The 57671-nt window shown below is 38.7% G+C and carries 49 protein-coding genes (1 of these 49 running past the window's edge); 28 read left to right on the top strand and 21 right to left on the bottom strand.

The genetic code is table 11. The annotated features are described in order from the left end of the window. Positions 1–126 carry the final stretch of a mechanosensitive ion channel family protein gene (locus HRT50_RS00245; RefSeq protein WP_291610127.1) on the top strand. 1137 nt of this gene lie to the left of the window's left edge, so 126 of the gene's 1263 nt are visible here — the last part of the coding sequence; its start codon lies beyond the left edge, outside the window; the stop codon is at positions 124–126. Between the two features lie 40 nt (positions 127–166). Further along, positions 167–718, top strand: a complete 552-nt coding sequence (locus HRT50_RS00240) for a DUF962 domain-containing protein (protein WP_291610125.1) — start codon at positions 167–169, stop codon at positions 716–718. 53 nt (positions 719–771) lie between these two features. Here the strand turns inward: HRT50_RS00240 and tesB are convergent, their stop codons facing one another. Next, complete coding sequence (tesB, locus tag HRT50_RS00235) at positions 772–1629, bottom strand: acyl-CoA thioesterase II (RefSeq protein WP_291610123.1); 858 nt, start codon at positions 1627–1629, stop codon at positions 772–774. A 228-nt stretch (positions 1630–1857) separates the two neighbouring features. On the opposite strand from tesB, the gene HRT50_RS00230 reads away from it, so the two are divergent. The 4 genes from HRT50_RS00230 (at position 1858) to hemN (ending at position 4924) form a co-directional block, all read left to right on the top strand. Beyond that, on the top strand, positions 1858–2115 hold the full coding sequence (locus tag HRT50_RS00230) for a hypothetical protein (protein ID WP_291610121.1): 258 nt from the start codon (positions 1858–1860) through the stop codon (positions 2113–2115). 125 nt (positions 2116–2240) lie between these two features. Further along, positions 2241–2861, top strand: a complete 621-nt coding sequence (gene yihI / locus HRT50_RS00225) for a Der GTPase-activating protein YihI (protein WP_291610120.1) — start codon at positions 2241–2243, stop codon at positions 2859–2861. A 5-nt stretch (positions 2862–2866) separates the two neighbouring features. Further along, positions 2867–3355 (top strand): DUF2489 domain-containing protein, encoded by a 489-nt coding sequence (locus HRT50_RS00220; protein WP_291610118.1) that lies wholly within the window; start codon positions 2867–2869, stop codon positions 3353–3355. Between the two features lie 198 nt (positions 3356–3553). Further along, positions 3554–4924 carry an oxygen-independent coproporphyrinogen III oxidase gene (gene hemN, locus HRT50_RS00215; RefSeq protein ID WP_291610116.1) on the top strand — a complete coding sequence of 457 codons (1371 nt, stop codon included), beginning with the start codon at positions 3554–3556 and terminating at the stop codon, positions 4922–4924. Positions 4925–5059: 135 nt separating this feature from the next. Here hemN and rmf read toward each other — a convergent pair whose 3' ends face one another. Further along, positions 5060–5233 carry a ribosome modulation factor gene (rmf, locus tag HRT50_RS00210; protein ID WP_291610114.1) on the bottom strand — a complete coding sequence of 58 codons (174 nt, stop codon included), beginning with the start codon at positions 5231–5233 and terminating at the stop codon, positions 5060–5062. A 479-nt stretch (positions 5234–5712) separates the two neighbouring features. Next, complete coding sequence (locus HRT50_RS00205) at positions 5713–5958, bottom strand: DUF3820 family protein (RefSeq protein WP_291610112.1); 246 nt, start codon at positions 5956–5958, stop codon at positions 5713–5715. 110 nt (positions 5959–6068) lie between these two features. Here HRT50_RS00205 and HRT50_RS00200 point away from each other — a divergent pair, with 110 nt between their 5' ends. Beyond that, the gene (locus HRT50_RS00200) at positions 6069–7181 is read left to right on the top strand and encodes a DUF3083 family protein (RefSeq protein WP_291610110.1); all 1113 of its coding nucleotides are present in this window, start codon (positions 6069–6071) and stop codon (positions 7179–7181) included. Positions 7182–7292: 111 nt separating this feature from the next. Here HRT50_RS00200 and HRT50_RS00195 read toward each other — a convergent pair whose 3' ends face one another. Both HRT50_RS00195 and HRT50_RS00190 read right to left on the bottom strand, forming a co-directional pair. After that, positions 7293–7838 carry a response regulator gene (locus HRT50_RS00195; RefSeq protein ID WP_291610108.1) on the bottom strand — a complete coding sequence of 182 codons (546 nt, stop codon included), beginning with the start codon at positions 7836–7838 and terminating at the stop codon, positions 7293–7295. Between the two features lie 14 nt (positions 7839–7852). Then, positions 7853–9148 (bottom strand): HAMP domain-containing sensor histidine kinase, encoded by a 1296-nt coding sequence (locus HRT50_RS00190; protein WP_291610106.1) that lies wholly within the window; start codon positions 9146–9148, stop codon positions 7853–7855. Positions 9149–9278: 130 nt separating this feature from the next. Here HRT50_RS00190 and msrA point away from each other — a divergent pair, with 130 nt between their 5' ends. Continuing rightward, positions 9279–9833: a peptide-methionine (S)-S-oxide reductase MsrA gene (msrA, locus tag HRT50_RS00185; protein WP_291610104.1), complete on the top strand. Its 555-nt coding sequence runs from the start codon at positions 9279–9281 to the stop codon at positions 9831–9833. A 66-nt stretch (positions 9834–9899) separates the two neighbouring features. After that, positions 9900–12113: a DUF6351 family protein gene (locus HRT50_RS00180; protein WP_291610102.1), complete on the top strand. Its 2214-nt coding sequence runs from the start codon at positions 9900–9902 to the stop codon at positions 12111–12113. Positions 12114–12231: 118 nt separating this feature from the next. On the opposite strand, the gene HRT50_RS00175 is transcribed toward HRT50_RS00180, so the two are convergent. Further along, a complete protein-coding gene (locus HRT50_RS00175; protein WP_291610100.1) occupies positions 12232–12780 on the bottom strand; it encodes a YkvA family protein in 549 nt (182 codons plus the stop codon). Between the two features lie 241 nt (positions 12781–13021). Here HRT50_RS00175 and HRT50_RS00170 point away from each other — a divergent pair, with 241 nt between their 5' ends. Then, complete coding sequence (locus HRT50_RS00170) at positions 13022–14314, top strand: DUF3667 domain-containing protein (RefSeq protein WP_291610098.1); 1293 nt, start codon at positions 13022–13024, stop codon at positions 14312–14314. Between the two features lie 87 nt (positions 14315–14401). On the opposite strand, the gene nadC is transcribed toward HRT50_RS00170, so the two are convergent. Together nadC and HRT50_RS00160 are read right to left on the bottom strand one after the other, a co-directional pair. Next, positions 14402–15313, bottom strand: a complete 912-nt coding sequence (gene nadC / locus HRT50_RS00165; protein ID WP_291610096.1) for a carboxylating nicotinate-nucleotide diphosphorylase — start codon at positions 15311–15313, stop codon at positions 14402–14404. A gap of 13 nt (positions 15314–15326) precedes the next feature. Beyond that, the gene (locus HRT50_RS00160) at positions 15327–15848 is read right to left on the bottom strand and encodes a TIGR02281 family clan AA aspartic protease (protein ID WP_291610094.1); all 522 of its coding nucleotides are present in this window, start codon (positions 15846–15848) and stop codon (positions 15327–15329) included. A gap of 111 nt (positions 15849–15959) precedes the next feature. On the opposite strand from HRT50_RS00160, the gene ampD reads away from it, so the two are divergent. From ampD to lpdA, 6 genes are all read left to right on the top strand, one after another. After that, positions 15960–16529 carry a 1,6-anhydro-N-acetylmuramyl-L-alanine amidase AmpD gene (gene ampD / locus HRT50_RS00155; RefSeq protein WP_291610092.1) on the top strand — a complete coding sequence of 190 codons (570 nt, stop codon included), beginning with the start codon at positions 15960–15962 and terminating at the stop codon, positions 16527–16529. A 1-nt stretch (position 16530) separates the two neighbouring features. Then, positions 16531–17445, top strand: a complete 915-nt coding sequence (ampE, locus tag HRT50_RS00150) for a beta-lactamase regulator AmpE (RefSeq protein ID WP_291610089.1) — start codon at positions 16531–16533, stop codon at positions 17443–17445. 314 nt (positions 17446–17759) lie between these two features. After that, entirely contained in the window at positions 17760–18551 is a 792-nt protein-coding gene (gene pdhR / locus HRT50_RS00145) for a pyruvate dehydrogenase complex transcriptional repressor PdhR (protein WP_291610087.1), read from the top strand. A 136-nt stretch (positions 18552–18687) separates the two neighbouring features. Continuing rightward, the gene (gene aceE / locus HRT50_RS00140; RefSeq protein WP_291610085.1) at positions 18688–21369 is read left to right on the top strand and encodes a pyruvate dehydrogenase (acetyl-transferring), homodimeric type; all 2682 of its coding nucleotides are present in this window, start codon (positions 18688–18690) and stop codon (positions 21367–21369) included. 25 nt (positions 21370–21394) lie between these two features. Continuing rightward, positions 21395–23062, top strand: coding sequence for a dihydrolipoyllysine-residue acetyltransferase (gene aceF / locus HRT50_RS00135; RefSeq protein WP_291610082.1), 1668 nt, complete (start codon positions 21395–21397; stop codon positions 23060–23062). 231 nt (positions 23063–23293) lie between these two features. Continuing rightward, positions 23294–24727 carry a dihydrolipoyl dehydrogenase gene (lpdA, locus tag HRT50_RS00130; RefSeq protein ID WP_291610081.1) on the top strand — a complete coding sequence of 478 codons (1434 nt, stop codon included), beginning with the start codon at positions 23294–23296 and terminating at the stop codon, positions 24725–24727. A gap of 106 nt (positions 24728–24833) precedes the next feature. Here lpdA and HRT50_RS00125 read toward each other — a convergent pair whose 3' ends face one another. From HRT50_RS00125 to HRT50_RS00105, 5 genes are all read right to left on the bottom strand, one after another. Beyond that, positions 24834–26129: an ATP-binding protein gene (locus HRT50_RS00125; RefSeq protein WP_291610079.1), complete on the bottom strand. Its 1296-nt coding sequence runs from the start codon at positions 26127–26129 to the stop codon at positions 24834–24836. Further along, entirely contained in the window at positions 26119–26829 is a 711-nt protein-coding gene (locus HRT50_RS00120; RefSeq protein ID WP_291610075.1) for a response regulator, read from the bottom strand. Before HRT50_RS00120 ends, HRT50_RS00125 begins: the two co-directional genes overlap by 11 nt. A gap of 6 nt (positions 26830–26835) precedes the next feature. Beyond that, on the bottom strand, positions 26836–27195 hold the full coding sequence (locus HRT50_RS00115) for a hypothetical protein (RefSeq protein WP_291610074.1): 360 nt from the start codon (positions 27193–27195) through the stop codon (positions 26836–26838). Positions 27196–27197: 2 nt separating this feature from the next. Further along, positions 27198–29588 carry a reprolysin-like metallopeptidase gene (locus tag HRT50_RS00110; protein WP_291610072.1) on the bottom strand — a complete coding sequence of 797 codons (2391 nt, stop codon included), beginning with the start codon at positions 29586–29588 and terminating at the stop codon, positions 27198–27200. Between the two features lie 262 nt (positions 29589–29850). Next, the gene (locus HRT50_RS00105) at positions 29851–30462 is read right to left on the bottom strand and encodes a hypothetical protein (protein WP_291610070.1); all 612 of its coding nucleotides are present in this window, start codon (positions 30460–30462) and stop codon (positions 29851–29853) included. 368 nt (positions 30463–30830) lie between these two features. Between HRT50_RS00105 and HRT50_RS00100 the strand changes: the two genes are divergently transcribed. From HRT50_RS00100 to HRT50_RS00075, 6 genes are all read left to right on the top strand, one after another. Continuing rightward, the gene (locus tag HRT50_RS00100) at positions 30831–31904 is read left to right on the top strand and encodes an energy transducer TonB (protein WP_291610068.1); all 1074 of its coding nucleotides are present in this window, start codon (positions 30831–30833) and stop codon (positions 31902–31904) included. A 167-nt stretch (positions 31905–32071) separates the two neighbouring features. Continuing rightward, positions 32072–35290, top strand: a complete 3219-nt coding sequence (locus tag HRT50_RS00095; protein ID WP_291610066.1) for a glycoside hydrolase family 2 TIM barrel-domain containing protein — start codon at positions 32072–32074, stop codon at positions 35288–35290. Positions 35291–35370: 80 nt separating this feature from the next. Next, positions 35371–35535, top strand: a complete 165-nt coding sequence (locus tag HRT50_RS00090; RefSeq protein ID WP_291610064.1) for a hypothetical protein — start codon at positions 35371–35373, stop codon at positions 35533–35535. A gap of 172 nt (positions 35536–35707) precedes the next feature. After that, positions 35708–36034, top strand: a complete 327-nt coding sequence (locus tag HRT50_RS00085; protein WP_291610062.1) for a hypothetical protein — start codon at positions 35708–35710, stop codon at positions 36032–36034. Next, on the top strand, positions 36027–36725 hold the full coding sequence (locus tag HRT50_RS00080; RefSeq protein WP_291610061.1) for a YafY family protein: 699 nt from the start codon (positions 36027–36029) through the stop codon (positions 36723–36725). The genes HRT50_RS00085 and HRT50_RS00080 overlap by 8 nt, the downstream gene beginning before the upstream one ends. 67 nt (positions 36726–36792) lie before the next feature. Next, complete coding sequence (locus HRT50_RS00075) at positions 36793–37617, top strand: ABC transporter substrate-binding protein (RefSeq protein ID WP_291610059.1); 825 nt, start codon at positions 36793–36795, stop codon at positions 37615–37617. 88 nt (positions 37618–37705) lie between these two features. Here the strand turns inward: HRT50_RS00075 and HRT50_RS00070 are convergent, their stop codons facing one another. Then, positions 37706–38452, bottom strand: coding sequence for a DUF2182 domain-containing protein (locus HRT50_RS00070; protein WP_291610057.1), 747 nt, complete (start codon positions 38450–38452; stop codon positions 37706–37708). 13 nt (positions 38453–38465) lie between these two features. Beyond that, entirely contained in the window at positions 38466–39104 is a 639-nt protein-coding gene (locus tag HRT50_RS00065) for a DUF1326 domain-containing protein (protein WP_291610055.1), read from the bottom strand. A 218-nt stretch (positions 39105–39322) separates the two neighbouring features. On the opposite strand from HRT50_RS00065, the gene HRT50_RS00060 reads away from it, so the two are divergent. Beyond that, positions 39323–40138: a hypothetical protein gene (locus tag HRT50_RS00060; RefSeq protein WP_291610053.1), complete on the top strand. Its 816-nt coding sequence runs from the start codon at positions 39323–39325 to the stop codon at positions 40136–40138. Between the two features lie 89 nt (positions 40139–40227). Continuing rightward, positions 40228–40605: a hypothetical protein gene (locus tag HRT50_RS00055; protein WP_291610051.1), complete on the top strand. Its 378-nt coding sequence runs from the start codon at positions 40228–40230 to the stop codon at positions 40603–40605. Positions 40606–40810: 205 nt separating this feature from the next. Here HRT50_RS00055 and HRT50_RS00050 read toward each other — a convergent pair whose 3' ends face one another. Beyond that, positions 40811–43618 (bottom strand): bifunctional aconitate hydratase 2/2-methylisocitrate dehydratase, encoded by a 2808-nt coding sequence (locus tag HRT50_RS00050; RefSeq protein ID WP_291610049.1) that lies wholly within the window; start codon positions 43616–43618, stop codon positions 40811–40813. A 448-nt stretch (positions 43619–44066) separates the two neighbouring features. On the opposite strand from HRT50_RS00050, the gene acnB reads away from it, so the two are divergent. Then, the gene (gene acnB, locus HRT50_RS00045) at positions 44067–46670 is read left to right on the top strand and encodes a bifunctional aconitate hydratase 2/2-methylisocitrate dehydratase (protein WP_291610047.1); all 2604 of its coding nucleotides are present in this window, start codon (positions 44067–44069) and stop codon (positions 46668–46670) included. 193 nt (positions 46671–46863) lie between these two features. Here the strand turns inward: acnB and HRT50_RS00040 are convergent, their stop codons facing one another. Then, positions 46864–47778 (bottom strand): LysR substrate-binding domain-containing protein, encoded by a 915-nt coding sequence (locus tag HRT50_RS00040; RefSeq protein ID WP_291610045.1) that lies wholly within the window; start codon positions 47776–47778, stop codon positions 46864–46866. A gap of 102 nt (positions 47779–47880) precedes the next feature. Here HRT50_RS00040 and HRT50_RS00035 point away from each other — a divergent pair, with 102 nt between their 5' ends. Beyond that, positions 47881–48225 (top strand): hypothetical protein, encoded by a 345-nt coding sequence (locus HRT50_RS00035; protein ID WP_291610043.1) that lies wholly within the window; start codon positions 47881–47883, stop codon positions 48223–48225. Positions 48226–48578: 353 nt separating this feature from the next. Beyond that, entirely contained in the window at positions 48579–49625 is a 1047-nt protein-coding gene (locus tag HRT50_RS00030) for a rhodanese-related sulfurtransferase (protein WP_291610041.1), read from the top strand. Positions 49626–49779: 154 nt separating this feature from the next. Here HRT50_RS00030 and HRT50_RS00025 read toward each other — a convergent pair whose 3' ends face one another. Then, positions 49780–51762: a methyl-accepting chemotaxis protein gene (locus HRT50_RS00025; protein ID WP_291610039.1), complete on the bottom strand. Its 1983-nt coding sequence runs from the start codon at positions 51760–51762 to the stop codon at positions 49780–49782. 744 nt (positions 51763–52506) lie between these two features. Here HRT50_RS00025 and HRT50_RS00020 point away from each other — a divergent pair. Further along, entirely contained in the window at positions 52507–54600 is a 2094-nt protein-coding gene (locus HRT50_RS00020; RefSeq protein WP_291610154.1) for a S9 family peptidase, read from the top strand. A gap of 157 nt (positions 54601–54757) precedes the next feature. Here HRT50_RS00020 and HRT50_RS00015 read toward each other — a convergent pair whose 3' ends face one another. From HRT50_RS00015 to HRT50_RS00005, 3 genes are all read right to left on the bottom strand, one after another. Continuing rightward, positions 54758–55528 carry an ABC transporter substrate-binding protein gene (locus HRT50_RS00015; RefSeq protein WP_291610037.1) on the bottom strand — a complete coding sequence of 257 codons (771 nt, stop codon included), beginning with the start codon at positions 55526–55528 and terminating at the stop codon, positions 54758–54760. A 277-nt stretch (positions 55529–55805) separates the two neighbouring features. After that, entirely contained in the window at positions 55806–56663 is an 858-nt protein-coding gene (locus HRT50_RS00010) for a PA4780 family RIO1-like protein kinase (protein ID WP_291610034.1), read from the bottom strand. 553 nt (positions 56664–57216) lie between these two features. Continuing rightward, positions 57217–57671 (bottom strand): sodium/glutamate symporter (locus tag HRT50_RS00005; protein WP_291610032.1); only part of this gene is annotated, 455 nt, incomplete at its 5' end.

Below are 57671 nucleotides of genomic sequence, written 5' to 3'. Positions count from 1 at the left end.
ACCACCAATTGGCTTGAGTATGAGGCAATCCAAGCCGATATTTTTGATCACCTATTTGCTATTGCACCGCAGTTCGATTTACGTATTTTTCAGCACCCCAGCGGTCATGATTGGAAAAATAACTGATAAAAAACTCATACAATAATTAATAAAATAGAGTATTAAAATGAAATCAATTGAAGAGCAATTAGCCCGCTATAAAAGTGTACATTTAAATCAAAAAAATATTAATACCCATTTTATTGGTGTGCCCTTGATTGTTTTGGCCGTCACCTTGATGCTAAGTACTATAGGCTTTGAAATAAGCGTGGATGATGTCTTAAGCACATCCTTCAATTTAGAATTTAACTTGGCTATGGTAATTTTTGCGGTTATAGCTATTTATTATTTGTTTTTGCACCGACTATTAGCTTTGGGTATGCTGGTTTATATCTCAGTAAATTTGTTTGTCGCGCACTTATTTAGTGGTATTGATAACTTGTTTTATATTGCTATAGGTCTGTTTGTTATTGGTTGGATTATTCAATTTGTCGGACATCATTATGAAAAAGCGAAACCGGCTTTTGTTGATGATTTGAGCCAGTTTCTCATTGGACCATTATTTTTAATGGCTGAAGTGTATTTTATGCTCGGTTTAGAGCCAGTATTAAAAGCTCATATTACTTCACTAGCAGTAGAAAAACGTAAAGCATTAGAACAGCAAAAACGCGCTAAATAGCCTGAACTAACTAGCTTGAAATTATGTGGCGATAAAATTTATAGCCACATACCTTACCTTTGTCTAATAACGCCTTCTTGCATAGTTGAAGCGACTAATTGCCCCTGACGATCATATATTTGCCCTCGTACTAAGCCACGGCCATTACTTGCTGACGGACTATCCATACAATAAAGTAACCAATCATCGAAGCGAAATGGACGATGAAACCACATAGCGTGATCTATGGTGGCTATTTGGAAATTTGGTTGCCAATGACTGACTCCATGCGGCAATAACGCCGTCGGTAAAAAGTGGAAATCTGAGGTATAAGCCAACATATAAGTATGAATGCCTAAGTCATCTGGTAAATCACCATTAGCTTTTATCCACATTTGACTGACAGAATTGGTTGGTTTTGGTTGCAGCCAGTTGTATTGCTGCACCGGACGCATATCAATAGGCTTTTCAGCTAAGAATTTTTCCCGTAGTGGCTCGGGAATGTATTGCTGGTTGGCTTTAATATAATCGGTAAATGATGGTAAATCTTCAGGAGCGGGGACATCAGGCATGGTATCTTGGTGATCAAAGCCGCCTTCGCTATGTTGAAAAGATGCGGTCATATAGAAGATGGCTTTGCCGTTTTGTATTGCTTGGACACGGCGAGTGCTGAAACTTGCACCATCACGAATGACTTCTACTTCATAGACTACCGGCAGACTAGCATCACCAGCACGAAGAAAATAAGAATGCAGTGAATTGACCGAGCGATCAGCGGCAATGGTTTCTTGCGCGGCCGAGAGGGCTTGCCCCATGACTTGACCTCCAAAGAGTGCTCTAAAGCCTAAATCTTGGCTTTGACCTCGATAGATACCTTGCTCAATGACTTCTAACTTTAATAACGCCGATAACTCATCCAAGACACGTGTCATGTTTTTTACCTTTTATTGCAGAAATACCAATCGGCATAAACGTTATACATAACGAAGTGACAACTTCTCGATACAAACAGGTATAACTATTTGGCTAGACGCCAATTAATTCAAGGTTGTTAGTTTAATCGCTATTGATGTTATATGTAAAGTAGGTTAAATTTCATCCATAATAAGAATAAAAAAAATATATCATTTAAAAAATCATAATGGACTGGGATGGAGATTATGGCGTTAGCGATGCAAAGAGAAGATCTGCTAGAACGGCGACAACCAACGTCAGGCGACTTCGATGATTTATGGGAAGAGTTAACCTTAGCACAGAAGTTTGCTGCTAGTAGTTTGACTCAATTTGGTTACAAACTTAACTTCATAAGAGATTTTTATGATACTCATATTGCAGTATTAAACTGTAATGAAAATATTGCTGTGATTTCTAAAGGAGGAGAAATCAATACTCACCCAAATATCGATATTCGTGATTAAGCTATCGATAGCTAAGAAAAGCGCCTATTGGCGCTTTTTTTGTGTCTTTTTTCTGCTTTTTAAGGTTTTTCGACCATTAATAACGTAAAATAGCGGACATTATTGGTAAAAAAGTAATTGTATTTATGTCTCGTTCAAAAAAATCTAGAAAACCAGGTGGCGCACCTACAGCTAAACCTAAGTTAAGTAAGCAAGAATTAGCTACTGTTGAAAAACGCATCCGTAAATCCACGGGTAAGGTGGCGGGTAATCGCCAAAAAGAAGCAACACAAGAAAAAACAGATAATAATCAACAAAAGACGAACAAAGATCCTCGCCTAGGTAATAAAACCCCTATTGCTTTAGGTAAAATTGTCGCAAAAGTAGAAAAAGCTAAGCAAGTAAAAGCACAACAAAACAGTCAAAAGTCAGCCGGTATTGCCAGTATTCGTTATGTTGAAAATACGGATAATGAACAGCCAGCTAAAACAGAACTGTCTGCAGAACAAGAGTTAGATGCTATTGAGCAAGATGAAACATTGCAAAGTATTTTAGCTAAGCAAGAAGATGATATTGCCTTAACTGAGCAAGAAGTTGATTACTACAATGAGAAGATGGAACGTCATCAAGTATTATCAGCTGAATTAGGTCTCGATGATGAAGACGAAGCCAGTGAAAGTGATGAAGAAAATGGCAGTGATAGCGAAGATGACTTATGGGATAAATTAGATAGCCCCGACTTTTCAGATTTTGAAGAGAAAGAGTAAGCTTAATGAGTGATTTTTGGCTGTATGCTTTGTTGCTTGCTGCTGTAATTGTCTTGGCTCTGGCTTTTTATGCCGGCAAGCTATTAAAGCAAGTAACACAGCAAAAAGAGCAACAACACCAAGCGCAAATAAAGCATCAACAAGCATTAAATAAGCACGATAAAAAAGTACTTGATAGTGTGTTATTGATTACGCGCGCGATGCAGCAAGAACAATGTGAGTTTGATGAAGGTTGCTGGCGTTTATCTGTGTTGTTATCTTCATTGAAAACAATGACGGAAATGCCAGTGAAATTTCCGGGCATTTATGGCTTATACAATGCAATTAAAGATCTAGCCATACGTGATGCCCGTAAAACACTGACGAAAAAAGAGCGGATGCGTGAAGACTATAAACGCATGACAGCTTTAAATAACATGCATGATAAAGTTGTCGCAGACTTAGATGGTCTTCATCAGTTCACTGCAGAGCAACTCACTCGTTTAGCTGCTTAATCCCTCATTTATAGACAAGTGCCAATAGTTATAGTCGTTACCATTCAAAGTGCACTCTGAAATATGCACCTTGATTAGCAATGGGTATTACTCCTCGCTATTGGTGTTCTTTTTTGCTCGCTTATTGCGCTTGATCAATAACCATACTTTTGAAAAGGATATAATATTTTCGATCACTAAATAAAATGGTACGAAAATATGAAAGTAAGTGAATTCTTCGATAATAAACTATTAAATAAATATAACACCAGTGGACCAAGATATACCTCTTACCCAACGGCGTTAGAATTCCATGATGACTTTAAACATGATGATTTTATTAAAGCGATAGATGACTCGCAAAATCGTGAATTGTCACTTTACGTACATATTCCATTTTGTCACACGTTTTGTTATTACTGCGGTTGTAATAAAGTTATTACTCGCCACCGTGACAAAGCAGATACTTACCTTGAATATTTAGCCAAAGAGATTTCCCTTCAGGCACCACTGTTTGAAGAATATACCGTTAAGAAATTACACTGGGGCGGTGGCACACCAAGCTTTTTAACACATCCACAAATCACTAAGCTGGTATCTTTATTAAAAGAGAAATTCAATTTTTCCGATGATTTAGAAATGAGCATTGAAATAGATCCCCGTGAAATTGAGATGAACTTAGCGGAACACTTATATTCCTTAGGCTTTAACCGCTTAAGTTTAGGTGTGCAAGATCTTGATTTAAAAGTTCAACAAGCCATTAACCGTGTACAGTCAACCGAGTTTATTGGTAACTTTATTCAGCATGCTAAAGCGGTTGGTTTTAAATCAATTAATATTGATTTAATTTATGGCTTACCACATCAAACTCTTGAGAACTTTACGAAAACTTTAGTGAAAGCACATGAGTGGGATGTTGATCGTATCTCACTATTTAGCTATGCGCATATACCAAGTCGTTTTGCCGCACAACGTAAATTACGTGATGAATGGCTGCCTAATACTCAAGAAAAATTCGCTTTAATGAAGTTGGCTATAGAAACGCTTTGTGACTTTGGTTACGACTTTATTGGCATGGATCACTTTGCCAAACCTAATGATGAATTATCAGTAGCACAAAGTGATGGTACCTTGCATCGTAATTTCCAAGGTTATACTACCCGAGGTGGTTGTGATTTATTAGGTTTAGGAGTGTCATCAATCAGCTCTATTGGTAATAGCTTTAGCCAGAATATAAAAGACTTAAAAGAATATTATCAAGCAATTACCGAAAGGCAGCACGCGCAGATAAAAGGCGTAAGTTTAACGGAAGACGATATTTTACGTGGTGAGGTAATTCAAGAATTGATGTGTAACTTGTATCTAGATAAACAAATGATTAGTGAAAAATTTAATATTGATTTTAATGAATATTTTGCTGACGACTTACCACTATTGAATACATTTATTGATGATGGTTTAGTCGAAAATACTGCTAATCATATTAAAGTAGAGCAAAAAGCCCGTTTATTAATTCGTATTATTTGTATGAGCTTTGATGCTTATATGAAAAAGCATATTAATCAACAACGCTTCTCGCGGGTTATTTAATTAATACTGCATTATCTTGAGGGGAGTTTTATATCAAGGTGTTGTGGAAGTTTGTTTTTTAGTTGGTTGTAGATATTAAAACCCCGAACGATATAGTTCGGGGAGTCGCATTATTTTTATTACTATCTTATTTGGTTAGCGAAATAAACCCATATTTCGATCGGTAATAGCCTCACGCCAACCACCTAACCATTGCGATTTAGCACCAATGTTCTGATAAGGGCACTGCTCCTTAGTTTTACCACCTAGGCCTGCTTGATAGCCATTAGAATGCGCTCTTCCTAATTTATCTCTTTTTTGTCTTTTCATCTACTGCACCTCATAAACACCTCGTAATTATCTTATAAATCAATTGATGACATATATAGAAATCTTAATTAGCTAAAGATTTCTAATTACTACAGAGTGGCCGATTTACTAATTTTGTTTTGTATTTTATTTTGCAGAATTTTTTAAATCGACAGGTTATTTAAGATGATTTTGACAGACGATGCAAGAAGGAAAATAGAAATACACCGTGCAAAAAAGTGATTTATAGTAAAAAAGATAACAGGTTATTTTGAGCTTAGAAGTTTATCTAATAAAACAAATTGTTAACAAAATTTAATGATAATCGTTATTACTTGAGATATTAATCCGTTTACTTTTTAGACAAAAATACTCTAAGGAAATAACATCGATTATTTAATATTAAATAGCCGGAGAGGAAATTAATGGCTGGGTGTTTAGTATGATTTAGTCAGCTGCTGTTAACTTTACTTAGGTTCGACTTTAGCTGAAGTTAAGCATTAACTCTCTAATAAAGGTTGCAGCATAGCTTCTAGACCATTGAGTTTTACCTCATACATTAAGGCCAGTTGTTGGCCTAATTTACCTTCAGGGAAACCTTTGCTATGAAACCAAACCAAATAAGGCTCAGGTAGCTGTAACAGTTTTCTGCCAGCATATTTGCCAAAGGGCATGGTCTGATTAATGGCCGCAACTAATGTTTGTTGATCGTTTAGCAAAATGTTGTCCTCTACAGCGTTTGTCATATTTGTGACATGGTTAAGTCACAAAAGCTTCATTTGTACTCATTATACTGCTCCTAACTTAAAAGGTTAATAACTCAGTGTTAACCGGTTGAATAAAATTAGGGATGACGATGTCAATTATTAGAAAACGAAGTGCGGCTCACAAAGCCTATTTGCCTGGTAATGTCCGCGATAATCAATATATCTTAGCCGAGTTTACTTTGACCGATGAAATGCTGCAGCGGTTTTCCGGAAAATACAGCGCTTTAAAACCACAGCCATATTATGATTTTTATCAGCAATTATCGACAATATTTTTTCAACTAACTGAGGAAGTTGAGCTTAATAACTGTCAATTTATTGCTAACGACAAATTAGCCCGGGTGCGTTTTAGTCAAGAGATGCACCAATGGCAAACCAATCAGCAGATTCTCTTTTATTATAATCCAGAGAGTCACCAGCTTAAAAAATCGTTTTTTGATGGCAGTAAAAGAGCTAAAAAAGTTTGTTTACTCTTTTTGGCTACCGGTAGTGAAATTCGAGTGAATGCTGCCAGGTTTCATAGTAGAGTTAGTCAAGTGGTGCAGAAATTCTGCGAAAAAATTCAGCTAGATAAAAGCGATATGCGCCTTAGAGATCATCAACATCTTACCTATGATTTATTTGCTAAAAATAAAGGCTGCACCACCACACAGCCTCATAAGTTACGTGAAATTAAAAAACGTTATGCTAGCCAAGATGTACAATTACCCACTTATCACAGCGCCATGAGTTATGCCGTAGTTACCTTGAATATTAGTAATAAGCTGTTGCAACAAGTTGAAATTGATAGTCACTCGCAAGATCCCTATAACCCTTTATACACTTACTTAACTGACATTTTTACTATGGCAGCAAAGCACTATAATTTAAATAATGGTGCACTGATTGCTAACGGTTTAGTGCCTATTGTTCGCTATAGTATTCATGAGATAGTTTCCCGTGTCGGCGAGTTACAAATGTTGGGTTACAATCCCGAGCAAAGCCCATGCGGAATTATTAGTAAGTGGCGTGCTGGCGAGCTAGCGGATAGCATACATTTGATCTTTGTTGCCACCCCTGAGAATAATAGTGAATATGGCTTTGGTCAGTTTTTAAATCAAATAGAACAAGCGATGCAATTGATGGCGATTGAGCTTGAAATTGAGCCGAGTAAAGAAGAGCTGATGGTTAGATTCCATCAACACATTGCTTATAATTTTTAACTGATCGCTCTAAGCAGACTGAGGCCGTTTTGTAACTTGCTTGGCAAAGTTCTGCGGAGCATTGAAAATCTGTCTAGTGGCTAATGTTTGTGTAAAAATATTACCTAACAGTTAAGTTGATTGAGGTCGTTTTTGTAACTTGCGTTGCAATGTTCTGCGGTGCATTGAAAGCTGCCTAGCGGTAGCCGAAATATTACCTTGGTTGGCTTTTAACACTTGCTGAATATGTTGCCATTCAACTTGCTCGGCAGATAACGTTTGCTCGCTTTGATTATCTACTTCGATAGCTGAAGCTTTACTGCCCTTAAGGGTGGCAAGTAAAGTTTGGCTATCTACTGGTTTAGATAAATAGTCATCAGCGCCTAGCTTTATCGCTTCAACCGCGGTGGCAATGCTAGCAAAACCAGTCAGTAATACAATACGACTTTTCGGCCGTAATTTACGTAATGGTGTGATGATCGACAGAGTGTTTTCCTGGGCCAATTTCATATCCAGCAAAATATAATCGGGCGTGTGCCTATGGCAGGCGAGTAGTGCATCATTATTATTATCGACCTGCACACAATCAAAGCCATATTTGCTCAACCGTCTATTCAGGGTGTTGGCAAAAATAACATCATCTTCAACGATTAATAATTTTGACTTTGCTGTTGTCATTGCTCTTGTCCTAGTTAAGTGAGGCATGACTCACTCCTTACTTGTTTATTGGAGGGTATTTCCTTTGCTGCAATAGGTAAACTTAAAGTTACTAGTGCGCCACCATCTTGATGGTTTGTTAAGGCTAACTTACCACCAAGGCGCTCTAAACTTGCATGACTTAAAAAAACGGCCATGCCGAAGCCTTGTTCACTGGTCACAGGTTTAACACCTAAATCATTAAGCTTTTTCAAGGTAAAGCCTTTACCAAAGTCGCGAATAGTCAATTGCCAGTTATCTTCAATAATTTGGCTAGTGAGACTAAGTGCATTGCTGTTATTGGCTTTGCTGGCTCTAATGGCATTATTAATTAAATTGATAATTGCGGGTAACAAAGCGGCATCAGCGTTAATAGCGACCGTTTTAGTCGAGTCAGGGGTGTTTTTTTTGTGTAATTGTAAGTTTATTTCTGGGTTATTTACCCGGACGCTATCAGTTATGTCATCGAATAAATCTCGGCAATTTATAGACTTAATTACTTGTTCTTTTATATCAAAAACCATGGCGCGAAAATCGTTTAAGCTATTTCGGCAGCGAGCCAGTTGGCTTTGCATCTCAATAACAATGTTATTGTCAGGTAAGTCTTCACTTAATTCATCGGCCAGTAGTTGTACCGTTGCTATAGGTGTTGCTAATTGATGGGTTACTTGTGCTGAAGCCACCCCTAGTGCAGTCACTTGATCTTGTTTTAATAAGTTTTCACGGTAAGCTGCTATGGCAAGTTCTTGCTGATTAATACTGCGCGCCATTTTCCCTACCACAATGGCAACCACCATGGTCGAGAATAAAAAATTGATACCCATGCCAATAAAGTGTCCCTGCATGTTGCCGTGCATAACACTCATAGGTAATGACCATAATAAAATGCTGTAAGAAGCGATAGCTAGAGAGGCGACTACCGAGAGTAATAGCGGCGTTAAGGTAACAGCGGCAATAGCGATGGGAATAAGTAATAGAGAGACAAAAGCATTTGTTGCCCCGCCACTAAAAAACAGCAATAGTGACAGAAAAATAATATCAGCACATATTTGCACCAAGATAGCTTTTTGACTGGCTTTCTTTTCGCTTAAAGGATAGCGGCGATAATAAAAAGTACTGCTTAGCGTGAAAAGTATCTCTAAACTAATAATACTTACCAATGGCATCCAGGGTAGTTGATACGCTAAGGCTAAATTGACAAAGAGAATTAACAGTAATTGGATGGCAATGGCGACACTACGCAGTGCAGTAATGACCTGTATCTGGCTGGCTCTTTTGAAAAATTGTGGCATATATTTCTTACTGACTTAATATGAGTATAATAATGATATTGACGAAAATTCACGATGACATTTTAGCCTACTTATCAATATAAAGGCTGAGGTAAATCATAAAAAACATTGATTAAGGCAGCAGATAAAAATGACAGAGCAAGTGAACGAAAAATCGCATCAAAAAACCACGCTGGCCGGAGGGTGCTTCTGGTGTATTGAAAGTGCATTTAACTGTGTTAACGGTATTATTAGCGCAACGTCTGGATATATGGGCGGTCAGAGTGATAATGCTAGTTATAAACAGGTTTGTGCTGGAGATACGGGCCATGCCGAAGTAGTGCAGTTGCAGTTTGATAGTCAGGTGATTAGTTACCGTGAAATACTGGAGATATTTTTCAGTTTGCATAATCCAACGCAATTGAATCGACAAGGCAACGATATCGGCAGCCAGTATCGCTCTGAGATTTTTACTCATGATGCTCAGCAAGAAGAATTAGCGCTACAAATAATTGCAGAAATAAGCCAAGAGCAATTATTCGATGACCCTATTGTTACTAAAGTGAGTCCCGCGGTTATTTTTTATTGTGGTGAAGATTACCATCAAGAATATTTTAAAAATAACCCTGAAAATCAATATTGCCAAGCCGTGGTATCACCTAAATTAGCCAAGTTTAGAAAAACCTTTGTTGCCAAATTGAAATAAGCGACGACTTTTTCAGCGTAATATCTTCTACTGAGATGGATTATCTCCACTATATTTAGATTAAGTGTGGTAATTCTTTTCGGTGGTGGTGCTATGCATAAGAAAAAGTTTATTGTCTCTATTTTTGCGCTATTAGTGGTTCTAGTCTGGTTATATCCGGCGGAACAACCTTATAAATTTCGGCAAGTTAAACGACTAGCTACGGCAGAAGAAAATTATTTACTGCCAATTTCTCCACATATTAGTCAAGTTAGTCGACCCAAGGAAACCTTTCATTTTCCTATTAATTTAGGCGATGTTGGTCCCAGTAATTCGTTGTATTCAGGGCCCAAACAATACCCTTTTTATTGTATGACCATAGATTCAAATATAGGTCAGCCTTTGGTTGATAACCAAGAAGGTTTTGGTGTGCCTGTCTATGAGGATTTAATACAGCGTAATAATGTTATAGGCTACTCAAAAGATTGTTTATTCAAAAGCCATTTACAGTTTTACTATTTAAATCAAGATGATAAATTAGCCAAACTTGTTCCTAAAAAGTTCAGTCACTTAGATGCTTTGAGGGATGCAAAGCGACCTTTAGAGTTATTTCGTGCGGAACAAGGTAGTATTAATCGTTTTATCTATACCATTGCCATGGCAATAACACCTGAAGAGCTTGGCACACGTACAGTGAGTTCTTTGTGGAATAAAAAATTAATCTATCAGTTTAATGGCGGCTCAGGCATAGGCTTTCGGCAAGGTCGGCAAAAAGCGACTAGAACCATTACCCGTCGTTTAACCGAAGTACAAAAAGGCTATGCGCTTATCAGCTCAAGTGGTAATCGCACCAGTTATACCTACAATATGTTATTGGCTGAAGATACCGCCCGTCGAGTAAAACTGCATTTTATCAGTTTATTTGGTGAGCCTTTATACACTGTAGGTATTGGTGGCTCAGGTGGTGGTTTAGCGCAATATCTTATTGGGCAAAATAGTAGTGGTATTCTCGATGGCCTAATTCCGCAATATTCATATCCTGATATGGTCAGTCAAACCATCTATACCTTAGATTGTGATTTGTTTAACAACTATTTTACCTTCCGAGCCAAGGATAATAGCCGCTGGCAGCAATGGGATCAGCGACAATTACTTGAAGGCATGAATAGCTTACAAGACTTCCCACAAAAAATAGCCTTTTTACAGCCTGTAGCGCAATTAATGGCGGGTATGGTACCAAGTTTCCCTAAAGGTAATAGTGAATGTATTAATGGCTACTTTGGCTTATCTACCTTTATTCACAACCCTAGGCAGGGTTTCTTACGACATTTTTATAGCGATGAAGTGGTTGAGCAAACCAATTGGAATTATTGGGAAGACATGGCTTGGCTATTCAGTCGTGATCAACATGGGCTAGTGGAAAGTACTTGGGATAATGATGGTGTGCAATATGGTTTGCATGCCTTAAAACAAAAACAGATAACCTTAGCTGAGTTTGTGCATATCAATAAAAATATTGGGAGTTGGAAAGAGCAGCACCAAATGAAAGCTGAAAATATTATCATACCATTTGGCCGGAAAATGCCTTTTTGGGTGTCTCTATGGGGCAGTGACAATATCACTGAAGTAATTGACAACCAAAGTGCGCCTAGGCGTAGTGCTTCACTTAAAGCAATTGCCGCGGCTTATCGTGGCGGACAGGTTTTCATTGGCAAGCTTGAACTGCCTATTATTGATGTTCGCCATTACTTAGAAGAAAAGCTTGATATGCACCATATGTCGGCATCTTTTAGTACTCGCATACGTTTACAACAAGCGAATGGTCATTTTGATAACCAAGTCATTTGGGTGGCAAAACGTGATTTTGATCCTACTTATCAAGCGTTTGACTTAATGGACTTATGGCTACTAAAGCGTAAACAATTTCCGGAATTGAATGCCGCACAAAGTAAACCTATACAATTGCAAGATACTTGTTTTGATGATCAAGGTGAGATACTTGCTCAAGGAAAGGGGGTTTGGCATGGTAATTGGAATGAGCCTGACTTGGACAAAAAATCTTTAAAACGAGGGGCGTGTGCAGAACATTATGCCATTTTTTCTAATAGTCGTATTCAAGCCGAAGGTCCTTGGCAGGGCAGTGTTTTCAAATGTCATAAAATTCCATTTGAGCAGGCGGTTAAACAAGGCATGTATGGCGAGATAGACCTATCAGAGCAGCTTAATGATTTGCGGGCTATTTTTGCCAGTGGGGTCTGTGACTATAGCCAAGGAGATGCCGGTCGGCCTAAAGATATTTAGGGATTTTTATTATCGCTTTGACGGGGGAATTTATAATAAGCTGACGAAGAAAGTGTCTCGTCAGCTTATTTTTAACAGTCTAAGACCTTAATAATAAAAACTTTAAAGCGTTTTTTTATTAAAAGACCGAACGAAATGATGAACGGCCACTGCGTCTTGATGAACGACGGCTTCTCATGCGACTATGAAGTTCGTGACGCTTTGAATCTAACCATTCTTCACGAGTAATAGCTTCTTCACCATGTCGGCCTTCTTCACGTTCACGGTAAGCACAAAACTCTTCAAAGGCTTCAACATCATCTTTAAATTCTTCAGCCACTAGCTCTATCATAATGGCATCATCTAAAAAGCCTAATACAGGAATATGATCAGGGACTAAATCTTCAGGGTCACTAAAATAAGCTAAAGCACTTAATACTTCAGTGCGCTCTTCACTAGGCATTTGCCATTCACCATCTTCAATCATGGCAACAAATGTTTCTAATTTTTGGATTCGCTCACGGACAAATTCAGGGACATTAGCTTTGATGCTTTTACTGAGCTCTTTAGCATTTGCTAAGATTTCTTGTTCACTAAGTTGCTTTGCACTGGTTTGCGCCTTGCGCATAACATCGCGAAAATGCTCTAAGTCTGAATCGGTTAATTCAAATTTAACTTCAAACGCCATTATAATTCTCCTGATTTTGGCTTTATTTCCAATGTGTCTTATCGGTAATTATGCCGAGGCATACTTGGCTCGTTTGTATAGAGCCAGTTGAAACACATTGATTTTATCTATCCTCTCGATATTAATTTAGCAGAATAAGTCAGTCAGGACACCTTATTTACTACAGTTTTTAATAACGTGTAATTTTAAGTTACTATAATGTTATGCTTTATGGTCTATCGCTATTCAATAACTATTCATTATGCCAACAAACGAATTAATCGAAACAGAGCCGGCAGCTGAAACTGCTGTTGTTTCAACCGTGGAAATTAAAGAGTGTGAGAACTGCCATCAGCCCTTAAATGGCCCTTATTGTGCAAATTGTGGTCAAGAAGCTGACTCAAAGTTGAAATACTTCTGGGTAGTGATTATGCATTTACTCGATGATATTCTTAGTTTTGATTCTCGTGCTAGTCGAACTGTTTGGCCATTAGTGACTAGACCTGCTTTTATAACCAATGAATATTTCGCCGGCAGAAGAGTGCATTATGTGCCGCCAATACGATTATATTTATTTATTAGTATTATCTTCTTTCTCACCTTAAATTTTTTTATTGGCGGCGATAATAACAAAGTCATTAATATTAATGATAAACAGGCGCTAATTACGCAAGTTAAAGGTCATATAAAATCGCTCAAAGTCGATAAAATTGAGTTAGAGAAAATCCCGAAAGTGGATGTGGAAGGTGTTATTGAAAGTAATGATGAAGAGGCTAGGTTAAAGGCTGATATAGCAACATTTAATGGCTACCTAAGTGATTTGAATAGTGATTACGGTGTTGGTAATAATAAGAAAATCATTAAGATAACCCGCAAACTGGTTGAATTAGAGTTTGATAAGGTAAAAGGAGATTTACCGGAAGATGAACAAGCTCGCTTTGATGCCTTAATTACTAGTAGGGTTAAAGCGAAAAAAGGTGAAGTTGACAGCGAAGAAGAACCCGATTTAACTATCGGTAATAATGGCGATGGTACAATAACATTTGATTTTTTATCGGATGAGCATAATAAAAAACTCAGTACTTTTTCGAAAGAATTAACGGGTAAATTTGAAAAAGCATTTAACTCAGATACCGGGCCGTTAATTGAGCAGATTATCGGTAAATTACCACAACTGATGTTCATCTTATTGCCACTGTTTGCGTTCTTACTAAAAATAATGTTTATTTTCTCTAAGCGCTTATATATGGAGCATTTGACGGTTGCCCTGCACAGTCACAGTTTTATTTTTATAGCCATACTGTTATCTGAAATGCTGGAGCTATTAGATGACTATCTGGAGCCGACAAGCCCAAGCATAGCTAACTTTTTTGGTGTTGTTGCTGGTGGTTTGTTACTTTGGATACCCATATATTTATTCTTAATGCAGAAAAAAGTTTATAAACAGGGCTACTTTTTCACCTTAGTGAAGTTTACTATTATTGGCACCATATATAGCATGATGATATTGGTAACAGGACTTATTGCTTTTGTCTGGGGCTTGATGGGCACTTAAGCTTAAGCAGCCAAGATAAATTTTTCATAAATAAAAAGCGGTAAACATAAAATACTTACCGCTTTTTTATTGTAAATTAGCAGAGCGTTACTTAAAACGCATTGATAAATCAATGGCATTAACATGTTTGGTTAATGCGCCACTTGATATGTAATCAACGCCCGCTTTGGCGTATTCTTGCAAAATCTCTATGGTCATATTACCAGAAACTTCTAACTTGGCTTTTCCGCGTGTCGCTGTTACAGCTTGCTCTATCATCGTCGGGCTGAAGTTATCTAACATGATAATGTCAGCGCCAGCACTAAGTGCTTGCTCAAGCTCATCGAGAGACTCTACTTCTACTTCAACGGTTTTATCACTGTGATTACTCTTAGCAGTAGCAACTGCTTGGCTAATACCGCCACAAGCGGCGATATGGTTTTCCTTTATTAAAAAGGCATCGAATAAACCAATTCTATGATTTACGCCACCACCACAAAGCACCGCATATTTTTGTGCGCTACGTAAACCAGGTAGCGTTTTACGAGTATCAAGCAGCTTAGTATTACTACCGGCAAGTTCTTTTACATACTTGCTAGTTAAGGTCGCTGTGCCTGATAAGGTTTGCAAAAAATTTAACGCAACACGTTCACCGGTTAACAAAGTACGAGCATTACCTTCTAATTCGAATAAAGTGCTATTGGCCGCAACGGCCTCACCGTCATTAACAAACCAGGTAATTCTGGTAGGTAAAGAGTTAGTCGCTTGCTCAGCTGTGCTATTTAATGACGCATCAAGTTGCTTGAAGACTTCATTAACCCAAGCAACGCCACAAACGATACAATCTTCACGAGTAATTACAGTAGCGACAGCTTGTTCATTCTCAGGAATGAGCATAGCAGTAATATCATGGCTAGCTTGAGGCATGGCATCATCAACGGCGCCTAAATCTTCAGAAAGGGCCCAAGAAATGGTTTTGCTAATATCTTGCTGTAATTTTTCTAATTGTGCATTAAGCATTGTTTGCTTCCTGTTACAGGGGTTCTCGTAAAATTAATTGTTTACCCGTTTGCTGAAAGTCGACCTGCTTTAAGGCACTCATGCCTAAAAGTATTTCATCGGACTTCATTGCCGGGTTTATGTGAGCTGCGACATTATACAAGAAAATATTACCTAAGCTCAATTGGGTAATTTCAGTTTTATACACGGTAATACTACCATTGGCTGTTTGCACTCGATAATTACCTTGCGCGACTAAGCCCAATTTATCAGCGATATGAGCCGGAATAGAAACTTGAGTTGCACCGGTATCGAGTAAAAAAGTCACTGGTGTATCATTTATTGTGCCTCGAGCAACATAATGACCCTGCCTGTTTTGCGCTAAAATCACCTCTGCTTGACCACCTGCGGTTAAGCGCATTTCTGGCTGGGTATTAGGGTTGTACTGTTCATCAAGCACATCTTGAAAAAAGAACATTAATAATGCCAGCGCGATTATCCAAGCCAGCCAGACAAATATTTTTGCCATTTTGTTTGTTGGGTCAACTTCAGTCATACTAAGCAACTCTTGATAAGGTTAGTAGTATTGTATGTTTTCTTAAGTAAGCAAGAAAGTAGAAAGTGTAACCATATATACAGTACCCATCACAATAAAAATGAGAAACCCATGCTTTCAATTTCTTCTGGTTGGCTGGCGCAAGCACAACATTTACCTTCTCCGCACTTTTCTCCGCGCGCATTAGGTGATGAAGTCAGTTTATTGGTTATTCACAATATTTCTTTACCGGCAGGGCAGTTTGGAGGCAATTGCATTAATGATTTGTTTCTTGGGCAATTAGATTGTAATGCCCATGCTAGCTTCAATGACTTAAAGGGCGTTGAGGTTTCAGCACATTGTCTTATCCGCCGTGACGGTAGTATTTGCCAGTATGTATCTTTTGCTGACAAGGCATGGCATGCGGGAGTTTCTTCGTTTGAACAAAGAGAGCGTTGTAATGATTATTCCATCGGTATTGAATTAGAGGGCACTGATGATATTCCTTATACTAGAGAGCAATATCAGCAGCTAATTGCGTTAACACTTTGTTTGCAAAATCAATTTCCTGCCATTATCATGGACCATATTGTTGGTCATTGCGATATTGCCCCAGAGAGGAAATCCGATCCTGGGCTGGTATTTGATTGGCAATACTTTCGTCAGCGTTTAACTGAACAAGCGACAAGGAATAACACCTAACATGAGTTTATTAAGTTTATTAATTGCATTGGCTGCAGAGCGTGCTTTATCTGCCAAAGTATGGCGATTTAATTTTTATTACCAACATTATTTTAATTTGTTTAGCAAAAACTTTACCGCTAAACAAGGTACGGCCGCTAGTGTGGTATTTATTATCTTGCCTGTTGTTGCCACGTATTTATTGCTTGAGCTAATTGATAATAGCGTTATGCAATTGCTTATCTCCACCTTAGTGCTTATCGTTTGTTTTGGTTGTACCACCACCAGAAATAGTTATAAAAACTATCTGACTTCGGCCTTTCGTGGTGAAGAGGCGACTACGGAAATGCATCACCAGCAGCTATTATCGGACAAGAACTTACCTAATATGGGTTTTGGCCAAGCACTGATTTGGTTAAACTACCGCTATTACATCGCTATTATGCTGTATTTCATCGTCTTTGGTGCTGCGGGCGCGGTATTTTATCGTTTACTTACGACAGTCATAGAACATAAAAAAGCGCAATGTATTGCCGCGTCTAATGAAAGTAATGAGCTTGATGAAGCGGTATCGGCAGATGTGGATAGCAAGGCTGATCATGAAGCGAATGCTGCGCCTAATATTGCTAGTGGCTGTCAGAATCATCATGACGTACTCTTTTGGCTTGATTGGTTACCCGTACGCATTGCTTCTTTTGGTTATATGTTTGTTGGTCATTTCTCCAAGGCGCTACCTGTTTGGCTAGAAAGTTTATTTGATGTGCAAAAGCCGACCCATCAAGTTTTAATTGATGTCGCAGAAAAATCAGAAGACATTATGGTTAATGAAGATGACTGCACAGCTGAGCCTTGTTTATTAGTTAGATTAGCCAAACGTAATGTTTTACTGGTACTTGCGGTAATTTCAATACTTACCCTAGCAGGCTTACTAAACTAAACTAAACTAAACTTAGCTAAACTAGACTCAATTAAATTTAACTAAGCTAATCAAGCACAGTCAAAACCAATGGTCAGACCATTCATCGTTATTGCCTTAATGCGCTAAAAATAAACAGTTTTTTCTTGGTTTAGCGCATAAAAACCTTGCTTAAATACTAACCATAAACTAAGTTTACTTGTCAAAAGTAGCTATATTTGCTATATTATTGCTCTAAAATCAATTGGTCTTACCAATTGACCAAGAGGTTTTTGGGTGATTTTAACCCTTACTTGACTCTTTAATATCACGGGATTATTAGTTAATTTACTTTTATGAATGCCAACCAAACGACAAATAAATCAATGCGAGCATCAAAAAGCACCGGCCGAGTAAAGCCACAGAAGTTGGCTGACATCATTTTAGCCGAGCTTGAAGGTATGATTATTGAAGGCAGTTTAAAGCCGGGTGAAAAATTATTACCCGAGCGTGAACTGGCGTTGCAGTTTGAAGTATCAAGACCATCGTTACGTGAAGCAGTGCAAAAGTTAGAAGCAAAAGGTCTAGTAACGCGTAAGCAAGGTGGCGGCACCTTTGTTTGTGATAACTTACTCAGTGGTTTTTCTGATCCACTGTTTGAATTAATGTCGAATAACAATGAATCACAATTTGATTTATTGGAGTTTCGTCATGGAATTGAAGGTATGGCCTCGTATTATGCTGCCATGCGCGGTACACCGGCAGATTTTGAACAAATTCAAACTAAGCATGATGAAATTGGCAATATCCAATTAGAAGATGACTTTCGCGCGGAAGCCGAAGCGGTAGTTGAGTTTCATTTAGCTATTTGTGCAGCGTCACATAATGCGGTGATATTGCAACTTGCGCGTAGCATGTCGTCATTACTTGCAGATAATATTGCACAAAACTTAACAGTATTGGCTAAGCGTCCTGATATCTTTAGCAAGATTACCGATTATAGAAAACGCTTGCTCAACGCCATTATTAGTGGCCAACCACAAAAAGCGTGGGGAGCGAGCCATAGACATTTAGCTTTTATTGAAGAGCTTTTATTAAAGCTTACTCAAGAGAACAGTCGCATGGAAAGATCGATGCGGCGCATGTAGTAGCTAACACAAAAAATCTTGCAGAAAGAATTTACCAATTTTGTACAACGAATAATTAGAACAATTAACGTTAAACAGTTATAAAACATTTTATTAAACTTTTTATTATATAAGAAAGTATTGGAGACTAAACAATATGTCAGATCTACCAAATATCGATATTGATTCAGCAGAAACCCAAGAGTGGTTAGAATCAATGGAATCAGTGTTAGAAAATGAAGGTCCAGAGCGTGCACATCAGTTATTAGAAGCATTAATTGAACGCGCACGTCGTGGTGGTACTCATTTACCATTTGATGCGACTACAGCTTATGTAAACACTATCCCACCAGGACAAGAGCCTCATATGCCTGCGGATCAAACCATTGAATCACGCATCCGTGCGGCAATTCGTTGGAATGCCTTAGTATTAGTATTACGCGCCTCTAAAAAAGATTTAGATCTTGGTGGTCACATTGGTAGCTTTGCTTCTTCTTCAACGTTATACGATGTAGGTTTTAACCACTTCTTTAAAGCAGCCTCAGAAAAAGATGGCGGTGATTTCATCTTTGCCCAAGGTCATATTTCTCCGGGTATCTATTCTCGTGCCTTTATGGAAGGTCGTTTAACTGAAGATCAAATGAATAATTTCCGTCAAGAATGTGATGGCAAAGGTTTATCTTCATACCCTCATCCACATTTAATGGATGATTTCTGGCAGTTCCCTACCGTTTCTATGGGTCTAGGTCCATTACAAGCTATCTATACTGCACGTTTTTTAAAATACTTAACTGACCGTGGTATTAAAGATTGTTCAGGTCAACGCGTATACTGTTTCCTAGGTGATGGTGAAACGGATGAGCCAGAATCATTAGGTGCTATTGGTTTAGCGTCTCGTGAAGGTTTAGACAACTTAACTTTCATCATCAACTGTAACTTACAGCGCTTAGATGGTCCGGTACGTGGTAATGGTAAAATCATCCAAGAACTTGAAGGTACTTTCCGTGGCGCAGGCTGGGAAGTAGTGAAAGTTATTTGGGGCTCTTACTGGGATTCACTTATTGCTCGTGATACTTCAGGTAAATTATTACAGTTAATGAACGAAACAGTAGATGGCGAATACCAAAACTGTAAAGCGAAAGGTGGTAAGTACACCCGCGAAAACTTCTTTAACAAGTACCCTGAAACAGCGGCTATGGTTGCTAACATGTCAGATGCAGATATCTGGCGTTTAAACCGTGGTGGTCATGATCCAGTTAAAGTTTATGCTGCTTATGAAAAAGCCAATAATACTAAAGGTCGCCCAACGGTAATCTTAGCTAAAACAGTTAAAGGTTTTGGTTTAGGTGCCTCTGGTGAAGCATTAAACATTGCGCATAACGTTAAGAAAATGGACGTTGAATCAATTAAACATTACCGTGACCGTTTCAATATTCCGGTAAGTGATGAAAATATTGCTGACTTACCTTTTTACAAGTTCCCTGAAGACAGCGAAGAATTTAAGTACATGAAAGCACGTCGTGAAGCATTAGGTGGTTCTCTACCAGCACGTCGTAAACAAGCGGAAGAAGTACTTGAAATTCCAAAGTTAAAAGTTTTCGATGCTATTTTGAAAGGCTCTGGTGAGCGTGAAGTATCATCTACCATGACTTTTGTTCGTGTATTAAATGCCTTATTAAAAGACAAAAAAATAGGTAAGCGTATCGTGCCAATCATTCCTGATGAAGCACGTACCTTTGGTATGGAAGGTTTGTTCCGTCAAGTCGGTATTTACGCAAGCGAAGGTCAAAAATATATTCCACAAGATGCTGATCAAGTAGCTTATTACCGCGAAGATAAAAAAGGCCAAGTTTTACAAGAAGGTATTAACGAGCTAGGTGCTATGGCATCTTGGATTGCTGCGGGTACTTCTTACTCAACCTGTAATGCAACAATGATTCCATTCTACATCTACTATTCAATGTTTGGTTTCCAACGTGTTGGTGATTTAGCATGGGCAGCAGGCGATAGCCAAACACGTGGTTTCTTATTAGGTGCTACTGCAGGTCGCACCACACTTAACGGTGAAGGTCTGCAACATCAAGATGGTCATTCACATGTACAAGCCGGTTTAATTCCTAACTGTGTGACTTATGATCCAACCTACGGTTATGAAATTGCGGTTATCGTTCGTGAAGGTTTACGTCGCATGTACGAAGAAAATGAAAATATCTTCTTCTACTTAACGTTAATGAATGAAAACTACCAACATCCAGCGTTACCAGAAAGAGAAAACGTTGCTGATGAGATCATTAAAGGTATTTACCAACTTGAACAAGCTGCGCCGGCTAAAGGTAAAGCGACTGCTAATGTGCAGTTATTAGGCTCAGGTACTATCTTAGAGAAAGTACGTGAAGCAGCACAAATTCTTGCTAATGATTACAACATCTCAAGTGATGTTTATTCGGTGACTTCATTTAATGAACTTACTCGTGACGGTCAAGATGTAACACGTTGGAACATGCTTCACCCTGAAAGTACACCACGTGTACCCTATATTAGCCAAGTTATTACTAAAGCAGCAGGTCCTGCAATTGCGGCTACTGATTACATTAAAAACTACTCTGAGCAAGTACGTGCGTACATCGATACTGAATACCGTTGTTTAGGTACTGATGGCTTTGGTCGTAGTGATAGCCGTGCAAACTTACGTACTCACTTCGAAGTAAGTGCAGCATACGTGGTAGTAGCTTCATTGTATGAATTAGCGAATCGTGGTGAAATTGAACGTTCAGTAGTAACTAAAGCAATTAAACGCTTTGATATTGATACTGAAAAACTTAACCCACTTTACGCATAATTATTGACTAGAGAAGGAATATAAAATGTCTGATATTGAAAAAATCCTAGTCCCTGATGTTGGCGGCGATGAAGTTGAAATTATTGAAATTTGTTTTGCTGTTGGCGATAGCCTAGAAGCAGACGAAGGTATTATCACCGTTGAAACAGATAAAGCTTCAATGGATATCCCTGCGCCATTTGCTGGTGAGCTTGTTAGCTTATTGGTAAGTGTTGGCGATAAAATTAAAGAAGGCGATGTTATTGCCGAAATGAAATCTGCAGGTGCTTCGGCATCAGCAGAAGAAGCTGCACCAGCGCCTGTAGTTGAAGCATCTGTAGCCGCTCCTGTTGCTCCGGTAGTTGAAGCGGCGCCTGTAGTTGCTGCGGCCGCTACTGCATCAGCAATCATTGAAATTTCTGTACCAGATATTGGTGAAGACGGTGAAGTTGAAGTTATCGATGTACTTGTTAGCGTTGGTGATGTCATCGAAGAAGAAGATGGTTTAATCACTTTAGAAACTGATAAAGCTACTATGGATGTGCCATCTACACATGCCGGTACTGTTAAAGAAGTATTCATTAACAACGGTGATAAAGTTAAGCAAGGTTCATTAGTAATCAAGCTTGAAACTGTTGGCAGTGCAGCTGCTGCACCTGTAACGGTTCCAGCTCCTGTAGTAGCACCTACACCAGTTGCTGCGCCTACTGCTACAGTTGCTGCAACGACCAAACCTGCGGCTTCACCTGTACCACATCACCCACAAGCGGGTAATGTTAGTAAAGGTAACATTTACACTTCACCTTCTATTCGCCGTATTGGCCGTGAATTTGGTGTTGATTTAACCTTAGTTAAAGGTACTGGTCGTAAAGGCCGTATCTTAAAAGAAGATGTGCAATCATACGTTAAATATGAATTGTCTCGCCCGAAAGCTAATGCAGGTACCTCTGTTGCTAGCGGTGAAGGTGGTCTACAAGTTGTTAGTGCTAGAGCCATTGATTTCTCTAAATTCGGCGAAATTGAAACAAAAGCATTATCACGTATTCAGAAAATTTCTGGACCCTTCTTACATCGCAACTGGGTAACTATTCCACATGTTACTCAATTCGATGAAGCTGATATCACTAACGTTGAAGCCTTCCGTAAAGAGCAAAACGTACTTTGTGAAAAGCAAAAGCTTGGTTTTAAAATTACGCCATTAGTGTTTGTTTTAAAAGCGGCGGCAAATGCCTTACGTGCATTCCCAACGTTTAACTCAAGCTTGAGTGAAGACGGTGAAAGCTTAATTTTGAAAAAGTACATCCATATTGGTGTTGCCGTAGATACACCGAACGGTTTAGTTGTACCAGTAGTGCGTGATGTTGATCAAAAAGGTATTCACCAGTTATCGCGTGAATTACTTGAAATCAGTCTTAAAGCACGTGATGGCAAATTAAAAGCCACTGATATGCAAGGTGGTTGTTTTACTATTTCTAGCCTTGGTGGTATTGGCGGAACGGCATTTACGCCAATCGTTAATGCACCAGAAGTTGCTATTTTAGGTGTTTCTAAATCAGAAATGAAACCTAAATGGAATGGTAAAGATTTCGAACCTAAATTAATGTTGCCTTTATCTATGTCATACGATCACCGTGTTATTGATGGTGCCTTAGCAGCACGTTTTACTGTGCATTTAGCTGGCGTAATGTCTGATATTCGTAAATTGATACTTTAGTCGATATTGATTAATTAAAGTTGGCGAAATTCAACGCATAAGAGTAGAATTTCGCCCATAAAATTTAAAACCAATAAATATAAATATTCAAGAATATTTCAAGTCGAAGTGACTTTGTCCGATAGCAAGAAGAATGCATGGAGTTGACGTTAGTCAATGAGTACTTTCACCGTAGCAATTGGACAAAAGAACAACGTATTGAATTTTTCTTAACTAATTGTGAGGAAAATTATGAGTAACGAAATTAAAACTCAAGTAGTGATATTAGGTGCAGGCCCTGGCGGTTATTCTGCAGCATTCCGCGCAGCCGATTTAGGCTTAGATGTAGTGTTAGTAGAAAGTCGTGAAACATTAGGCGGCGTTTGTTTAAACGTTGGTTGTATTCCTTCTAAAGCACTACTTCACGTAGCTAAAGTAATTGATGATGCAGCAGCAATGGCATCTCACGGTGTTACTTTTGGTAAGCCTGAAATTGATTTAGATAAAATCCGTAGCTGGAAAGACAGTGTAACTGCACAGCTTACCGGTGGTTTATTGGGTATGGCAAAAAGCCGTAAAGTAACCACAGTTTATGGTTACGGTAAATTTACTTCTGATAAAACAATCGAAGTTGCAGGTAACGACGGTGAAACAACCACTATTACTTTTGATAATGCCATTATAGCGGCAGGTTCATCAGTGGTTAACTTACCATTCATTCCAACCGATGACCCACGTGTTATTGATTCTACTGGTGCTTTAGAACTTAAAGACGTACCAGAAGAATTATTAGTATTGGGTGGCGGTATTATTGGTCTAGAAATGGGAACTGTGTACTCTGCATTAGGTTCTAATGTATCTGTAGTTGAGTTTGCTGACCAATTAGTGCCTGCGGCTGATAAAGATATTGTTAGAGTTTATACCAACTACAACAAGAAAAAATTCAACATAATGTTGTCTACTAAAGTTGTTGCTGTTGAAGCAAAAGATGACGGTTTATACGTTACTTTTGAAGGTAAAAAAGCACCAGCTGAACAAGTTCGTTATGACAAGATTTTAGTTGCTGTTGGTCGTAAGCCTAACGGTCACTTAGTTGCTGCTGATAAAGCTGGCGTAAATGTTGATGAGCGTGGTTTCATTAACGTGTCTAAAGAATTACGTACTAACGTACCGCACATCTTCGCTATTGGCGATGTTGTTGGTCAACCTATGCTTGCTCATAAAGCTGTTCATGAAGCACATTGTGCTGCAGAAGTTATTTCTGGTAAGAAACATGAATTCGACCCTCGTTGTATTCCTTCAATTGCTTATACCGATCCTGAAATGGCTTGGGTTGGTGTTACTGAAGCTGAAGCAAAAGAGCAAGGCTTGAACATTGAAGTTGCTAACTTCCCGTGGGCTGCTTCTGGTCGTGCTATCGCTTCTGCACGTACTGAAGGCAAAACTAAGATGATCTTTGAAAAAGGAACTGGTCGTGTTCTTGGTGGTGCTATTGTTGGTATCAATGCAGGTGAAATGCTTGGTGAAATTTGTTTAGCGGTTGAAATGGGCGCTGATGCTGAAGACTTGGCATTAACTATCCATGCTCACCCAACGTTAAATGAATCAATTGGCTTAGCAGCAGAAATCTTTGAAGGTTCAATCACTGATTTACCAAATGCTAAAGCAGTTAAGAAAAAGAAATAAGATAAAAATAAAATAATTTAATAAGTTAAATTATTTCAAAAGCCAGCGGCTTACTTGATTAATTAAGTAAGTCGCTGGCTTTTTTATTGTCTGTAATTTAGTGATTTTACTCTGCAGAATTTTGAGGAATAACTATTTTAAAACAGGCCCCAGATAACTTACCTTCAACTAGGTTAATTGTGCCGTGGTGTTTGTTAATAATAGATAAGACTATAGCAAGGCCAAGTCCGCAGCCGCCAGAATCTCTTGAACGACTAGCATCTAAGCGAGTAAAAGGTTCAAATATCCTTGAAGATTTACCCGGTGGAATTCCCATGCCGTCGTCTTCTACTATGATGGTAATACTGTCATTTGTATCATCTAGGGCAATCTCACAATGGCTACTGGCAAAACGACCGGCATTTCTTAGCAGGTTTATTAATAGTCGCTTAAGTAGCTTAGTATTGCCTTCAAGGTAGACCGCTTCATTTGTTGTCAAATTGAAAGTAACTTCGGGATAAAAGTGTTTTACCTCGGCAATAGCAGCTATACAAGTATCGTGCAGATTAACTTTTTCTAGGGAAATAATAGCTTCACTATCTTTTAATTTGGCATAATAAAGCAGTTCTTTTACCAATTTATCAAGATCTTCAAGAGCAGTATGCATGCTATGTCTTAAGCGCTCATGTTCATTTTCAGGAGTCTCTTCAAGCATTTCTAAGGCAAATTGAATTCTTGCCATAGGGCTTCTAAATTCGTGGGCTACGCCATGAAGCAGATCTCTTTGTAGAATTAATCTTTCTGAATTTTCTTGCTGAGCTTTAAGCATTACTCTATTGAGCTCTTTAATATTTTCATAAATGCTGTGCTTGTCGTTACGAACATTAAAAGGCAAATTTTGTAACATAGCAGAGACGTTGTTTTTATGTTTTTCTATAGTGGTTAAGTAGCAATATATTATCGGTAAATTGATAATAAGAGCACAGAGCCAGCTAAACCAGTCTAGTAAGAAGGTCTGCCAGTTAGTGAAGGCGATTGGTCCTATTTCTGCAATATAATGTTCATCCAGCGGGTAATAAATCACTGCGCTATTAATATCTATAAGGCCAGATTGGGCTTGTTTTAACTGCAATAATTTAAAGTTTTCAGCAGAGAAGTTTTCGGGCATTCTATCAATGAGTAAACATTCAGTATCGAAGGTTTGTCCAAGTATAATGGCTTGTTTTTGCCATTGATTATGTGGAACATCGCTGAAGGCTTGGTGCATTTTCTCTTTGACTTGTAATAAAAAATTTTCATATTGCTTATAAACATAAGTTTCTAGAGAGTAATAAACATGGGTATTTAATAAACTGGCGATAGTAATATTAAATAGCAAAAGAGCTAGAACAAGTGTGCTTGGTTTAGCATTGCTAATTTGCAAGTAAATAACCCTTATTACGAATAGTTTTAATAATTTTTGGTTCTTTGGGGTCATCGCCCAACTTTTTTCTTAATCTTGAAATTCTAAGGTCAATAGAGCGGTCAAAACCATCATAATCTAATTTAAAGATTTCTTTATGTAACTGATCTCTTGAGATAATACTGCCAGCATTCATTGCCAGTACCCAGAGTAAATCGAACTCAGCGCTGGATAAGGTAATTTCCTTTTCATTATAGCGAACTATACGTTTTCTAATATCAATGGTGAGAGCGCCATTGCTGACATGTTTTATATCTTGTGGAATTAGGTTTTTAAGATGTGATTGTCTTCTTAACTGAGCCCTGATATGAGCCAATAAAACCCTAGGCTTTATTGGCTTACATAAGTAATCGTCGGCGCCTACTTCTAGCCCAGTAACCTCATCAATATCATCATCTAACGCAGTTAACATTATGATAGGATTGATAAAGTCAGGCTTTAATTGACGGCAAATAGTTAAGCCATCTACGCCTGGCAACATGAGATCCAAAACAATGAGGTCTGGCTGAATATGTGCGGCCATTGTTAGCGCATTGGCACCATTATGTTCCACACTTACCTGATAACCATTCATTGTTAAATATTGACTAATGAGTGAGGTCAACTCGGCATCATCATCGATAATTAAAATGGTTTCACTGCTTTGAATGTCATTGTTCATAATATGTTATTTATGCTCTAATTTTTGGCAAATATCATAGATCTTACTATTATATTCTTTAGCAAACTGATACTTCACTCTGCGCTCTTGTTTATCACTTGGGCTTTTTATTACATCGCCGGTGCCGTGTATGGGCTTTATACCACATTGTTTTTTAAGTGCAGCAAAGTTGTTTGTTTCAAAACCCGGAATGACAGGGTTTCTGCCAAGAGTGTACATTAATCTGTGATCTTTATTCTCCTTAGCTATATTGATTGCTTGAGCAATATTAGTAGGTAATTCGACCTGTTGTTCCTGTGCACCCTTACTTATATCACTGCCGCAAGCCGCTAAGATTAGTACATTTAACCAAAGTAAATTTTTCATTTTTATATCCTTTTAAAAATTCTATTTCTCAAAGCCAGTACAGTTAGTAATATTAGATAATACATACTACCACCAGAAGAGCTTGCTGTTGGTGTAACAACTGGCTTAGCTGTGACGGTAATGGTTAATGCTGCTGTAGCTTGGTCACCGCTGCTATCTGCTATGGTATAAGTTAACTGTTCATTGCCAACAAAGCCTGTTGCTGGTGTATAGCTAAGTTTATTGTCAGTGATGGTGACGTTACCTGTACCTGTATAGTTAACACTCTTCAATTGTAAGCTCTGACCATCGGTACTGATGTCATTACTTAACACGTCGATTGTTGTTACTTTATCTTGCTCTAGCGTTATTTGGTCATCAACCGCTGTAGGTTTACTATTTGTCGTGCTTTGACTATTAATCTGAAAATCTTGGTTATTGATAGCAAAGAAAATATTATTTTCACATGTTAATTTTAATCGCGCTTTTTCGGTTGTTAACTCAGGTAAGATGACTTCTTCACTGCCATCATTTGCTGTTTTATTTGCTAATGTTTGGCTGAAGGTTAAACCAGAATCCACTGAAAGCAGTAAGTTAACTTGTGTACATGAAACTGGGGCTTGTTCGGTTGCTGCCGTATTCCAAGTGACTAACTGTTTTGTACCATGCCAAGTGCTAGGTTGGTTAATGGTGAAACCTTGCTGGTTAGTAATTACACTAATCTTTGTCGCATCATCACTGACATTACCTTGGTTATCTCTAACAACTAGTCTGAAATTTAGCTCTCGGGTAGTTGTTGGTAATGTCTCTCCATAAACGTTTTTATTGGCTAGAATGTCTGCCATGGCAGGAAGAGTACGGCTTGTATTTGATGTCGGAGATAGTGTTCTAAATAATGGTTTACTACCGTCATCTGTTTGATCTTCAGCTTTGCTACTCGTTGCGCCACCTAAGTCAACTTGTTCCCAGCTATAAGTTAGCGAGTCACCGTCTACATCAGTTGCTGACCCTGTTAACGTGAAAGGTGTACGAGCAGGAATGGTATAGTCACTTCCCGCATTGACTATGGGTGCAGTATTATTTAGCTGTGTTTTAACGCCACATGATGAGCTGATTTGTCGATTAAAGGCACTAATTTGGTCAATTGAATGGATATGAAAATATGGATTTGAGCTGTTTTGTAAGTTTTGCTCAGCGCAAATTCCTGCATAGCCCATGATGGTAGAAGCACTACCTGGCTCATATGCACTGGTTGATACTCGGTTGCCCTCACAAGCATCTTGGCTGCCATTAAAGGTATGTTCTGCACCAAACTGATGACCAATCTCGTGGGCCACATAGTCAATATGAAAGGCATCTGCTGTTGGACTGTCACTACCGGTAATACCTTCCGCTTTTCCAGCAGAGCAGACAACAGCAAAGCTTGCTAAACCACCACCGCCGGTGCCAACCAAATGCCCTATATCATAATTGCCTGCCCCTATTGCGCCATTAATAACTTGGCTAACGGTATCTATATCTTCATCGGTATTTTTAAAGGGGTCGGTAGACGCATTTAAGTAAATAATGGCGTCATTATTGGCCACTAGTTCAAATTGTATCGCCAAGTCTCTACTGTAAACATCATTTACTCTGTTGAGTAAGGTTACTATGGCCGCTAACGATTTTTCCTTAGTACCGCCATGGAAACTACTATATTCACCTGTCGCCGCCATGGCTATTTTATAAGTGATTAAGTCATTCGCTGTTTTTTTCATGGTTTTTCGAGCTATATTTTTTAGCGGGAAAGAAGGTAATGAACTTTTTCTCGGTGCTAATCGACGTCCTGGAGCATCTTTAGTTAATGGCTGAGCATCTTTTTTAAAATAACTTTGATATTGGTAATTATTCTCTCGACTAATGGGTTCTATGTAGACTTTTTCTTTTTCATAATTAAATACACCATGGAAACCATGGGGGGTAATATCAAATCGGCCTGAATGTTCGGGATTATTAACTTGGTAGCCAGTAAAGGTTTTAATTGATGGGTATTTATCAGCTAACTCGCTACTCATTACCGCTGAAGAGTTAAGTTTGAATTGGACAAACTCTCCATTTGGCAAAGGTAAATCGATAAGTAAGGATTTGTTATCTCTGGTTAATTGCTCTAATTCAGCGATATTGATATCGAAAGTTTTTTTACCTGAGGCTTTGCCATTAATAAGCTTATTATTATGCTCATTGGTTAACTTGGTGGTCAGCCATTGTTCATTTGAGAAGAGTGCACTATTTTGTGCGTTTGCATTAGTTACCATGCATAGCAGGCTGGCAAGCAGTATTGATGTTTTCATAAAAATCTCGAATTTATTACCCGTTAAAGATGAAGTTAATGTACCTTGCTTATCATAGCCTCGGCGTACCCATTTGTTTAACATTTGTATCAAGTTTGATACAAACAATACAAGCCTTAAAAACCTTCTCTTGGGCTTTTCTCGTTGAGATAATGCTAGCGTAGGCCATGCAGGAAAAAGTATATAATTTAAAAAAATGAACCGCTGGTGTTATGTGGAAGGCTATGATTGGTATCAATTCCGGAAAGTTTTTACCTTTGCGGTAAGTTGAAGATATTAATTAAAAAAGCCAGTTACTTAACTAAAATAACTGGCTTTTTTTAGGTTTATATTCTTGTTTAGATTATTAAAGCTTATCTTTAGTGACATACAAGTTAAGGGGTATAGCTAAACAGGTAGCAAGAAATTCTTCTGCATATTGTTCCCCTTTACCTTGGTATTTCCAACCTAGTGTTAACGCTATTTGCGCAGGTCTAAAGTTAGCATTATTAGTTTGCTCTTCAGTAAAGGGATACTTAACGCCATTGCCTTTCATAAGCTGAGCTTTAGTAAGAGGGTTGTCTTCTAGAGTAGATAAATTATCTGCCCTTTTCGCAAAGCTAACAAAAAAGGGTAATGATGCTTGGCAATAATCAAAGCGTTTCTTTTTAGCTGTTACTATGCTTTCTTCATCAGTCATTAAGCGCCGATTTTGACCTGGCTCTGCTTCTGCCTTAAGCTTCTTTCTGATGACCTTATAAAATGTAGCGTAGGGGTTATCCATCAAGGCTAACTTAGTATGCATCTCTGGCCAAGTTTGCAAAGCTAACCGTTTATTAAATTCAGCGGTAACTTCAGGGCTCATTTCTGCCGTTATTTCAATAGCATTTGCCATGGGGCTAAAAAGCGCACTTATGCTCACTCCAGTGAAAGCTATAGTGCGAATATACTGCCAGTAAGTTTTTTTCTTCATTTGCATACTATTTTCTTCTTATTATTATGTTTGCCACCAATAGTGCATTATTGGGTTTAAAAGTACCCAAAGAACAATAGCTTAATTTATTTTGGTTGATTATCATACTTGTTATTTACTCTGAATAAAAATGTTTTAATTTATTCGGTCTATGTCATTTTTTATAGTTATCAGGGAGATGAAATTAAGTGTTGGGAATTGTGGGAAAGTTAATCGAAATGACTCCTTCTTTGTACATGAGCTCTGTTTGGTTATTTATGCTCCGTCAGTGGTAAATGTATCCATTGGCTTATCTGCGGGAATCTTTACCGGGGTAATGAATGGTTTTTTCTGGTGTAGGTGTTAACCTATTGTAAAAACCAAAGGACTGACTAATGCAAATTTACCCTATCAGCATGATGCTAATGACATCGCTATTTTTTACAAACTCTATCCAAGCGCAAGAAAATAGCACTACTACGAATCATGCCAATAATCTTTCTAAACATCTCTCGACTATATTTCTTCCTGAGCCAATAAAAAGAGTACAACCTAAATACCCAATTAATGCTGCTAGAAGCCGTCGAGAAGGATGGGCAAGGCTTAGTTTTGTTATCGATAAAGAGGGTAATGTCAGCGATGTTTTGGTGAACGAAACATCAGGTAGTATAGATTTTGCTAAAGAAGCGGTAAGAGCGGTAAAGAAATGGAAATATAAACCAGCCTATGAAAAAGGTAAACCGATTCAGCAATGTGTCAACTCAGTGCAAATGGACTTTAAAATGAATAAAAATGGCACCACAGGAGCCACGAGGAAATTCATATCTAAATATAAAAAAGCACAGAAAGCGTTAACTGCAAAGGACTATGACGAGGTAGAAATACAGATAGCCTTGATGAAAAAGAGTAAATATATGCATTTGTCTGAAAATAACTATATGCACTTATTAGCAGCGGATTATGCAAAAGCTAAAGGTGACAAGGAATTAAGGTTGTTTCATTTAAGGCGAGTACGAAGTATAAAAGGTGATAACAACGAAAAACAAAGATTGGCAACTCTTTATACAATACTTTCTCTTGAGCTTGAGTTGAATGAATTCCGAGCAGCACACGGCAGCTATAATAGACTTATTAAGCTGGAGGCAGCAAAGCCATATTTAGCAAAATTGGCAGAAACTATGGCAAAGGTCGATGAATTTATTGGGGGTGATCAAAATTTAGTCAGGTCAGCCGATATTGTCGACCACGACTTTTGGAGTGCAGCTCTAGTTAGAAAGGAGTTTTCATTAACCGATGTCGAAGGATCGTTACATACTCTAGATGTTCGCTGTGCTAATAAACGTCATGTTTATACCATAGGACAAAATTCTACCTGGAAGCTACCAACAAGCTGGGAAAACTGTAGCATCTATGTTTTTGGTGAGCCCAATACTCAATTTAAGTTAATTGAACATCCACTCAAAAGTTAGCTTACATAGTTTAAATTCATAGCAAGGATCTACTTTTAGAGCCTTACTAGCTTCTAGATGAAAGCGCTATAAAGTCATTTTTTAGTGATAAAATAATAGTAAAACACTTGAACTAGTTTGAGCTTGCTCATAGTATGTTGGTATATTGTATGCAATGGGTGTTTTTAATGAAAGCTGGTTTGTTATTTCTTATTTTTGGCGTCACTTTTTTTACAACAAGTGTGTTAGCTGAGCAGGCGCGAGAACCTTGGCAAGATCATCAAGTATTTGCTATCAATAAACTCGCACCTCATGCGAGTTTTTTCCCTTATAGTACAGTCAATGCGGCACTTGATGATAATAAAGCGCAAAGTGATAACTTCATTTTACTTAATGGCCTGTGGCAGTTTAATTGGCAGCGCTCTCCTAGCAATAAACCGCAAGGCTTTGAACAGAAGGCTTTTGACGACTCTAGTTGGTCACAAATTCCTGTACCAGGAAACTGGGAGGTTGAAGGGTTCGGCTATCCTATCTATTTAGACGAACGTTTTCCTTTTAGCACCACATGGCCAGATGTGCCAAGCGATTATAATCCTATTGGCTCATATCGAAAAAAATTCACCTTACCTAAAAAATGGGCCAATAAGCAGGTTATATTGCATATAGGTGCAGCTAAATCATCCTTAGATGTCTGGTTAAATGGTGAAAAAGTTGGCTTTAGTCAAGGCTCAAAAACTCCGGCAGAATTTGATTTAACGCCGTATCTTAACGGAGGTGAAAACTTATTAGCGTTGCAAATACGCCGTTGGACCGATGCCAGCTATTTAGAAAGCCAAGATATGTTGCGTATATCGGGCATAGAGCGTGATGTTTACCTGTATGCCCGAGAGCAACAGCATATTGTCGATTTTCATGTCAAACCTGAGCTAAGTGTAGACTTTAGCCAAGCAGAGTTTAGTGTCATTGTTGATGTGGACAACTTGGCTAAGCATAACAGCGGTAAGTTAACGGTGGCTTACCAATTACTTGATCCCAGTAATAACTTAAAGCCGGTTATTTCTGCTGAAAAAACGATTAGTATTGATAGCGAGGATAAACAGCAAGTTAGTTTAACTGGCTCGTTTTCTCAGCCAAGGTTATGGAATGCGGAAACCCCTAATTTATATACTTTACTCATCACCTTAACCGATAAAAATGGTCGGGTACTTACCGCGATTAAAGATGATATTGGCTTTCGTCATATTGAAATTAAAAATAGTCAGTTAACGATTAACGGCAAGGCTATTTATATTCGTGGTGTTGATAGGCATGAGACTTCACCAAAGCATGGTCATGTAGTCACTAAAGCCTTAATGGAACAGGATATTAAATTGATGAAGCAATTTAATATCAATGCTGTGCGCTCAAGTCATTATCCGAATGACCCCTATTGGTATGATTTAACGGATAAATATGGCTTGTATGTTATCGATGAAGCCAATATCGAATCACATCCATTAGCCATTGATAAAAAGACCCAGCTAGGTAATGAAATGAGTTGGTTACCGGCCCATTTAGATCGCACCAAGCGGATGTTTGAACGAGATAAAAACCATCCGTCTATCATTATCTGGTCTTTGGGTAATGAAGCAGGGGAAGGAAAAGTTTTTGCCGCGACCTATCAGTGGCTTAAAGAGCGCGATAATAGCCGTCCGGTGCAATATGAGCCCGCAGGTGAAGAGCATTACACCGATATTTTTGCCCCAATGTACCCATCGATTGAACGTTTAGAGAAATACGCTAAATCAAATCCTCATCGTCCAGCCATTATGATTGAATATGCTCATGCTATGGGTAATTCAGTAGGTAATTTACAAGACTATTGGGATGTCATTGAAAAATATGATGTCTTGCAAGGTGGCTTTATCTGGGATTGGGTTGACCAGTCCTTAGAGTACACCAATAGTAACGGTGTTAAATACTGGGCTTACGGCAAAGACTTTCATCCTGATTTACCCAGCGATGGTAACTTTCTTAATAATGGTTTAGTGAATCCAAATCGTGAGCCGCATCCACACTTATTCGAGGTAAAAAAAGTTTACCAGCCAGTGAAGTTTGCTGCAGAAGATTTAAGGCAAGCGAGCTTTAGCATTACCAACAAGTTTGCCTTCAGTAACCTAAGCCAGTATGACTTGCAGTGGTTGTTAACGGCTGATGGCGATTTAGTTGCTCAAGGACACCGTGCTATGGCAGATATTGCTGCCGGTCAGACTAAAGTGATCATGCTTAAGGAAATACTGACCCATTTACCTAAGAGTAGTGATAAAGAGTACTTTTTAACGGTTAAAATGGTGGTCAATAAGCCGCAGCCATTATTAGCACGAGGCCATGAAGTCGCCTTTGAGCAATTTAAAATGCCAGTTAAATATCATGCTGCTGAGGTTGATATTCCTTCAGGCAGTGCCTTGCAGCGAGTTGAACAGCATGGTCAGTTAACACTCTCTAATGATGACGTAACGGTAGCATTTAGTCAGCAGAGCGGTTGGCTAACTAAGTTTAATTATCAAGGAAAGTCATTAATATCGCCATTGGTTAAACAGCCGCTAACCGTTAATTTTTGGCGGGCACCAACCGATAATGATCTAGGTAATGGTCTACAAAAAAGAGCTCAAGTATGGCAACAGGCTGCAAGTAGCTTACAGTTAGTTAAGTTATCTAGTATGACAGTGGATGCAAGCATCCTAGTTAAAGCGGTTTACTCGAGTGAGTTATTTGTGGGTAGCTACCAAGTAAATTATCAAATATCAGCCAATGGACGAGTGCATGTATCCAGTGAACTTAACCTGGCCAAAGGGCAAAAGTTAGCTGATATTCCCCGTATGGGTATGCAGTTGGTTATGCCCGGCGAGTATCAGTTTATTAACTGGTTTGGCCGTGGACCACACGAGAGCTACGCTGACAGAAAAAGCTCAGCGGCCATTGGTTTGTATCAGGCGGCAGTGACAGCGCAAATTCATCATTACGCTAGACCCCAAGAAAATGCCAATAAAACCGATGTGCGTTGGCTAGCAATGAAAAGCCCGACAGGCTCAGGTTTATTAGCCGTTGGTGACCAGCCATTAAGTGTAAGTGCTTGGCCTTATTTACAGCAAGATATCGACTTTATTGCTGGAAAAGATGGCAGTGCTTCCGCTTCAGGCTTAGTGCCAGTAACCAGTAAACATGGCGCAGAACTATTAATGCGTGATTTGGTGACAGTCAATATTGATCATAAACAAATGGGCGTGGGTGGTGATACTTCGTGGGGGCGACTAGTCCATGAGGCTTACCGCATTCCAGCCAAAAGTTACCAGTATGGTTTCACCCTAGTACCTTTTATCGATGACAGTGATTTAGCGAATCTTGCCCGTAGCGTAGATAAAAAATAATGAAGCAAGCGGTTTATAAGAGTTAAGAAAGTCGGCTATTTACCTGTTAATTTTAATATATTTTCCGCTACTGACAGTTTTTGTCAGTAGCCTTGTTTGATAATAGTGAGCGAGAAAACAAACATACTAACTATACCCAAGCCACCTCAAGATGCAGGATTCAGCTGGAATTAGAAACGTCTTTAGGCAAGGCATTGAATGAAGAGAATAGTTATTCTATTGTCGAAGTCAATAACGTAGCGTAAAGCGTTGCTAAACCAGCCATTCTGGGACGTCTGAGTAAATCAAGTTCATGGTTGCGTAGTTCATTAAGGGAACAATCATTAATGAAATACACGCCTTGATCATGAATCGCTCAGGCGTCCTGAAACGAGCATATTGAAGTCGCTTGGGTATATATCAAATAAGGAAGATATTATGCAGGTATTAGAATTAGTGACCTTTAAAAGTAAAGCAGGTGTTAGTCAGCAACAAATGCTTGAGCTAAATAAATTGGTCATGGAGCAAGTGCGGGAATTCTCTGGTTTTTTGTATCGCTCTGTCTGTTATCAAAAAGACAGTGATAGCTGGTTTGATGTGGTTTATTGGCAAGATGAAGTAGCGGCGAAATCCGCGCAAGAAAAGTTTATGCAGTCAAAAGTATGCCAGCAGTTAATGGCTATCATTGATATCGAGTCAACGAAGATGCAACACGCTGATATTCTGCTGTCATCTCAATGTACGGAAACGGAAAGCTGTGGCTAAAGCGGATCGCTTACTTAAAATAATTACCTTGCTCAAAGGGCGGCGTACTGTGATAACAGCCCGTCAGCTTGCTGAGGTGTTAGAAACGTCAGAGCGCACCATCTATCGTGATATCCAAGTGTTACTTGATACGGGCTTCCCTGTTGAAGGTGAGGCGGGTGTTGGCTACCGATTGCAACCAGGTTTTGAAATACCGCCGATAATGTTCACCGCCGAGCAATTACTTGCCGTTCAGCTTGGCTTGAAAATGGTGCAAGGCTGGAGTGATAAAGAGTTAGCAATATCGGCCGAAGAGGCAAGAGTAAAGATTGAAGCGGTTATTCCCGAGCGATTAAAAGAAACTAATCAGCAAAACTGTTTACTGGTTTCTAAACATTATCTCAATACTGAAGCGGCGCAACATTCGTTGTCAATACGTAAAGCTATTCAGCAGCAATGCTACCTCACCATGGCATATCAAAAAGCCGATGGTGAACATTCAAATAGAGTGCTTATACCGCTTGGTTTAGTTTATTGGGGACAAAAATGGACCTTGATTGCTTGGTGCCAACTTCGCCATGATTATCGAGAGTTTCGTTTAGATAGAATACAAGCACTAGTGGTGGAGTCTGAAAAATTCAGTACAGATGAAAATATTAACTTAGCGAGTTATCTCAAGCTGTTGCGTGAGCTTTATGGCGAGCAATGTTGAGGCATTAACACTATAAAATTTTTTGTGCTTAACTAACTATTAAGCTGATTCTATTTTTAGTTGTTACATGTACAAATACGCAATTTTATTTATCACTGTCGTTATTTTTCCTCTTGCTATAAGTGCAAATAATTCACTACCAGTAAGTGGCCAAGATAACTTAAATCGAAGCAAGGTCATTCTTACTATTGCTGCTGATCATTGGTGCCCATTTAATTGCCTACCTAATTCAGATTATCCAGGTTATATGGTTGAAATTGCTCAGCAAGTGTTTGCTGAGCATAATATCAAAATTAGTTATCAAATTATTCCTTGGTCAAGAGCATTACAACTATGCCGAACCGGCAGAATTTCAGCTGTCGTTGGTGGCTATAAATCCGATGCGCCAGATTTTATTTATCCAAAAAATGAGCAAGGTTTGATTGGCTTTAGTTTCTTTACTTTAGATAAAAGTTATTGGCGCTATCAGCAGATAGACTCATTGAATAATCAGTTGTTAGCGGTAGCAGATGGCTATGCTTATACAGATAGTTTGGATCGATATATCGCAATCAATCAAGGTGATGCAAAACGTATCTATACCGCGTTTGGTAATAAACCGTTAACGGAGAATATTGCTTTACTCGAGCAGGGCTTAATTGATGTATTGATCGAGACTGATGCGGTATTTTGGTATGTAAGTAAGCAACTAAATCAACAAGAAGAACAACAAGAAAATTTTATTCTTGCTGGCGTGCTTTCTCCTGCGAAGCCTGCATATATTGCCTTTTCTCCAGCTATTGCAGAGTCAAAAGAGTATGCCAGCATTTTATCTGAGGGTATTGAACAGTTACGTGCCAGTGGTGAATTATCACTTATATTAGCTAAGTATGGTTTAGTTGACTGGCAATAAAGTCATGACTTTCAGTTTCGAGTTAATGTCTAATAGTCGCGCGTTATTGGATAGTGATCACTACTACTATTTAAAGTACTAAGAGTGGTTAATTCATAAACCACATATAGCAGGCCAAAAATACCAATAACGCCCCTAGTATCTTGCTAAATATCAAGCCATGGGCAAATAGCTTTTCAATGGCAACTATAAGCGTTAAGGCAATGATCCACGGTAAACTCATTACCCCAAAAATCAAGAGCAATGTCATTAACAGCCAGCAACAGCCAAGACAGTACTGACCGTGACAGAAGCCCATTTTAATAGCACCTGCTATGCCTTCTTGCCAAGAGGAAGTTAAAAAGCCCAGTGGCGAACGACAATAGTTTAAGCAACGCTGTTTAATAGGTAACCACTGATACACCCCGGAAATCAACAGAATTAAACAAGTAAACTCAAGCTGAGCGCTGTTCATCATAGGTGTTAATAAGGCTAAATGATGAAACCACCATTGCAGCAGGGTAATCGCTAAGCTATAGCCAAGCCAAGCGAGTAAGTAGCCAATAATAAAATAAAAGCTTGCCGCGTATGGAGCATTACGTGCCTTACGCTGATCATTAATCTTTTCAATTAAGTGAAATATTGGCAAGGCAGAAGGTAACATCATACCTGCCATCATGATTGACCACATACTAAACAGCACAATTATATCTAGGTAACTCCACTGAGTAACCGGAGCCATATTCATAGTCATCAAAAAAAACATGTAATACCAAGCGGCTACGATAATGATTGCCACCGCGTGTAGTGACCAGTGTTTCTTTAATTGAATCATGTTGATTTTCTGATAAGTCATCTTCATTGCTGTGCTAAGAGTTAGCCCAGTTAACTTCAGCTTTGGCAGCAAACTGACCAACATGGTCAAACGACAACATATTATGTTTTATTGACATGGTTTTACTGGTGCCTATGATGCCATCATTCCAAAAGAAGCCACCATCAGGATAGGTGATATGGACATTTTGATCTTCACCATTCATCGGATTTATCAAGGGTGTTTGTTCTACTGCAAGTACATCGGCAATGCTAAAGCTAGAGTGTTTATCATCAGTATTCATAGTAATAGCGGCTACTATGGGTCCTTCCATCTCAGAGAAGGTACCTGCTAACGCTTCAAAGGGCATACCGCCAAACTGACCGGAAAAGATACCACCAATAGCGGCTACTTGCTCAGAAGATGCGGCAGAGTCGATAAATAACAATGCCTTACCATCACCTTCATGAATGGCTTTAGGCCAAGCGGCAGCAAAAACTACTTTTATGCCAGTGAGATCTAAACTGTCTAACTGACCACTTTTAATATAAAAGCCAAGTAGTGCCTCACAACTGCCGGACTCACTATCTGGAAAACCGGAGAACTGACAACCACAGCCATGACTACAATTACAGCATTCAATTTGATGCATAGCTAGCGACCAAGCGTTTTCATTTGATTTTTCATCGGACATGATAACCACCGTACAAAATTAAAAAACAAGTTATTAGTATAGGTTGTTTTTTATCCAGCAAAGCCCCTTTACGGTAATTGTGGGCGAAAATAACTAACATGAGTAGCTTAGTTGAGAAGAAGAAATTGCCGTACAGTTCGCTATACTTAACAGATGTCTAACATATTTATTTGGTGTAGTTATGTTGCACTTATAACTCACTGATAAAGAGGTAAGTTATGAAAAAGCTACTTGCTATATTAATGGCAACTTATTTACTTTCAACATCTGTATTTGCAGAACATGCTTGGTCGTCTTATCACTGGGCAAGAACCACTGCTTCTTTTGATTTAATTCTTATTAATAGCACTACGGCTGATTGGCATGAGCATGTCGGACAAGCCGTTATTGATTGGTCAGCAAGCACCGAAGTCAACTTAGTTAAAGAGGGCGATGGTACAAACAATAAAAAAATACGCCGTCAGTGTAAAGCGCCAGCTGGCAAAGTACGTATCTGTAATTTAGCCTATGGTCAAACTGGTTGGCTTGGCATTGCCGGCATATCTCTTGATGCTGAAGGTCACATCACTCGTGGCTACACCAAACTTAATGATACTTATTTTTCTTGGAATTATTATAACAGTGCTGATTGGAAGCAAAGTGTTACCTGCCAAGAGTTAGGGCATAACTTGGGCTTAGGTCACCAAGATGAAGACTTTGACCAAGCTTCCTCTACCTCATGTATGGAATATCAGGATCCACCTTTCTTGGACCCAGACTCTCATGACTTTGAGCAGTTAGCGGCGATGTATCATTCTTTTGATAGTTATAATTCATATTCAGGTGGCCCGAGTACAGGTAGTAACTCAACTGATGGTAATTCATGTAATGCACCCAAAGGTAAGGGCTGTAATAAATCGGAGGAACCATCGAATAATAGTGAAATAGGTTGGGGGATGTCACTAGGACGTAGGGGGAATAAAGAAGTGTTTATTCGAATTGATCGTCATGGTATCAGACACTTAACTTATGTTACCTGGGCAAAAGATCATTAGCCTTAAGTTACTGTTAAGTATTGTAATAGCTTGTTTTTTGATAAACTATAAAATTCAAGGTAATGGCAAAAGTTATAAGGAAAATAACGATGACAATGCTAAAAACTAAGCTCGCGCATAAATATATCCTTCCACCACTATGTGCATTCTTTTTAGGTGCATGTGCTGGACCAAGTACAGCCGTTCTAGGCCAAGCGAAATCTGAGTGGGACTTTGATCACCAGCTGCAATTAAAAAAAACGAAATTTGATGATAATAATTATCAACTTGAAGTTATAGCTAATAATAACGTTAGTTTTGACCGTTTATCTGCTTTTTTATTGCGTAGAGGATATTTAATTTGTGGTCAGTATGGCTACAAATTGGAGTTAGTTAAAGGGGTTGAGAGTTTTGATTATCCGCGTGCTTCACCAAATTTGATTATGCCAAACTTAACCGCAAAATTAGAGTGTGCAATAAGCAAATAAATGATCCTTTTTACGGGTATTAAGTCACGGATATTAATCCTGTGCAGTGGTTATCGACTCACGTTTAATAAAGCTTATTGTAAATAAATTTAAGATGAAAAAAATGGGGGCTACTTATACAAGTAGCCCCCATTATTGATTTAGCTATTAAAATAGAGCGCCTAGCTAGCGCCTAATTAGCTCCTAGTTAGCCCCTAATTAGGGATTAAACTACTTTAATTGGTACAGCTTCACCGGTGAACTTAGTGCTCAGCTCATGTGTTGGTGGAGTGAACTTAGTTAAGTTAATACCGTCTACAGCACTTTTGTACTCTGCAAGAGTAGGGAAACGACCCAGCATAGTTGAAAGTACAACTAGAGGCGTTGAACCAAGTAATGATTCACCTTTCTTCTCTGCAGTATCCGCTACCACACGACCTTGGAATAAACGTGTAGAAGTAGCAATTACCGTATCGCCTGGTTCAGCTTTCTCTTGGTTACCCATACATAAGTTACAACCTGGGCGTTCAAGGTACATGATATTTTCGTACTTAGTACGAGCAGCACCTTTCGGATGTGCATCATCAAATTCAAAGCCGGAATACTTTTGTAAAATGTCCCAGTCACCTTCAGCTTTAAGCTCATCAACAATGTTGTATGTTGGTGGCGCGACAACTAATGGTGCTTTAAATTCAATCTTCTTACCTTGTGCTTCCATGTTACGTAACATTTGCGCGATGATTTGCATATCGCCTTTATGCACCATACAAGAACCAACAAAACCTAAATCAACTGATTTATCTGTGTAGAATGAAACAGGACGAATTACGTCATGGGTATAACGCTTAGATAGATCATCATTATTTACGTCAGGATCAGCAATCATTGGCTCATCAATAGCATCTAAATCAACAACCACTTCTGCGTAATACTTAGCGGTATCATCTGGTGATAATGCCGGGGTAGTGCCTGCTTTGATCCCGTCGATACGTTTATCAGCTAAAGCAATTAAACCGTTAAGTGTTTTTTCTGTGTTTTCCATACCCTTATTGATCATTATTTGGATACGATTTTTAGCTAGCTCAAGTGATTGAACTAAAGTGTCATCTTCAGAAATACAGATAGACGCTTTTGCTTTCATCTCTGCAGACCAATCGGTAAAAGTGAATGCTTGGTCAGCTAATAAAGTACCAATGTGTACTTCAATCACACGACCTTGGAAAACATTCTCGCCACCAAATTGCTTAAGCATTTGCAATTGCGTTGCGTGTACTACGTCACGGAAATCCATGTGGTCTTTCATGTGACCTTTAAAGGTTACTTTAACTGATTCAGGGATTGGCATAGCCGCTTCACCCGTTGCTAATGCGATCGCCACTGTACCTGAGTCGGCACCAAAAGCGACGCCTTTAGACATACGAGTATGCGAATCACCACCGATGATGATAGCGCGGTCGTCCACAGTAATATCATTCAATACTTTATGAATAACATCTGTCATCGGCAGGTAAGCACCTTTAGGATCACGCGCAGTGATAAGACCAAACTTATTCATAAAGCTCATGAGCTTAGGAATGTTCGCTTTTGCTTTGCTATCCCATACCGATGCGGTGTGACAACCAGACTGATAAGCACCGTCAACGATTGGCGAAATTGTAGAAGCAGCCATCGCTTCTAACTCTTGGCATGTCATTGGGCCAGTGGTGTCCTGAGAACCAATAATGTTCACTGTCACGCGAACGTTAGAACCTGCATGTAATGGAGTTTCTGAAGCAACACCAACTGCGTTACGGTTAAATATTTTTTCAACAGCAGTTAAACCTTGACCTTCATGTGAGATCTCTTTAGATGCTGCGTAAACAGCAGGTGTTTCAACGCCCAAAGTTTCTGCCGCAAATGTTTGCAATTTCTTACCGAAAGTAACCGCGTAAGAACCACCTGCTTTCATGAATTCCACTTTTTGTGGAGTGAATGCTGAAGATACGTCAACTAATTCTTTATCACCGTTATATAACTTCTGCCCTTTAGTATCGATAGTTAATACAGTACCTGTAGCTACCGAGTAAGCTTCTTCTAGCACTGCATCGCCATTATCGTCAACAACATTGTTACCATTAGCATCTACTTTCTTAACCCAATTTTTAAGGTCAAGACCAATACCACCAGTTACATCAACAGTAGTCAGGAAGATAGGAGCGATGCCGTTAGTACCTGCAACAACTGGGGCAATGTTAATAAATGGTACGTAAGGACTTGCTTTTTTACCCGCCAATAGTGCAACGTTGTTAACACCAGACATACGAGAAGAACCAACACCCATAGTGCCTTTTTCTGCGATAAGCATTACTTTAGCTTTAGGGTGCTTAGCTTGTAATGCTTGTATTTCTGCTTGAGCTTCTGGAGTGATCAAACACTTGCCGTGTAATTCACGATCAGCACGAGAGTGAGCTTGATGACCAGGAGAAAGTAAGTCAGTTGATATATCGCCTTCACCAGCAATATAAGTAACGACTTCAATTTTTTCTGCTATTTCTGGAAGCTTAGTGAAAAATTCAGCTTGTGCGTAGCTTTGTAAAACCTCTTTAGCAAGCGCATTGCCTGCTTTAAAAGCCGCTTCAAGACGAGCTGTATCAGCGTCATATAAAAATACTTGTGTTTTTAATACTTCTGCTGCTGGTTTTGCGACTGCTGCGTCATCAGATAATGCTAAATCAAGAAGTACTTCAATTGAAGGTCCGCCTTTCATGTGAGACAACAATTCAAAAGCATACGTAGGGGTAATTTCTGCTAGTACAGATTCGCCTAAGATTATTTCTTTTAGGAAAGCAGCTTTTACACCGGCAGCACTAGTTGTGCCTGGTAAAGTGTTATAGATGAAAAAGTTAAGTGAATCAGCTCTATGCTCATTTGCTGAATCTTTAATTTGAGCAATAATCTCAGATAATAACTCCGCGCCATCAATTGGCAAAGGAGCCAATGCTAGATCATTTTTACGACTTTCAATTTCTTTAATGTATTCTATATATAGACTCATTTAAAACTCTCTCTAGTTCTAAGGCGCTAATAACATTGTCATCATTAGCATGGACAAATTTTATCTCTACTTATCTCTATTTTACCTGATTTTCTAAGCACTACGTAATCATTTGCTTAAATAAGCACTATTCACATTGGTTATAGTTGGTAGTGGATATAGTTATAGTGGTTATACCACTTTACTCATAACACTTTCTTCACACGTAATGGTAAATATCAATTTATTTGGCGCCTGTGTAGATTAATTATCGTCTATATTTAGTGATAGAGTCCAAATAGTAGTCATCACCCTGCTGTCCTTTAACTTTTAAATAAGTAACTGCAGCAAGGTATCGATAATTTTTAATTTCGGATACTTAACCACTTTGTCCTAGTCTTGATAACCAAAGAATCGAGTCCAATTAATAAGAAGTAATAAGTGTCCGCCCTATCAAAAGGTGAGAGTCGTGATTCAAGAATATCGCAACCACGTAGCGGAACGTGCAGCAGTAGGCATAGTACCTAAGGCTTTAGACGCCGAACAAACAGCTGCATTAGTTGAATTAATTAAAAACCCACCGATGGGTGAAGCAGCCTTTTTAATTGATTTATTAAGTAATCGTGTACCCGCAGGGGTTGATGATGCGGCTTACGTTAAAGCAGGTTTTTTAGCCGCTGTGACTAAAGGTGAAGTCACTTCAGCTATTTTAAGCGCTGAAAAAGCCACACAATTATTAGGCACCATGTTAGGTGGTTATAATATCCAACCCATGATTGATCTTCTTGACTGTGACAAATTATCTGCCACAGCAGCGAAAGGTTTATCACATACCTTACTAATGTTTGATGCTTTCCATGACGTGCAAGAAAAAGCCGAAGCAGGCAACGCGGCTGCTAAGCAAGTTATGCAATCTTGGGCTGATGCCGAGTGGTTTACTGCAAAAGAAAAAGTAGCAGAAAAAATTACTGTTAAAGTTTTTAAAGTTACCGGTGAAACCAATACAGATGATTTATCGCCCGCACCCGATGCTTGGTCTCGTCCTGATATTCCATTACACGCTAAAGCCATGCTTAAAATTGCTCGTCAAGGAATTACACCGGATAAAGACGGCAGCGTTGGGCCAATCGTGCAAATTAAAGAATTACAAAAAGATGGTATTCCACTGGCTTATGTTGGTGATGTTGTTGGAACTGGCTCTTCACGTAAATCAGCAACGAACTCGGTTTTATGGTTTATGGGTGATGATATTGCTTATATCCCTAATAAACGTGGTGGTGGTGTCTGTTTAGGCGGTAAAATCGCCCCTATTTTCTACAACACCATGGAAGATTCCGGCGCATTACCCATTGAATTAGACGTACAAGCAATGAATATGGGTGATGTTATTGACATTTACCCATACCAAGGTGTTGTTAAGAATGCTGCCGGTGAGGTTATTTCTACCTTTAAACTTGCGCCAGTATTATTAGACGAAGTGCGTGCTGGTGGCCGCATTCCATTAATTATCGGTCGTGGTTTAACCGGTCGTGCGCGTGAAGCATTAGGTCTTGTAGTGACTGATTTATTTGCAACACCTGTAGACCCTGCAGCTTCTACTAAAGGTTTTACTTTAGCGCAGAAGATGGTTGGTAAAGCCTGTGATGTTGATGGTGTGCGCCCAGGTCAATACTGTGAACCTAAAATGACCACAGTAGGATCGCAAGATACTACCGGTCCTATGACGCGTGACGAATTAAAAGATTTAGCCTGTTTAGGTTTCTCCGCTGATTTAACTATGCAGTCTTTCTGTCATACCTCTGCTTATCCTAAGCCTATTGATGTTATTACTCATCACACCCTGCCTGATTTCATGATGAATCGTGGTGGCATATCACTCCGCCCTGGTGATGGGGTTATTCACTCTTGGTTAAACCGTATGTTATTACCAGACACTGTTGGTACTGGTGGTGATTCACATACACGTTTCCCATTAGGTATTTCTTTCCCCGCAGGCTCCGGTTTAGTTGCTTTTGCCGCGGCAACAGGTGTTATGCCCCTTGATATGCCGGAATCGATATTAGTGCGCTTTAAAGGTGAAATGCAGCCAGGCATCACTTTACGTGACCTAGTTCATGCCATCCCTTACTACGGTATCAAGAAAGGTTTATTAACCGTTGAGAAAGCAGGTAAAATTAATGAATTCTCAGGCCGCATACTAGAAATTGAAGGCCTGAAAGGTTTATCAGTTGAGCAAGCATTTGAATTATCAGATGCATCAGCTGAACGCAGCGCTGCCGGTTGTTCTATTAAACTTGAAGAAGATTCAGTTAGCGAGTACTTAAACTCTAACATTGTTATGCTTAAGTGGATGATTGCCGAAGGCTATGGCGATGTTCGTACCATTACTCGTCGTATTAAAGGTATGCAAGCATGGTTAGCTAAACCTTCATTAATGTCTGCTGATAGCGATGCCGAATACGCACATATTATTGAAATTGATTTAGCTGATATCAAAGAGCCTATCGTTTGTTGTCCAAATGACCCTGATGATGCCAAATTATTATCAGAAGTTGCTGGTGTTAAAGTCGATGAAGTATTCATCGGTTCATGTATGACTAACATTGGACATTTTCGTGCCGCGGGTAAAATAATTGACTCTTTCCTTGAAGAGAGTGGTGGCACATTACCAACACGTATGTGGGTAGCACCACCAACGAAAATGGATAGCGCGCAGTTAAGTGACGAAGGTTATTTCTCTATTTTCGGTAAAGCTGGCGCGCGTGTTGAAGCACCTGGTTGTTCATTATGTATGGGTAACCAAGCACGTGTAGCTGATAAATCTACAGTACTTTCAACGTCTACACGTAACTTCCCTAACCGTTTAGGAAATGGCGCCAATGTTTACTTAACCTCTGCAGAGCTTGCTGGTGTTGGTGCTATCTTAGGTAAAATACCTAGCCCGGCTGAGTACATGGAATACGCGTCTAAAATTGATGCCACATCAGCTGATACTTATAGGTACTTGAACTTCGATAAGATGGAGCAGTACACCAAGAAAGCAGATACTGTTATCTTACAAGTAGAAGCCTAATTTGAAGGTTTCTTATCGCTAAATGGAGCGATAACAGCGTTGTAAGTACTCACTTGGTAAACCAAGCTCCGTGCTTCCGCCTTGTTCTAGCGCCATTCATCTTAAAGAAACGCTTCAAATGAATTTGTTTTATAAAATGTCATCTTGTTAATCAAGGTGGCATTTTTGTTGAGTAAACCCTAAAGATCATGAGTTATTCATAACTGTCTAGATCGGAGAATGACTTACGTAGTTTAGGTACTATCCAGTCTTCAAATAGCTTAACTTTTCTCCATGAAAATTGCTGTTCTGGCGCGACAAGGTAAAGTGAATAGGGACTTTTTATCGAGTAGTTGAGTAGCTTAACTAAACGACCAGCGCGTATATGTTCAGCCACTAAGCTACTATTTACCATTAAGAAACCGCGGTCATGCACCGCACTATCAATTAGCGGCAGTGCATCATTGGTTTGAATGACGGGAACCAAATTTTCATAGTTAAAATTTATGTTTTTACAGTATTTTTGAAAGGTTTCCTGTATTCCTATGCTGGTATCCTCTATCCAAGGTAACTGAAATACTTGCTCAGGGTCATCCTTATCAATACCGTCTAGCAGCTTCGGGCTTGCCACAAAGATGAGGTTATCATCATAGATTTTCTTCTCGGTTAAATCAGCATAACCACCTCTGCCCATACGAATTGCCAAATCAATATTTGATTGTTGAAAATCAATAAGAGCACTGGATGGAGCAAGTTGCACCATTATTTCAGGGTGTAATTTTTGGAACTCCTGAAGCCTAGGAACCAGCCAAAGAGAGCAAAAAGAATGCACGGTAGAAATACGTAATATTTGTGGATTTGGATCCCCGGTAACGACTTGAATACCACTGCTTAACTCTTCAAATCCCCTTTGCATAAAGGGTAATAGTTTTCGTCCTTTTTCGGTAAGCATGGTTTGTTTATTGGTGCGCTCAAACAATTTCGCTTGTAGGTTTTCTTCTAACAATCGAATTTGTTGGCTGACTGCTGCTTGTGTGACATTGAGCTGTTCAGCGGCTTGTTTAAAATTTTTAGATTGTCCTGCTACCAGAAAAAATTGTAGCGACTTCAATGGCGGTAAATATTTCATAGTTAAGATTTTCTTAATTACAATCAATTTTATATCGTTTGTTTTACCACCATATCATAACTAATCTGTTATCAACACTTAAGACATGAACAGAGAATTTAAATGAAAAATTTATCAATTAAGATTATTAAAAACATAGTATTTATAAGTATGATTATTTTTTGTCAGCTAGCTAAGGCTGAGCATATCACTATAAAAACGGCGAACAATTACCCCTATAAAAACCTGATCAATCGCACTGATGTTGTTAATGTTTTCTACATCACCAACGATGAAAATAAGAAATGTAGAGTTGAGATTCTATTAGACCAAATGAAATGGACATCGGTGGCAAAGGAAGTTAACCAAGAGGTTGTTAACCATGATATTTTAGCTACTTGCCTATCTAGGGAAACAGCAGAACAAATTCTCGTTCAAACCTATCTGCAGTTTGGACGTGGTTTGTAATTTTTTTCCTCATAGGATTTATTTTCATCATGGCTCTTTTATTTAGAGCAGTCAGTTGACAAGAAAATGATTTTCGTTGGAATACATCATTTTCTTGATTGTATATTAAAGCCGCAATAAGTGGCTAAGTAATAGTTCGCTAAAATGTTAATGAACGAAAATTGACAGCTATCTTTTATCCTTGCTAATTTTTACTTCGGGTTTGCTTAATTTATAGGCTATGTTACTTATTGAAAATTTCTGCTAGAATGCGCTCCCTAAAAACATGTTCTAGAGCATGTTTTACTTTCATTTAGTAAGCACTTTAATCTACAGCACTGGATTTACGTTCCAGCTAGTTCAATGGAGACTCTATGAGTTCATTAGAAAAAAAATTATCTACCTTTGTCACAGCTATACCTTCTAAAGTTACCGCCAATACACCTAATGCAATCACCATTTGTGCGTTATACAAGTTCGTGCGTTTAGACGCATTTGAAGCATTACGTGAGCCATTAGCAAATAAAATGGCCAATGTTGAAGTGAAAGGTACTTTGTTATTAGCGGCCGAAGGTATCAACGGTACTATTGCTGGCCCTCAAGCAGGAATTGATACCGTACTGGCTTTTCTAAGTGAGCAGCCGGGTTTAGATAACATTTCTCATAAAGAATCTTATAGTGAAGAAAATCCATTTCATCGCACTAAAGTGAAGTTGAAAAAAGAAATCGTCACCATGGGTATTGAAGGTATTGATCCTAACCAAGTGGTCGGCACTTACGTAAAACCAAAAGATTGGAATGCGCTAATTTCTGATCCCGACGTAGTTTTGGTTGATACCCGTAACGATTATGAAATAGAGATTGGTACTTTTAAAAATGCCATCAATCCAAATACGGAAACTTTCCGTGAATTTCCAGAATATGTAGCGAAAAACCTAGATAAAAACAAACACAAGAAAGTTGCCATGTATTGTACTGGTGGCATTCGTTGTGAAAAATCTACCGCTTATTTAAAAGAGCAGGGCTTTGAAGAGGTTTATCATCTTGAAGGCGGCATCTTAAAGTATCTTGAAGAAGTGCCGAGTACTGAGACACTGTGGGAAGGTGAGTGTTTTGTTTTTGATGGTCGTGTCGCGGTTAATCATGACTTAGAGCAAGGTCAATATGATCAATGTTTTGCTTGTCGTTTTCCACTAACTGAAGCTGAAAAAGAAGGCGAGCATTACGTTAAAGGCGTGAGCTGTCATCGTTGTCATGACAAAGTCACCGAGCAACAACGTAATCGTTATGCTGAACGTCAGCGTCAAATCTCTTTAGCAGAGCAACGCGGTGAAAGTCATATAGGTGGTGATATTCAAAATGTTATTGAAGAACGTCGCCAAGAAAAAGCCGATAAAAAGGCTAAGCAAGCAGCTAAATAGCAGTATATCTGCATCAGATAAGCGTAAATATTAAAAAAAACGTCAACTTGAATTTCAAGCTGGCGTTTTTTATTGGCCAAATATTAGCCGCGCATTATCAGTCGATATATGACTACATTCACAGCATTGTCAGGGTAATACCATTTGAATGCTTTTATTTAGCTACTGTAAATTGTTGTGTTAATTGATGCAACATTGCTGCAATAACACTAATCTCTTGCCCTGCTGTTGATACTTGAGCCGCTGCCGCAGCATTTTCGTAGGCGACATCACTAATAGCAGTAATACTCTGGCTTATTTCATTAGACACACCAGATTGCTCTTCTACAGCTGCAGCGATTAATTCGGTCATTTGCGTAATGCTATCTATTTCAGCGTCCATTCCCTGAATCATATCTGCCGTAGTTTGAGCGTTAGACAAGGTCTGCTCACATACGTCTCTACTTACCGTCATCACTTTTACGGCATCGTTTGAGGCGTTTTGTAGTTTGCCTATCATTTCTTCAATGTTTTTAGTGGACTCTTGTGTTTTTGAAGCAAGTGTTCTGACTTCATCAGCAACCACAGCAAAACCTCGACCCTGCTCTCCAGCTCTTGCTGCTTCAATAGCTGCATTAAGTGCTAACAAGTTGGTTTGGTCTGCAATGCCTCTTATTACCTCTAATACCGAGCCAATTTCATGAGAGTCAGTTTCTAATGTTTTAATAACTTCACTTGCTCGACTAATTTCTTTATCCAACCGCCCTAAATCATCTATGGTTTGAATCACTTTGCTGTTAGCTTCACTTGACGCTTGTTGCGCTGATTGTGCTGAAGATGCCGCATTAGTTGCATTAGTTGCAACTTCACTAATGCTCACAGACATTTCCTCTACAGCCGTTGCAACCTGCTCAATACTAGATTGCTGCTCAGCTAAACTTGTTGAAGACTGCAAACTTAATGCGCTAGTTTCTTCAGCTGAACTTGCTAAGCTATTACTGCTATCAACAATTTTACTGACAACACCAAGAAGATGACTTGCCATTGCTTTCATTGCACCATAAACACTTTGCTCAACACGCCCTTCATCAAAAGAAACGGTTAAATCACCACTAGCGATTGTTTCTGATATCATTTTCATTTCGCCAGGTTCACCACCTAGAGGTGTTATAATTGATTTAGTAATAATTAAGGCGACGGAGGTTATGATGACAATAAAAAACAGCACTACGATGACAATATACCAATAAAGAGTATGAATTGGCTCGAAGGCTTCTGCTACATCAATTTCAGAGAGTAAAACCCAGCGAATACCATTGATTTCAATCGGAGTAAACGCTGACAACACAGGGTTACCATTGTAATCTATAATAATTTTCTCACCTGTTTTCCCTTGGACGCCAAGTTTTGCGCCTTCGGTATCAACACCATTTTGCTTTACATTACCCGCAAAAGAAGCAAGAACAGAATGTCCTTTGGGGTCAAGAAAAGAGTCTGACCGCATTAAGAGGTCACTACCAATTAAGTAACTTTCTCCTGTGTCACCCATACCCGCACGTTGTTGCATAACATCATTGATTTTCTTAATAGACAGTTGTAGCGCAACCACAATATTTACACCTGACTTTGTTGTAAAAGGTAGTGCAATAAATCCTGCCGGGACATCATTGCTCGGAGCATACCGGCTGAAATCAGACATAGCAAAAGTGCGATCATTTTGTACTTTTTTAAATAACTGCCCCAATCCAGAACGACTATATCTCCCCGTCAGTAGATTCGTTTGGTAGTCTGCTTCTTTAGTCACGGTGTAAAAAATTTCACCAACTTCATCAATAAGGAAAAAATCATAATAACCATAGGCTTTTATAAAATTATCAAAATACTGGTGATTATTATGTACCGAAGTGTTTAGTGCATCAGTAGAGCTAAAATCTAGTATCTTTTCAATAGTAGCACTGAGTACTTCAATATCACCTTTACGCTCAGCAAAGTAATTTTCAATTTGTGATTTTTTAATTTCTCGAACGGCAACAAGTTGTGAGAAGACCTGTTTTTCAATGGAGGCACTGGAGATGTAACTCGCAATAAAACCCACAAGCAAGGTAGGAATTAGTGCTAGTACTAAAAAAGTCATCAATAATTTAGTTTTCAATTTCATAAAATATATCCTTTAATACTAAAAACGATTTGTTTTTGCGGGGGAATTCTCCGCCGTTTGTGATGTAAATATTTTGACCTTCACTAATGAAGATCCCTTTTCGTTTAGCGAATTTGAGCCAAAGCGGGGGGTATTAATGTTATTTATTTGATATTAAAGGATTATTTTTATTTTCTGGGTTCTGCGGTAGCTTAAAGTGTGCGTAGGACACTAAACCTAATTATCATTTTGTGGTCAATATATGAGTGAAAAACTGATTACGATAACATCTACTAACGGCTGTACTCCATAAACACTGTCTTGGATTAAATTCTGTTTCTATAATGGCCTAATAAGTAATAGTTCATTTAAGTATATTGCGAGGCTAAAAAGAGCTAACTGCTTTTTTGTTATTGTATTGCAATTCATCATACTCATATATTGTATTCAATTTTAACTTGTAAATATACATAACGAACCTAAATACAGCCTTTGCAATACGCGCCAATATATTAAGTTTGATTACCATTAAATAGTCGAAATTCTTTATATGAAAAAATCTTTCCTTTTTCCTTTATGCTTTTTGTACACATAAACCGATCATTAAGATTGCTGACTGGAGCTGAGACTATATTGATGCGATAAAATGGTGACTTTAGTTTATAAAGTTATAACTATCACTGACCCGAGCAATATTGCTTATAACATATAGATTGTATATTCTTGCTACATTCAAAATCTTGGCAGTTTCACATGAGAATTATGATGAAAAAACTATTTACTCTGGCAGCGATTTCTCTCGCTGCATCAGCATCGCTATCAATGTCGGTAAGCGCTAATGCGCACACTAATAGCGAAGTGTTTACCGTTGAAAAGCTAAACCAATTAAACCAACTACATGATGTTAGTGTTTCTCCGCAGGGAGATAGCATAATTTATGGTTTGAAAAAAGGTGCTAGCGACAATCACCTTTATCGACAAAATGTTAAAACGGGCAAAGTCAGTCAGTTTACCGGCCATGAGAAAAGTGAAAGTAATGTCGTTTGGGCGGATGATGGTCAGTCGGTTTACTTCCTTTCTTCACGTAGTGGCAGCAGCCAAATTTGGCAAAAGAGTCTAGATGACAATAAAGCCAAGCAAATCTCTGATTTTCCATTAGCAATTAATGGCTTTAAGCTGGCTAAAAATGGGCAAGTATTTGCTTTGTCGTTTACCGTTAAGCCGGGTTGTGACAGCTTAGCTTGTACTGTTGCCGCTAAAAAAATTGATGCCGAGAAGAAATATAACATCCGCGCTTATGATCAGTTAATGGTGCGTCACTGGGATGTTTGGGCAACAGAATATAAAGAGCATTTATTTGTCGCTCATTTAAGTAAAGACGGTCAGCTTAAGAGTGCCCAAGACATAATGCCAAATTGGCAAAGTGATTTTTCGGGTATGAGCCAAGTTACCATTAACCCAGATGCTACCTCGTTAGCCTTTTCAGCGAAAGACTCTTCAAGTAAAGCTGCAGCGAAAGATCATGCTTGGACCACTAACTTTGATATCTTTGAAGTTGCGCTGTCAGCAGGACAAACAGCTTTTAACTTAAAAAATATTACTGAACAAAATAAAGCTTGGGATGCTAATCCAGTTTATTCTTCAAATGGTCGTTTCTTAGCTTATAAAGCAATGAAAACGCCGGGTTATGAAGCGGATAAATTTACCTTACAACTTCGTGATAACCGAACCGGGAAAACTCGTGCTGTCGCACAAGATTGGGATCGTTCAATTAGCAGCTTAGCTTTTGCACCGGATAATAAATCGCTTTATGTCGTTGCTCAAGATGTTGGCCAAAAGAGCATTTTCTCTATTACCCCTGAGTTTGATGAAGTGCGCAAAATTTACAATGTCGGCAGTAACGGTGATGTAACTAGCTATGGCAACAAACTTTATTTTACCCGTCATACCTTAAACTCACCAAAAGATGTATTCTCAATTGATGACCATGGTGATGAGTTAAAGCAACTAACAAATATCAATAAAGACAAGCTTGCCGGAGTTAAATTTGCTGATTATAAACAATTTAATTTTAAAGGTTGGAATGATGAAACTGTCCATGGTTACTGGTTAAAGCCTGCTAACTATGAAGCGGGTAAAAAATATCCTATCGCCTTCTTAGTACATGGCGGCCCACAAGGAAGCTTTGGCAACATGTTTCATTACCGTTGGAATGCGCAATTATGGGCAGCCCAAGGTTATGGTGTCGTTATGGTAGATTTCCACGGTTCAACTGGTTATGGCCAAGAGTTTACCCATTCAATCAGTCGAGATTGGGGTGGTAAGCCATTAGAAGATTTACAAAAAGGTTTAGACTTTATCGTTAAAGACCAACCTTGGTTAGATGGTGATAACGCTTGTGCGTTAGGTGCATCTTACGGTGGTTATATGATGAACTGGATTGCCGGTAACTGGCCTACAGGTTTTAAATGTTTGATAAATCACGCTGGTTTATATGATATGCCAAGTTTTTATCAAACTACTGAAGAATTATGGTTCCCAGAATACGATATGGGTGGCCCGTCTTGGGGCAAAGAAACTGGTAGTGCTAAAGGTAAAATAAGCACGGATTATTCAAAATTTAATCCTGCGGCTTACGTTAATAACTGGCAAACACCTATGTTAGTGATTCAAGGTGAATTAGATTACCGCGTGCCGTACGCACAAAGTTTAGGTGCATTTACTACGTTACAGCGTAAAGGCATTGATAGCCGTTTAGTGATGTTTCCTGATGAAGACCACCACATTCGTAAGCCTGATAACCTAGTAGTTTGGTATGATGAAGTATTCAAATGGTTAGAAAAATATACCAAGCAATAGTTATAAACTAACGATTAAGTCATGCTGTTGCAGGTGATTAACTAGTCATAACAAAAAAGGCAGATTAACCTAGGTTAATCTGCCTTTTTTATAAAGGTTATATTTTTATTGTAAAGAGTTCTGATGCCGCATCGAACGAAAATTAATGCTGTAAAGGTTACTTATTCGTAGGATTATTAAGATATTGGTTTCGATTTTTTGTCCTGATTTTTTCAATAGTACCGTCAGATATCGCTTTTGATAATACTTGAGATAACTCATTCGCATAATGTTTAATTTTTGACTGTCTGGATATAGCAATATAGCTATTCATGGGTTTGTTATATTGATAATTAGCCATGGAAAATTTATTTTGATACTCAGCTGTTGATAACAAGGGTAATACGGTTTCTTCTCTCTCTAAAAAAGTATCTATTCGACCTTTGAGCAACATCTTAACGAGTTGTTGCCTTGATGTTAGCTCTATTTTTTTTATCAATTGGCTTTCATCAAACAATGGGAAATACAAAGCACCTCTTAATGTACCCACAAGTAAAGGGGTAAGATCACTGAATTTTTTTATTGTTAAGTTGTCTGCTTTCAGCGTAAAAAAACGTAAAGGCTGATGTTGGAGTAAATAAGGGGGATTAATAAAGATAAAATGCTGTTCTCTAGGAGAAGATTTACTTAATCCCAATATCATATCAGCCTGACCTTGTTTGACCATAGTTAAACAACGCACAGGAGGACATCGAAGGAAAACAGGCTTAAGCCCAATGGATTTAGCTAACAGATGAATAATGTCAATATTTTCACCTACTAACTTGTTAGCAACTAAATCAACATAGGGTGGTTCAAGAAATACAGCAACATTTAGCTTACCCGTTGCCGCAACAGCACAGTTAAATAACCCAATGATAATAAAAAAAAAACAGCAAAAATATTTCATAATAACGTTACAGCTAGGTTAGTGAAATAATAAGTTTTCTAATAAAGAGTGTAGCGTACATGGTTGATACAGTGATCTACATAGTAATTTTTAGGTGGTATTAAAACTCTTTAGCTAGATATTGCCACAACACTAGGCACTTAATAAAAGGTTATAGCGTATATAGCAATATTATGAGGGATTAAATATTTGAGTTTAAATAGTACGTGCTACCTTGCCGCTATAGCTCGAAGTTAACAGTGATAGCTTACGTGTGAAGCTATCACTCATTAGTATATTAATCTTGTTCAGCAGCTTCTTTAAGGTAAGCAAGTCGGTCTTGCTCTTGTTCAAAAGCGGCTTGGATCTCTGCCAGTACAGTTTCAACATCGGCGCTTTGCGTATCCTCGGCAAATTGTCCTGTTAACTTAGTCGTGTCACTGAGTTCACCGGCTTCATATAACGCCCACATTTCTTCACCAAATTTGGTTAAAGCTAGCGTAGGGGCGAATTGAGCATAATAACTAGTGATATTGTTAACATCACGCAGTAACATAGCCTTGGCATTGTTATTCGCTGAGGCATCAACCGCTTGTGGTAAGTCGATCACAACAGGGCCGTATGCATCAACTAAAACATTAAATTCGGATAAGTCACCGTGCACAATACCCGCACAAAGCATACGCATAATGTAAATCATCATTAAAGCATGATCTTCTATGGCTTGCTCTGCTGGCATCACTACATCATTAAGGCGTGGTGCAACATCACCTTCTTCATCAGTGATAAGTTCCATCAATAATACGCCGTCAAAACAGCCGTAGGGTTGTGGTACACGTACATCGTGTTCGGCAAGAGTATACAAAGCATCAACTTCAGCATTTTGCCAAGCTTCTTCTTGTTGACTCTTACCGTACTTAGAGCCTTTTTCCATGGCCCTTGCACGTCGACTACTTCGGCCCTTTCTGCCTTCTGTGTACTGTGATGCTTTTTTAAAGCTTCGTTTAGTGGCTTCTTTATATACTTTCGCACAGCGAATTTCATCACCACAACGTACTCGGTACACTGTGGCTTCTTTACCGCTCATTAATTGGTTGAGTACATCATCAATTATGCCTTCTTCTACGAGAGGCAATAGTCGCTTTGGAATTTTCATTGCGCTGTTATACCTCAGATGGGGTAAGGAAGATAGTAAAACCTTATTTGTGTAATTGAAGCCGGTAATAGCTTGGCGGTTTGTTTGGCTTTTAGGTGGCTATAGCTTACCTAAGGATGTTTTAAAGCTGTCTGTTTTTGTTAGTAATATTGACCAATTAGATCTAAACGTTTTGCTAAAATTATTTCCTCAAAAGAAAATTCAATAAGGCTGGTCTCAAAAAGTAAACATTCACCCTCAAAATTGACGGCATGTAGAGCTTAAAAACGGGCCAAATAAACGATTTCTCAACGACAAAAATTAAAGCAATAGCTAGTTGCTTTCTAATGGCCAAGACCTGTGATGGTGGTCCTAAAGCTCTTAATACTTACTGGCTAGTGGTGGTGTCGTTAGTAAAGCTTTGTGGCTGACGCCAAAGGTTTTCTACCCCAGAATATCGACTGTAATTCACACATCCTAAAAAAATCTGGTGAGAAAAATAGCGATTAAAGTTTGATAAAAATTTTTCATAATGGTGGAGGCTCATCATTTAGTAGAAGGTTTATCGGCATCGTTAGCTTAGCCAGCCAAGAAAAATTTGGATAATAAATGCATTGGAAATATCAATAAAGAAGGCGCCAATTAGTGGTACAACAATAAATGCCTGTGGTGACGGGCCATATTTTTTGGTAACTGTGGTCATATTGGCAATAGCGGTGGGAGTTGCTCCAAGGGCTAGGCCGGCATAGCCAGAAGCCATAATTGCCGCATCATAATTTTTGCCAAGTGCTCTAAAGATTACAAAAATAGAAAAACCTAACACCATAATCACTTGCGCACCAAGCAGTAATAGAATTGGCAGGGCAAGGTCTATTAGAGTCCATAGTTGCAAACTCATCAAAGACATCGCTAAAAATAAGCCTAAGCAAAAATCTGAAATTAATGCCAATGTTGGTGTGCCTGAAGGCCAAGGTAATTTTTTCCAAATAAGTGGTACAGTATTTGTCAGAATAATTCCGCCAAATAAGC

The sequence above is a fragment of the Colwellia sp. genome (assembly GCF_013215345.1).
GTDB lineage: Bacteria > Pseudomonadota > Gammaproteobacteria > Enterobacterales > Alteromonadaceae > Colwellia.
The sequence above is the reverse complement of the archived record's forward strand: the minus strand, read 5'-3'. Positions and strand labels throughout refer to the sequence as shown.

Excerpts from the sequence above, each read along its gene's own strand:
- HRT50_RS00240 (WP_291610125.1), top strand. The coding sequence starts at position 167 with ATGAAATCAATTGAAGAGCAATTAGCCCGCTATAAAAGTGTACATTTA.
- tesB (WP_291610123.1), bottom strand. The coding sequence starts at position 1,629 with ATGACACGTGTCTTGGATGAGTTATCGGCGTTATTAAAGTTAGAAGTC.
- HRT50_RS00230 (WP_291610121.1), top strand. The coding sequence starts at position 1,858 with ATGGCGTTAGCGATGCAAAGAGAAGATCTGCTAGAACGGCGACAACCA.
- yihI (WP_291610120.1), top strand. The coding sequence starts at position 2,241 with ATGTCTCGTTCAAAAAAATCTAGAAAACCAGGTGGCGCACCTACAGCT.
- HRT50_RS00220 (WP_291610118.1), top strand. The coding sequence starts at position 2,867 with ATGAGTGATTTTTGGCTGTATGCTTTGTTGCTTGCTGCTGTAATTGTC.
- hemN (WP_291610116.1), top strand. The coding sequence starts at position 3,554 with ATGAAAGTAAGTGAATTCTTCGATAATAAACTATTAAATAAATATAAC.
- rmf (WP_291610114.1), bottom strand. The coding sequence starts at position 5,233 with ATGAAAAGACAAAAAAGAGATAAATTAGGAAGAGCGCATTCTAATGGC.
- HRT50_RS00205 (WP_291610112.1), bottom strand. The coding sequence starts at position 5,958 with ATGACAAACGCTGTAGAGGACAACATTTTGCTAAACGATCAACAAACA.
- HRT50_RS00200 (WP_291610110.1), top strand. The coding sequence starts at position 6,069 with ATGTCAATTATTAGAAAACGAAGTGCGGCTCACAAAGCCTATTTGCCT.
- HRT50_RS00195 (WP_291610108.1), bottom strand. The coding sequence starts at position 7,838 with ATGACAACAGCAAAGTCAAAATTATTAATCGTTGAAGATGATGTTATT.
- HRT50_RS00190 (WP_291610106.1), bottom strand. The coding sequence starts at position 9,148 with ATGCCACAATTTTTCAAAAGAGCCAGCCAGATACAGGTCATTACTGCA.
- msrA (WP_291610104.1), top strand. The coding sequence starts at position 9,279 with ATGACAGAGCAAGTGAACGAAAAATCGCATCAAAAAACCACGCTGGCC.
- HRT50_RS00175 (WP_291610100.1), bottom strand. The coding sequence starts at position 12,780 with ATGGCGTTTGAAGTTAAATTTGAATTAACCGATTCAGACTTAGAGCAT.
- HRT50_RS00170 (WP_291610098.1), top strand. The coding sequence starts at position 13,022 with ATGCCAACAAACGAATTAATCGAAACAGAGCCGGCAGCTGAAACTGCT.
- nadC (WP_291610096.1), bottom strand. The coding sequence starts at position 15,313 with ATGCTTAATGCACAATTAGAAAAATTACAGCAAGATATTAGCAAAACC.
- HRT50_RS00160 (WP_291610094.1), bottom strand. The coding sequence starts at position 15,848 with ATGACTGAAGTTGACCCAACAAACAAAATGGCAAAAATATTTGTCTGG.
- ampD (WP_291610092.1), top strand. The coding sequence starts at position 15,960 with ATGCTTTCAATTTCTTCTGGTTGGCTGGCGCAAGCACAACATTTACCT.
- ampE (WP_291610089.1), top strand. The coding sequence starts at position 16,531 with ATGAGTTTATTAAGTTTATTAATTGCATTGGCTGCAGAGCGTGCTTTA.
- pdhR (WP_291610087.1), top strand. The coding sequence starts at position 17,760 with ATGAATGCCAACCAAACGACAAATAAATCAATGCGAGCATCAAAAAGC.
- aceE (WP_291610085.1), top strand. The coding sequence starts at position 18,688 with ATGTCAGATCTACCAAATATCGATATTGATTCAGCAGAAACCCAAGAG.
- aceF (WP_291610082.1), top strand. The coding sequence starts at position 21,395 with ATGTCTGATATTGAAAAAATCCTAGTCCCTGATGTTGGCGGCGATGAA.
- lpdA (WP_291610081.1), top strand. The coding sequence starts at position 23,294 with ATGAGTAACGAAATTAAAACTCAAGTAGTGATATTAGGTGCAGGCCCT.
- HRT50_RS00120 (WP_291610075.1), bottom strand. The coding sequence starts at position 26,829 with ATGAACAATGACATTCAAAGCAGTGAAACCATTTTAATTATCGATGAT.
- HRT50_RS00115 (WP_291610074.1), bottom strand. The coding sequence starts at position 27,195 with ATGAAAAATTTACTTTGGTTAAATGTACTAATCTTAGCGGCTTGCGGC.
- HRT50_RS00110 (WP_291610072.1), bottom strand. The coding sequence starts at position 29,588 with ATGTTAAACAAATGGGTACGCCGAGGCTATGATAAGCAAGGTACATTA.
- HRT50_RS00105 (WP_291610070.1), bottom strand. The coding sequence starts at position 30,462 with ATGCAAATGAAGAAAAAAACTTACTGGCAGTATATTCGCACTATAGCT.
- HRT50_RS00100 (WP_291610068.1), top strand. The coding sequence starts at position 30,831 with ATGCAAATTTACCCTATCAGCATGATGCTAATGACATCGCTATTTTTT.
- HRT50_RS00095 (WP_291610066.1), top strand. The coding sequence starts at position 32,072 with ATGAAAGCTGGTTTGTTATTTCTTATTTTTGGCGTCACTTTTTTTACA.
- HRT50_RS00085 (WP_291610062.1), top strand. The coding sequence starts at position 35,708 with ATGCAGGTATTAGAATTAGTGACCTTTAAAAGTAAAGCAGGTGTTAGT.
- HRT50_RS00075 (WP_291610059.1), top strand. The coding sequence starts at position 36,793 with ATGTACAAATACGCAATTTTATTTATCACTGTCGTTATTTTTCCTCTT.
- HRT50_RS00070 (WP_291610057.1), bottom strand. The coding sequence starts at position 38,452 with ATGACTTATCAGAAAATCAACATGATTCAATTAAAGAAACACTGGTCA.
- HRT50_RS00065 (WP_291610055.1), bottom strand. The coding sequence starts at position 39,104 with ATGTCCGATGAAAAATCAAATGAAAACGCTTGGTCGCTAGCTATGCAT.
- HRT50_RS00060 (WP_291610053.1), top strand. The coding sequence starts at position 39,323 with ATGAAAAAGCTACTTGCTATATTAATGGCAACTTATTTACTTTCAACA.
- HRT50_RS00055 (WP_291610051.1), top strand. The coding sequence starts at position 40,228 with ATGACAATGCTAAAAACTAAGCTCGCGCATAAATATATCCTTCCACCA.
- HRT50_RS00050 (WP_291610049.1), bottom strand. The coding sequence starts at position 43,618 with ATGAGTCTATATATAGAATACATTAAAGAAATTGAAAGTCGTAAAAAT.
- HRT50_RS00040 (WP_291610045.1), bottom strand. The coding sequence starts at position 47,778 with ATGAAATATTTACCGCCATTGAAGTCGCTACAATTTTTTCTGGTAGCA.
- HRT50_RS00035 (WP_291610043.1), top strand. The coding sequence starts at position 47,881 with ATGAAAAATTTATCAATTAAGATTATTAAAAACATAGTATTTATAAGT.
- HRT50_RS00030 (WP_291610041.1), top strand. The coding sequence starts at position 48,579 with ATGAGTTCATTAGAAAAAAAATTATCTACCTTTGTCACAGCTATACCT.
- HRT50_RS00025 (WP_291610039.1), bottom strand. The coding sequence starts at position 51,762 with ATGAAATTGAAAACTAAATTATTGATGACTTTTTTAGTACTAGCACTA.
- HRT50_RS00020 (WP_291610154.1), top strand. The coding sequence starts at position 52,507 with ATGAAAAAACTATTTACTCTGGCAGCGATTTCTCTCGCTGCATCAGCA.
- HRT50_RS00015 (WP_291610037.1), bottom strand. The coding sequence starts at position 55,528 with ATGAAATATTTTTGCTGTTTTTTTTTTATTATCATTGGGTTATTTAAC.
- HRT50_RS00010 (WP_291610034.1), bottom strand. The coding sequence starts at position 56,663 with ATGAAAATTCCAAAGCGACTATTGCCTCTCGTAGAAGAAGGCATAATT.